Source organism: Azospirillum sp. A1-3, assembly GCF_023806445.1.
GTDB lineage: Bacteria > Pseudomonadota > Alphaproteobacteria > Azospirillales > Azospirillaceae > Azospirillum.
This window is the reverse complement of sequence record NZ_JAMSLU010000001.1, coordinates 1289870-1347009: the sequence shown is the minus strand read 5'-3', so window position 1 is coordinate 1347009 and position 57140 is coordinate 1289870. Positions and strand designations below refer to the sequence as shown.

Below are 57140 nucleotides of genomic sequence, written 5' to 3'. Positions count from 1 at the left end.
GTCGCCGACCATTCGATGACCCCGCGCCAGACCGGCCGCGTCGTTCAGCGGTTGCTGGAGATCGAGACCTACCGCGTGCTGGCCTTGCTGGCCTTGCCGATGGCGCGCGGCGTTCTGCCCCGCATCGGCCCGATCGAGGCCGGGCTGTCCGATGTCACCACCCGCATCGCCGGCCTGCGCGACCTGCAGGACGAGCGCGACCTGCTGGACCGCCTGACCCTGCTGGCGGCCCAGACCGAGCAGATCTCAGCAGAGACCGCCTATCGATTCGGTGCGGCCCGGGCCTATTACGAGCTGGTGGAGCGGCGAATCGAGGAGCTGCGCGAGATCCGGATCGAGGGCCTGCAGACCATCCAGGAATTCATGGACCGCCGCCTGAACCCGGCGATCAGCACCTGCGAGGCGGTCGAGCAACGTCTCGATTCGCTGTCGCAGCGCGTCGCGCGGGCCAGCAATCTGCTTCGCACCCGTGTCGAAATTGCGGTGGAGGGGCAGAACGCCGAACTGCTCCAGTCGATGGACCGCCGTGCGCAATTGCAGCTGCGCCTGCAGGAGACGGTCGAGGGGCTGTCGGTGGTGGCGATCAGCTACTACCTCGTCGGCATTGTCGGCTATGCGGCGAAGGGGCTGAAGGGCTTCGGGTTCAAGGTCGATCCCGACATGCTGGTGGGGGTGATGATCCCCATCGTCATCGCCTTCGTCTGGTCGGGCGTGCGCCGGATTCGCAAGGTCTTGGTCGGGGGGCATTGAGTTTCTGCTTTTGCCTTGAGCATTGCCTCCACCCTAACCCTCCCCCGCTTCGCGGGAGAGGGGACTGCCGCCGTCCTTTGCAGTACTCCCGCAAAGCTCCTACTCCCTCTCCCGCGAAGCGGGGGAGGGATGGGGAGGGGGCCGCGGCGCCTATCACCTTCGCTCACCTAGCCCGAAGCCGGAACCTCCCCCATCCTTACCCACTGAGTCGCCTCCAAGCGCCGCAACAATCCTGCGCGCTGCAGCCTCGGTGCCCGCACATCCTTTCCAGCCCCCATCTCCAGAAAAATCCGCTTGTCCAACGGACTGCGGCGTAATGTCGCATGGCATGACCCCAACCCGCGCTCAACCTTTATCCGCACGGCCCATCCGAATGTGAGGAAAAGTCTATGCATACAGTGGGAGAGAGGAAAGGCTTGTAACCCAGCGGGGCGCGGGGATAAGCTCCGGCTGCGGGTATATGTCGCGCTAAGATGGCGTGATCCCTGCATAAACTGGCGTTCGCTGATAAGCCCAACCATGGACCGCGCGAACAGAAACCGGTCCGGACCAACAGGGCGGAGGGAGCGTCGGCGGGAAGAGACGACCGCGTGCCATGACGAGCGTCGCGGCTAAGAAGGGGTTGGGGATGAGAAGGCAAAGCCTGTACGCCGCCGGCCTGGCGGCTGTGCTGTCGATGGTAGGGGGCTGGGGTGTGACGACCGCCCTGGCGAACGAGCCGCGGCCGTGGGAGATGGGCATGCAGCCCTCCGCCTCGCCGGTCAAGCACCTGATGACCTCGTTCAACGACCTGCTGACCGTCATCATCACGCTGATCGTGATCCTCGTCGCGGGCCTGCTGGCCTATTGCGTCGTCCGTTTCAACGCGAAGAGGAATCCGGTCCCGTCCAAGACCTCGCACCACACGCTGCTCGAAGTCGCCTGGACCGTGGTTCCGGTCATCATCCTGATCGTGATCGCCGTTCCGTCCTTCAAGCTGCTCTATGCGGCGGAACGCATTCCGCAGGCCGACATGACCATCAAGGTCACCGGCCACCAGTGGTATTGGGATTACGAATATCCCGACCACGGCAACATCACCTTCTCCAGCTACATGATCCCCGAGACGGATCTGAAACCCGGCCAGAAGCGGCTGCTGGAGGTCGACAACCGCGTGGTCGTTCCGGTGAACACCACCGTGCGCGTGCTGGTGACGGCCGGCGACGTGATCCATTCCTGGGCGGTTCCCTCCTTCGGCCTGAAGAAGGACGGGGTTCCCGGCCGCATCAACGAGACCTGGTTCAAGGCCGAGCGCGAAGGCGTCTATTACGGCCAATGCTCCGAGATCTGCGGCACCAACCACGGCTTCATGCCGATCGCGGTGGAAGCCGTGTCCCGGGAAGCGTTCGACGCCTGGGTCGCCAAGGCCAAGACCGCCTTCGCGCCGAAGGACGGCGACCGCGACGTGGCGCAGCGCCCGACCGGCACGCTGGTCGAGTAAACGCGGGTCGAACAAGCGGACGTCGCAACGCCCGCCAGAGGGACGACGCGATAAGAAGAACCCACCCAGCCGCCGGACGTCCGAACAAACCGGTTCGAACGGCGGCCAGGGACAGCGACAAAGGGTAGAGACATGGCAAACGCCACACCGGGACATGGGGAGCATGCTGGCGATCATGGGCACGGGCATGACGATCATCACGTCCCCGGCTTCGTGCAGCGCTGGTTCTATTCGACCAACCACAAGGACATCGGCACGCTCTATCTGATCTTCTCGGTCATCGCCGGGCTGATCGGCGGCCTGTTCTCCGTCATCATGCGGGCGGAGTTGCAGTCGCCGGGGCTGCAGATCGTCTCCGACGGCCAGATGTGGAACGTGCTGATCACGGCGCACGGCCTGATCATGGTGTTCTTCGTGGTGATGCCGGCGCTGATCGGCGGCTTCGGCAACTGGTTCGTGCCGCTGATGATCGGCGCGCCCGACATGGCTTTTCCGCGCATGAACAACATCAGCTTCTGGCTGATCGTGCCGGCCTTCCTGCTGCTGCTGGGCTCCGCCTTCGTCGGCACCGGCGCCGGAACCGGCTGGACGATCTACCCGCCGCTGTCATCGACGCTGGGTCACAGCGGACCATCGGTCGACATGGCGATCTTCGCCCTGCATCTCGCCGGCGCCAGCTCGATCCTAGGTGCGGTGAATTTCATCACCACAATCTTCAACATGCGCGCGCCCGGCATGACGCTGCACAAGATGCCGCTGTTCGTCTGGGCGATGCTGGTGACGGCCTTCCTGCTGCTGCTGGCGGTTCCGGTGCTGGGCGGCGCCATCACCATGCTGCTGACCGACCGCAACTTCGGCACCACCTTCTTCAATCCCGAAGGCGGCGGCGACCCGATCCTGTTCCAGCATCTGTTCTGGTTCTTCGGGCACCCCGAAGTTTACATCATGATCCTGCCGGCCTTCGGCATCATCAGCCACATCGTGTCGACCTTCTCCAAGAAGCCGGTGTTCGGCTATCTCGGCATGGCCTACGCCATGGTCGCCATCGGCGTGGTCGGCTTCGTCGTGTGGGCACACCACATGTACACGGTCGGCCTCGACGTCGACACCAAGGCCTACTTCACCGCCGCCACCATGATCATCGCGGTGCCGACCGGCGTGAAGATCTTCTCCTGGATCGCCACCATGTGGGGCGGGTCGATTGAATTCCGGGTGCCGATGCTGTGGGCGCTTGGCTTCATCTTCCTGTTCACCGTCGGCGGCGTCACCGGCGTGGTGCTGGCGAACGGCGGTCTCGACAACTATATGCACGACACCTACTACGTCGTGGCGCACTTCCACTATGTGCTGTCGCTGGGTGCCGTGTTCTCGATCTTCGCCGGCTGGTACTACTGGATCGGCAAGATGTCGGGGCGCCAGTATCCGGAGTTCTGGGGCAAGGTCCATTTCTACACCACCTTCCTCGGCGTCAATCTGGTGTTCTTCCCGCAGCACTTCCTGGGCCTGTCGGGCATGCCGCGCCGCATCCCGGACTACCCGGATGCCTTCTGGGGCTGGAACATGATCTCGTCGCTGGGCGCCTATATCTCCTTCGCTTCCACGCTCCTGTTCGTGTGGATCGCCTGGAAGACCCTGCGCAGCGGTGAGCGGGTGCCGGGCGCCTATTGGGGTCCGCAGGCCGGCACGCTGGAGTGGACGGTCAGCTCGCCGCCGCCGTTCCATGCTTTCGAAACGTTGCCGCAGGTGAAGTAAGCATGCTAACGGGCAGGCGTCGCCGCAAGGAGGCGCCCGACCGATACGGAGGACCAAGCCGAGCAGCCCGAAAATGGGCGCCGGTGTGGAGGGTGCCGGGGTGACGACTTTTTGTTGGAAGGCCCGGGGTTAGAAGACAAGGACATGATATGACGGACGTGACGAACGAACTGACGCTCAACCACACCGGAGGGGCGTCGGCCGGTGATTTCATCGAGTTGCTCAAGCCGCGGGTCATGTCGCTTGTGGTCTTCACCGGGCTGGCCGGCGTCGTGCTGGCGCCCGGCCACATCCACCCCTTCCTGGCGATGGTTGCCGTTCTGTGCATCGCCGTCGGCGCCGGCGCGTCGGGCGCCATCAACATGTGGTACGACCGCGACATCGACGCGGTGATGTCCCGCACGGTGAAGCGGCCGATCCCGTCGGGCCGGGTCGAGCCGGCGGAGGCGCTGGGCTTCGGCGTCACCCTGTCGGTTCTGTCGGTGGTGGTGATGGGGCTGGCGGTGAACTGGACGGCGGCGGCGCTGCTGGCGGTCACCATCGGCTTCTACATCTTCGTTTACACCATGTGGCTGAAGCGCCGGACCCCGCAGAACATCGTGATCGGCGGGGCTGCCGGCGCCTTCCCGCCGATGATCGGCTGGGCCGCGGTGACCGGCACGGTCGATCTGCCGTCCGTCCTGCTGTTCCTGCTGATCTTCCTGTGGACGCCGCCGCATTTCTGGGCGCTGGCCCTGTTCCGCAACGGCGACTACACCCGTGCCGGCGTGCCGATGATGCCGGTGGTGGCGGGAGAGGCGGCGACCAAGCGCCAAATGCTGCTCTACACGCTGATCCTGCTGCCGGTTGCCGCGGCGCCGTACTTCGTCGGTATCGCCGGTCCGGTCTATCTGGCGGTGTCCGCCATCCTCGGCCTGATGTTCGTCGGCTGCGCCGTCCGCGTCCTGCGGGCAAGCGACGACAAGCCGGCCAAGAAGATGTTCGGTTTCTCGATCCTGTACCTGTTCCTGCTGTTCGCCGTGATGATGGGCGAGCGGATGATCCTTGGAGGGTGGGCATGACGGTGATGGAACGCGACGACCTGACCGATACCCGCACTTCGGTCGAAGAGCAGAGGCGGCAAGAGGCCGACCTACGGGCCAAGAAGCTGCGTGGCCGCAATCTGGCGGTTCTGGCCGCGCTGCTGGCGCTGGTCGCCCTGTTCTACGCCATCACGGTCGTGCGGATGAGCGGGGCGCACTGATGGCCGGGCGCGACGACAAACTGCGCCGCCGCAACCGCCTCATCCTCGGCAGCCTGTTCGGGCTGGTGGTGGGGATGATCGGGCTGACCTATGCGTCGGTCCCGCTCTACTCCCTGTTCTGCTCCGTCACCGGCTTTGGCGGCACGACCCAGCGGGCGGAACAGGCCGCGGTGCGCGTCGTCGACCGCAAGGTGACCATCCGCTTCAACGCCGACACCAACTCCGCCCTTCCCTGGTCCTTCAAGCCGGAGCAGAAGGAGCTGGTGCTGAGGCTGGGCGAAACCGGATTGGCCGCCTATCGCGCCGAGAACCGGGCGGCAAAACCCACCGTCGGCACCGCCGTCTACAACGTCACGCCCGAAAAGGCGGGAGCCTATTTCAACAAAATCCAATGCTTCTGCTTCGACGAGCAGATCCTTGAGCCCGGCCAAGTCGTGGACATGCCGGTGACCTTCTTCGTCGACCCGTCGATGGCCGACGATCCGAACATGGACGACGTGACCACCATCACGCTGTCCTACACCTTCTTCCGCGCCAAGGACAGCGAGGCCAAGCTCGCGCAGCACACGGCCGCCGCATCCACGTCCGAGGCTCCGGGGGCAAGCAAACAAAAGGCGGAGCCGGGGGCGACCGCCACAAACTAAACAATATGGGGTAGTGAGACGATGGCCGACATCACCCACGGGCAAATGCCGCACGCCGAACCATCAGCCCATGAACCGGGCGCCGGCATCCCGCATCCCTACCATCTGCTGAAGCCCAGCCCCTGGCCGCTGATCGGCGCCTTTTCCGGTGGGCTTCTGGCGACCGGGCTGGTCATCTTCATGCATGGCGGCGGCAAGTTCCTGCTGGTGCTGGGCGTGCTGGCCATCCTGGTGACGATGTTCGGCTGGTGGCGCTCCGTCATCCGCGAATCGGTGGTCGAACATGCGCACACGCCGGTGGTGAAGATTGGCCTGCGCTATGGTATGGCGCTGTTCATCGCGTCGGAGGTGATGTTCTTCGCCGCCTTTTTCTGGGCTTTTTTCCATGCGGCGCTGGAGCCCAAGGTTTCGCCGATCAATCCCGACGGCATCTGGCCGCCGCCGAATGTGCATGTCATCAATCCCTTCGACATGCCGCTGATGATGACGCTGACGTTGCTGCTGTCGGGTGTGACCGTCACCTGGGCGCATCATGCCATCATCGAGGGGCAGAACCGGACGGCCGCCAAGGCGCTGGGGCTGACCGTCCTGCTGGGCGTGATGTTCAGCTTTTTCCAGATCTATGAGTACGTCCACGCCGCCTTCAAGTTCACCGACGGCATCTTCCCGTCGACCTTCTACATGGCGACCGGCTTCCACGGCTTCCACGTGCTGGTCGGCACCATCTTCCTGGCGGTCTGCTGGGTGCGCACGGTGAAAGGGCATTTCACGCCGGAAAGCCATTTCGGTTTCGAGGCGGCGGCTTGGTACTGGCACTTCGTCGACGTCGTCTGGCTGTTCCTGTTCGTGTCGGTCTATTGGTGGGGTGGTTATGGCGGTGTGATCGCCGAACATTGACGCCACCGGTGCCGAGCCGTTCCGGCGGCCCATATGTCTGCCGGAACGGTCCGAACGGGAGGTGAACGCGTGATCGATCTGTACCCCAGAGTATCCCCATTATCGGCGGGCTTGCGCAGCGTGTGCCCGCGCTGCGGCAAGGGGCGGCTGTTCGACGGCTATCTGACGGTGGCGGAGCGCTGCAATGTCTGTGACCTGGATTTCTCCCAGGTCGACAGCGGCGACGGACCGGCGGTCTTCCTGATCTTCATTCTGGGTTTCCTGGTGGTGCCGGTGGCGCTCTGGGTGTCGATGACGGTGGACTGGCCGCTGTGGCTGCATGCCATCGTCTGGAGCATCGTCGTGCTGGCGCTGACGCTGGGCATGCTGCGGCCGGCGAAGGCCTATGTCGTCGCCTTGCAGTACCGCTATCGCCGCAGCGAAGTGGAGAAGGGGTCGTGAGCGCCACTGCAGTCGAGACGGGGGAGCGGCGCCGCTTCCGTCCGTCGTTGGGGGCGACGCTGGTCACTCTCGCTGGGCTGGCGGTGACCATCGGGCTCGGCACATGGCAGCTGGAGCGGCTGCAGTGGAAGCAGGACCTGATCGCGCGGATCGATCGGCAGATGGCCGAACCGGCGGTGCCTCTCCCCACCCGCATCGACGATCCGACAGCGTGGGAGTTCCGCCCGGTGACGCTGGCCGGACGTTTCCTGAACGACAAGGAAATGCTGCTGATCGCCCGCCCGCACCAGGGACAAGTGGGCTACGAGGTTCTGACGCCATTCCAGCGGGCGGACGGGGCCGGCATCGTGCTGGTCAATCGCGGTTTCGTGCCGATGGACCGCCGCGATCCGGCGACCCGTACTGCTGCGCGGGTTGAGGGCGAGGTGAGCGTCAAGGGCATCGTCCGGGTGCCGCAGCCGGCCGGTTTCTTCCAGCCCGGCAACGGCACACCGGTGCCGGGTTCCGCGTGGATGCGCGCCGATCCGTCGGCGATGGCGGCGGCGCTGTCGCTGGGCGAGGTGGCTCCGGTGGTGGTGGAGATGCTGCCGGGGCAGGGGGCCGGGTTGCCCGGTGCGCCGGCCGGAACGCTGGCGGGGATTGCGCCGCGTGTGGAATTGCCGAACAACCACCTGCAGTATGCCTTGACCTGGTATGGGCTTGCGGTGACGCTCGCCGGGATCTACGTGCTGTCTCAGCGCAAGCGCGCCGACACCGGAACCGACGGACGACCCGATGACCGCATATCAGGAGCTTGAACGCCGACACGCCCGCATCGCCGCCATCGGTGATGCGCTGGGCATCCTCGGCTGGGACACCCAGACGATCATGCCGGAGGGCGCCAACGACGGCCGGGCGGAGCAGACCGCGACCCTGTCGGTGATCGCGCACGAGTTGGCGACCGACCCGCGCATGGCCGACCTGCTGGCGGAGGCCGAGAGCGATAACAGCCTCGACGCTTGGCAGCGCGCCAACCTGCGCGAGATGCGCCGGAATCACGTTCACGCCACCGCTATCCCCGCTGATCTGGTTGAGGCGACCAGCAAGGCGGTGTCGGTCTGCGAAATGACTTGGCGCGCGGCGCGGGCGGAGAGCGATTTCGCCAAGCTGCTGCCCTCCCTGACCGAGGTGCTGGCCCGCGTGCGCGAGGGGGCGGAGGCGCTGGGGTCCGTGATGGGGATCAGCGCCTATGATGCGCTGCTCGACAGCCACGACCCGGGTGCGCGGGCGGAGCGGATCGACGCGCTGTTCGCCGACCTGTCCGGTTTTCTGCCCGACCTGATCGGACGTGTTCTCGACCGCCAAGCCGCGGGGCCGGCCGTGATCGAGCCGCAGGGGCCGTTTCCGGTCGATAAGCAGCGCGAGCTTGGCGTCCGCATGATGGAGCGGCTGGGCTTCGATTTCAGCCGCGGCCGGCTGGATGTGTCGCTGCATCCCTTCTGCGGCGGGGCGACCGGCGATGTGCGCATCACCACCCGTTACGACGAGGCGAACTTCACCGACGCGCTGATGGGCATCCTGCACGAGACCGGCCATGCGCTGTACGAGCAGAACCGTCCGCGCGCATGGTTGAGCCAGCCGGTGGGCCAATCGCGCGGCATGGCGGTGCATGAAAGCCAGTCGCTGCTGATGGAGATGCAGGCCTGCCGCTCGGCGGAGTTCATCACGTGGCTGGCGCCGGTGGTGCGCGAGACCTTCGGCGGAGACGGGCCGGCCTGGGAGGCCGACAACCTGCGCCGGCTCTACAGCCGGGTGGAGCGCGGCTTCATTCGCGTCAATGCCGACGAAGTCACCTATCCCGCCCACATCATCCTGCGCTACCGCCTGGAAAAGGCGCTGATTGCCGGTGACCTGACCCTGCCGGACCTGCCGGGCGCCTGGAACGATGGTATGGCCGAGCTGGTCGGGGTGGTGCCGCCGGACGACCGGCTTGGCTGCCTGCAGGATATCCACTGGCCCGGCGGCGGCTGGGGCTATTTCCCCAGCTACACGCTGGGCGCCATGACCGCCGCCCAACTGTTCGACGCCGCCCGCACCGCCGATCCGGAGATCGTCCCGACGCTGTCGCGTGGCGAGTTCGCGCCGCTGGTGAACTGGCTGCGGGTGAACGTGCATGAGACGGGCTGCTTCCACGCCTCCGGTGACGAACTGCTGACCGCCGCGACCGGCCGGCCGCTGGATGCGACGGTGTTCAAGCGGCATCTGGAGCGGCGGTATCTCTGACCGCCAACTCGCGGGCAGCTTGCGGAAGCCTCTTGGCAAGCGCAGGAAATGGCTTATCTTTAGGGACAGGTGCGCCGGTGTGTGATCGACCCCGACGCACCCATCCGATCAGCGGTTCAGAAGATCAAGGCAAGCCTTGACGATCTGCAACAGCAGGATCAGGAGTGTGAGGATCTTATCCATCCTCTTCTCTCCCTTGTTTGTGTGCGGCGGTGGCGGCCTATCCGCCACCCCGTTCACACACTCCCACTATAGATGCATGGTTGCAGATGTGTGCGGCGCCGCTGTCTGGCGGCGTGCAAATTCCTGTGGATAAGCCGCTTCTCGAGAGCGCGATCTTATCGCGAGCAACTGCTTCGGCATGAAAAAGGCCGCCCATGAGGCGGCCGTTTTTCACTGAGCGTGACTGCGACGATTACCCGCGCGCGGTGGTACGCAGCGTCTCCTCGGCGGCGCGAATCAGGGCCATCGACTTGTTGACGGTCTCCTGATACTCGGCCTCCGGATCGCTGTCGGCGACGACGCCGCCGCCGGCCTGGACATACATCATGCCGTCCTTCAGCACGGCGGTGCGCAGCGCGATGCAGGTGTCCATGGCGCCCGACGCGCCGAAATAGCCGACGCAGCCGGCATAGACGCCGCGGCGGGCCTTTTCCAACTCGTCAATGATCTCCATGGCGCGGACCTTCGGCGCGCCGGACACCGTACCGGCCGGGAAGCCGGCGACCAGGGCGTCGAGCGCGTCGAACTTCGGATCGAGGTCGCCCTCGACGTTGGAGACGATGTGCATGACGTGGCTGTAAAGCTCCACAATCATCTTGGACGTCACCTTGACCGTGCCGACCTTCGCCACCCGGCCGACGTCGTTGCGGCCGAGGTCGAGCAGCATCAGGTGCTCGGCCAATTCCTTCGGATCGCTCAGCAGATCGGCGGCCAGCGCCTCGTCCTCCGCCGTGGTGGCGCCGCGCTTCCGGGTGCCGGCGATCGGGCGGACGGTGACCTTGCCGTCGCGCACCCGCACCAGGATCTCCGGGCTGGAGCCGACCACCGTCAACTCGCCGAAATCGCAGTGGAACAGGAAGGGCGACGGGTTCAGCCGGCGCAGCGTGCGGTACAGCGCCAGCGGCGACGGCTTGAAGGGGAAGCGGATGCGCTGGGACGGCACGACCTGGAAGATGTCGCCGGCGCGGATGTACTCCTTCGCCTTCTCCACGATCGCGTGATACTCCTCGCGCGTCGTGTTGGAGGTCCAGGCCAGCGGCAGGCCGTTCTCCGTCCGCGGCTCCCGCCGGTAGGGAAGGGGACGTTCCAGATCAGCCAGCGCGTCGGTCAGCCGTTCCCGCGCGTCGGCATAAGCTGTGGCGGCATCCTTGCCGGGCTTCGGCCAGACCGGCGTCACCAGCGTGATCGAATCGGTGTGGCTGTCGAAGATGGCGACGATGCTGGGCCGGGTCAGGATCGCGTCCGGGATGTTCAACTCGTCCGGATTGTTGTCCGGCAGCCGCTCCATCAGGCGGACCATGTCGTAGGTCATGTAGCCGAACAGACCGGCAGCCATCGGCGGCAGTTCTTCCGGCAGCGGGATCCGGCTCTCGTTGATCAGCGCGCGCAACGCTTCCAACGGCGCCTTGTCGAGGGGCTGGAAGGCGTCGCGGTCGTGCAGGGCGTCACGGTTGATCTCCGCCGTGTTGCCGCGCGAGCGCCACACCACGTCGGGCTTGAAGCCGATCACCGAATAGCGGTCGCGCCGCGATCCGGCCCCGCGCTCCGCCGACTCCAGCAGGAAACCGAACGGACGTCCATCCGCCAGCTTCATATAGGCGGAAACCGGCGTCTCCAGATCGCTGACCAGCGTGGTCCACACCACCTGCGGCCGACCGGCGGCGTAAGCGGCATCGAAGGTGGTGGTATCGGGCTGGACCTTCACGGCACGGAACCTCTCGGGGTTGCTGTCGGCTGAGCCGGAGACTCAGTTGCTGGCGAAGAACTGGTCGATGCGCTGGCGGTGGATGCGGACCGGATACTTGTCGCGCAGCGCGTTGGTGAATTCCGCCACCAGATCGTTCTCCATCCCCTGTTCGACCGATGCGCGGACCGGCGCGAGATCGGCGTCGGCAGCCTTCGGGTCGGCCGGGATGACCTCCTTCAACCGGGCGACGACCTGGGCGTCGGCGGTGTTGCCGGTGACGACCTCGTTCGGCTTGGCGGCGAACAGCTTGGCGACCATGTCGGCCGGCAGGCCCTGGACCGATTGGGCATCACGGGTGAAGGGGGCAGTCATGGCGAAGCTGGCGCCGGCCTGGGTGGCGACGTCCTGCGCGGCGGCTTCCGAGCCCTGCTTCAGGCGGGCGGCGATCTCCTCTGCCTTCTTGGCGGCGCGCTCGGCACGCTGCTCCTGCTGCCAGTCGGCGACGACCTGATCGCGCACGTCGGCGAGCGGACGGACGGCGGCGGGGATCACGCTGTCGACGCGGACGGCGGTGAAAACGCTGCCTTCACCCTCGGTCAGGTTGGAGGTGGCGCCGGTCTTCAGCTGGAAAGCATTCGACAGCTGAGCCTTCAAGCCGGGAAGGTCGGGGGCGGCGTCCTTGCCGTCCGGCGCCTTGCCGGTGCTATCGACGGCGGCGACCTTGGTCAGGGCCAGACCCTGGGCCTGCGCGACTTCCTCCAGCGGCGCACCGCTGGCGAGCTGGTCCTCGACCCGATTGGCGATGGAGAAGACGGAGTCGAGCGCCTGCTCCTTCTTCAGCTCCGCCTCCAACTGGCCGCGCACATCCTCGAAGCTCTTGGTCGAGCCGGGGGTGACGCCGGTGACGGCCATCACATGCCAGCCGAGCGCGCTCTTGATCGGGTCGGAGGGCTTGCCGGGCTCCAGCGCGAAGGCGGCGTCGCCGATTTCCGGCAGGTCGGCCTTGGCGATGTTGTCCAGGGTCACCGGCTCGATGCCGGCATCCTTGGCGGCTTCGGCGAGGCCCTTGGCCTTCGCGGCTTCGGCGATCTGCTTGGCCTTCGCCTCGTCGTCGACCACCACCATCTGCACGGTGCGCTTTTCCGGGGCGCCGAACTCGTTCGCGCGCTCCTCATACGCCTTGCGCAGCTGGGCATCGTCGATCTTGATGTCCTTGGCCAGCACGTCGGGCGACAGGCGGGCGACCGTCAGGGCACGGTATTCCGGGGCGGTGAAGCGGACCTGATGGTCCTCATACGACTGCTTGATCGTCGCGTCGTCTGGCACACCGACATCGCCGATGGCGGCGTTGGGCAGGGTCACCACCTCCGCCACGCGCTTTTCGCCGCGATAGCGGTAGAGGTCCTGCACAAGCGGCGGCGGCGGGGTGAGGCCGGCGGACACCGCACCGGCGACCAGCTGGCGCGCCGTCTCGCGCTGGATCATCGCGACATAGCCGTCTTCGGTCAGCTGGTTGTTGCGCAGCACCGACCGGAAGACGTTCGGGTCGAACTGGCCCTGCTGGTTGCGGAAGGCCGGCTCTTCGGCGATGCGCATGCGGACCACCTCCGGCCCGACGGCAATGCCCATATCGGCCGCCGCGAGGTCGAACAGCGTGCGCTGGATCAGCGATTGCAGCGACTGCTCCAGAAGGCCGAATCGCTTGGCCTGCTCGGCGGTCAGATTGCCGCCCAGCATCGGGCGAAGCCGTTCCATCTGCCGGCGGAATTCCTGGTCCAGCGCCTGCTGCCCGATCTCCACCTTGCCGACCTCGGCGACGGTGGTGGGAGTGGTGGAGCGGAACACGTCGCCGATCCCCCAGATGCCGAAGCTGAGGATCAACAGCACGAACAGGATCTTGACGACCCAGGAGCCGGCGAAATTGCGGATGAACTGGAGCATGGGACCCGAATCTAAGCGCGTCGTTCGGCCATCCGGCCGGGGCGGCGCATCATAGATAGGGGAGGGTGGGGCGGCAACAGCCCATTTCCACACCGCCGATCTCCGGCGTCGTTCCTCTCGTTAGGGTCAATTCGCAAACGAACGCCCCGGCTCCACGGAAAAGGTGGGGCCGGGGCGTCGGAAACTCACCGTTTACCGGAGCCCTTGGCGGGCGCCGGGATCACTTCAGCGCGTCACGAACGGCATCCTTGGCGCCGCCGATGCTGTTCTGAACCTTGCCGGCGGCCTTTTCGCCGCGGCCCTCGGCCTCGGTCTTGGTGTCGCCGGTCAGCTTGCCGGCGGCTTCCTTGATCGAGCCCTTGACGGAGCGGGCGGCGCCCTCGATCCGGTCCTTGTCCATGGTGGCAACCTCTTGCGTGTTGGTTATGCCGGAACAACAGGACGTAAGGGCAAAGGGTCCATTACAAATAGTACACGAAAGACAAGTCGGCCCCGCTGACGGATTCGCGGATCAGGCCCGGCGCGGTTCGTCGATGCCGCGGCCGGCCCCGCGCGGCGGGGTGCCGCCGCCGGTGCGCATCGGACCGGCGCTGTGCCGGCGCAGCGCCGCCAATTGCAGGGCGTGGTGGGCGATCTTGTCGCGGAAATCGCGGTCGACGCGGCTGAAGGCGCTGTAGGCCAGCCTCACCGCCGCCGGGGAGCGGGTGCGCAGGGCCTCATTCAGGGAATCGCGCAGGGTGCGCAGTTCGAGGATGCCGGGAACGAACGCCATCTCGACCGCCTCCGCCAGAATTTCGACGGAACACAGCGTCGCTTCGTCGTCGAGCGTAAGCCTCACTCTGCCGCGTCCAATCCGATCGTCAGGGCTGATGGTCAGGAACCAAGCAGGTCGAGAACCGCTGACAGACAGCGGTGACGGACCAGGCACTCCTCGCAGCATCGGACGGCCTGCGCCGGCTGCGGGCAGTGCTGACGGCGCAATGCCTCCAGTCCCTGAAACAGGACGTGCTTCTTCGCATCCGAGATCACGTCGGTGGCCTGGATCGTTTCGAAAGCGTCCCGCATAGGGTTGGTCGCATCTATGAACATCGCCGCATGCCTCCGTTACCAACGAATCTATGCCGCACCCTCGGTGAAGTCCATGAATGCACTGTAATATTGCGGCGGCAAATTGAAACGAGCTGTGCCGCAATTCACCGGCGCGCAACGCATTGACGCGGCAATCGGCGATGGGCAGCATCGGCCCGGTCGATGACGGGGAGGAAACGGAGGCAGAATGGCGCGGGCGCTGGGGATGACGCTGGCCGTCTATGGTGCGGCCGCACTGGCGGAGATCGCCGGCTGCTTCGCCTTCTGGACCTGGATACGGCTGGGGCGGAGCGCATGGTGGGTGCTGCCCGGACTGGCGAGCCTCTGCCTGTTCGCGTGGCTGCTGACACGGGCCGACGCCGACTTCGCCGGGCGGGCCTATGCCGCCTATGGCGGCGTCTACATCGCGGCGTCGCTGCTGTGGCTCTGGCTGGTCGAGGGCGCGCGGCCGGACCGCTGGGACGCGGCCGGCGCATTGGTCTGTCTGGCCGGGGCGGCGCTTATTCTTGCCGGCCCGCGCGGGGGCTGAAGGCCGGCGGCCGGTTGACAGAGCGCCGCAGGGCAGGACCGTTCACCAGAACGAGGCGGCCGGCGTCGTCCACCCGCAGGTAGGCGCCGACGCGCACGGTCCGGCGAAGGATATCGTCGTTGAGCATGATCTGCGCATCGGCCAGGGACAGCGGAGTGCCCTGGTAGTACGCACGGCCGTCGGCGTGGCTGATCTGGCTGAATGCGTTGGTCATGTCTGAATGCTCCCAATCGATTTCTTGAACTGCGGACCGTTGGCGGACCCGAAGCGACGGCAGCATCCGGCGTGACGCTGGTGGTTCACGCCTGTGGCTGCGGCCATTGTCGGACAAACGCCTGGGACGTCCGGTTTATTCCTCCATCGCGGGCTGTGAGGCGAATTGCTTCCCGTGCGGGGAATGTGTGGAGAGAATCCTGGGGCCGATACCGCCTCAGGTCCAGTCCGCTGCGGTCGATGCCACCGAATTGTCGCAGACCACACGCGCAAAAGCTGTGGTGGTGCTGCCGGGCGCGGCCGTTTATTCCCGGAACCGTGCCGCGCATTGAACCATGTCAATCATGTGTCGGACTCTAACCGTTAGAGTGCGAATGCATCACGGGCAACGGATTGCGCAAATCTTTGGCATTTGCGGGATTGCTTGGCGTTGGAAATAAAGCCGGACGGGGTCATAATACCTCCGTCGGGTGTCCGATTCAGCCGCCGGGCGACCGTCGGTGCATCATCAGGCCGCCCTTTCCGGCGGTATAGAGAAAAGCGGATCGTTTCGTGAACCTACAACCGGCGGATCAGATGAACGGTTCCGAAAGCAGCGGTTCCAGCGGGGCGCAAGCCGCCGCGATGCCGCGTGATCCCGCCTTTCTGGCCTCTCTGGCCGCCAGCCTGCTGGACGATGGGGGAATGGCGCTGGTCTATCTGGACCACAACGGCTTGTGCCGCCATGCCGATCCGCATTTCGCGGCGGTTCTTGACCGCTCGCCGGCGGACCTGATCGGCTGCGCGCTGGTCGGCATCGCCCATCCCGTGACCGCGGCGCTGGCCGCTGCCATTGCGACGCTGGACGGTTCGCCGGTGCCGACCTCCGCGCCGGTCGATTGCCCGACGGTCGGTTGCGACGGCCGCCGCTCGATCCTCAGCGGCAGCGTGATCGCCCATCGCGATGCCGCCGGTGCGACCGTCGGCTATCTCGGCACCTTTCACCTGACCGGCGATCCCGACCGCATCGCGGAGTTCGTGACCTGCCGGGATTCCTTCATCGCCACCCTGCTGGACGCGGCGGTGGACGGCATCATCGTCTCGGACCGCAGCGGCATCATCCGCTCCATCAACCGCGCCTGCTGCCGCCTGTTCGGCTACGAGGACGGTGAACTGGTCGGGCGGAACATGTCGATCCTGATGCCGCCACCCTTCTCGCGCGACCATGGCCGCTATGTCGACACCTATATGCGGACCGACCGGCCCAAGATCATCGGCATCGGCCGCGAAACGCTGGGTCAGCGCAAGGACGGCACGGTGTTCCCCATCCATCTCAGCGTCGGTCAGGCGCGGCTGGGCGAGGATGTGACCTTCGTCGGCATCATCCGCGACATCTCCGAACGCCTCGCGGCGGAGCAGCGCGCCTCCTACCTCGCGCGGCACGATCCGCTGACCGGCGTCCTGACCCGCACCGCCTTCCTCGAGGAATGCGAGGCTCTGTTCGCCGGCAGCCGTGCCGAGGGGAAAGACGTGGCTTCGGGCGGGAGCCTGTTCGCGCTGTTCTCGCTCGACGTCGACCAGTTCAGCGACGTGAACGAAGCCTTCGGCTTCCATGTCGGCGGCGCCGCGCTGAAGGCGATGGTCAGCCGCGTGACGGAGGTGCTGCCGCCCAACACCATCATCTGCCGCATCGCCGCCGATGAATTCGCAGCACTGTCACGGGTGACCGATGCCGACCACGCCCGCACGCTGGCCGGCGTGCTGCACGACCGGCTGACCGCGTCGATCTACGCCGACCGGCATTGGGTGCGGTTGCGCCTGTCGGTCGGTGCCGCGGTGCAGGACGACACGGTCAGCACGCTGGAGGACCTGAACGCCAAGGCCAAGTTGGCCCTGCAGGCGGTGCAGCACAATGGCGGCAACGCCGTGTGCTTCTACACGCCGGAAATGGCGGCGGCGGCGACCCGGCGGATGATGCTGACCATGCATCTGACCCACGCCATCGAGCGCAACGAGTTGCGCCTCGTCTACCAGCCCATCGTCGACAAGGCCGGCCGGGTCCGGTCGGCGGAAGCGCTGCTGCGCTGGGACCATCATGCGCTGGGGCCGGTCTCGCCCGGCGAGTTCATTCCGGTCGCGGAGGAAAGCGGCCTGATCGTGCCGATCACCGACTGGGTGCTGTCGACCGCGGTCGCCCAGATGGCGGTCTGGGAGGCGGATGGCGTGCTGCCCGACCGCGTCTTCCTCAACATCTCCGGCCAGCAGTTCCTGCGCGGCAACCTGACCCTCCGCCTGGAGGAGTTGCTGGCCGAGCATTCGTCGCTGCGCAGCCATCTGGGGCTGGAGATCACCGAACAGGCTGCGGTGCGCGACCTGAAGGTGGCGGTGCGGACGCTGGGCGAACTGGCCGATCTGGGCATCCAGGCGGCCATCGACGATTTCGGGTCCGGCTATTCCTCGCTCAGCTATGTGCAGCAGCTGCCGGTGGCGAAGCTGAAGATCGACCGCGCCTTCGTCATCGACGTGCCGGAGAACCCCAAGAGCAACGCGCTTGTCCGCGCCGCCGTCGGCATGGCGCACGGCCTGGGCCTGACCACGGTGGCGGAAGGGGTGGAGACGGCGGAGCAGCGCGATTTCCTGGTGTCGGTCGGCTGCGATCTGATGCAGGGCTATCTGTTCGGCCGCCCAATGCCGCCCGAGGCGCTGGCCGACATGGTGCGCTCCCAAGCCGCACCTGCGATCGCCTGATCCCTCTCCTTGCGGTGAATCCTGTCTCGACAGCGTCAGCTGCAAATGATATCCATTCTCACGGAATTGAGAGCCATTCGCAGTCCGGGAGTGATGGATGTTCATCGACAAGATCGCTGGTGTCGCGTTTGCCGTCGGCGCCTTGACCGCCTTTTCGGTCCAGGCTCAGGAAGTCAATGTCTACAACTCGCGGCACTACAACACCGACCGCGCGATCTATGAAACCTTCACGAAGTCGACCGGAATCAAGGTCAACATCATCGAAGGCAACCATGATGAACTGATCCAGCGCATGAAGTCGGAAGGGCCCAGCAGCCCGGCCGACCTGTTCATCACTGTCGATGCCGGCCGTCTGGCCGCGGCGGCCAAGGAAGGGCTGCTCGCCCCGGTGACCTCGCCGGCGCTGGAGGCGGTCAAGGTTCCGGCCAACCTGCGCGACCCGGCGGGGGCCTGGTGGGGCCTGTCCAGCCGCGCCCGCATCATCGTCTACGCCCGCGACCGGGTGAAGCCGGAGCAGATCAAGGATTACGAGGATCTCGCCAAGCCAGAGTGGAAGCACCGCGTCCTGACCCGCAGCGGCACCCATCCCTACAGCCTCGCCCTGACCGCCTCGATGATCGAAGCGCTGGGCGAGGAAAAGACGGAGGAGTGGGTGAAGGGCCTCGTCGCCAACCTCGCCCGTCCGCCGCAGGGCGGCGACACCGACCAGATCCGGGCGGTCGCAGTGGGTGAGGGCGACGTCGCCATCGCCAACACCTATTACGTCGGCAAGATGATCACCTCCGCCAAGCAGGAGGACCGCGAGGTCGCGTCCAAGGTCGGGGTCATCTTCCCCAACCAGGGCAACCGCGGCACCCACGTGAACCTCAGTGGCGCCGGCGTGGTGAAGACCTCCAAGAACCAGGAGAATGCCCGCAAGCTGCTGGAATATCTGCTGAGCCCGGAAGCCCAGCGCCAGTTCGCCGACGGCAACATGGAATATCCGGTCAACCCGGTGGTCCAGCCGCATCCGGAACTGGTGAAGCTCGGCAGCTTCAAGGCGGCCGAGGTGAATGCCGCCTCCTTCGCCGCCCATACGCCGCAGGCTCTGCGCATCATGGACCGTGCCGGCTGGAAGTAAGATGACCGACGCTCCTTCTCCTTCCGTGATCCTCGCCGGCATCACCCACCGCTATGGGCAACTGACCGCGGTCGACGACGTCTCGCTGTCGGTCGCCCCGCGCGAGGTGGTGTGCATCGTCGGTCCGTCCGGCTGCGGCAAGTCGACCCTGCTGCGTCTGATCAGCGGACTGGAGTCGGTTCAGAAGGGCGAGATCGCGGTGGAGGGGCTGACGCTCGCCACCGCAGGCCGGTCTCTGCCGCCGGAAAAGCGGCCGGTCGGCATGATGTTCCAGGACTTCGCGCTGTTCCCGCACCTGACGGTGGCGGGCAACATCGCCTTCGGCCAGACCGACCGTCCGCGCGCCGAACGCAAGCGCCGGGTGGAAGAGTTGCTGGAGACCATGGCGCTGACCCGCTATGCCGACGCCTATCCGCACACCCTGTCGGGTGGTCAGCAGCAGCGGGTGGCGCTGGCCCGCGCCATGGCGCGTGACCCCAAGGTCCTTCTGCTGGACGAGCCCTTCTCTGCCCTGGACGAGCAACTCCGCCGGTCGGTGCGGGAGGAGGTGGTGCGGATCATCCGCGCCAGCGGCATCGCCACCATCGTCGTCACCCACGACCCGGAAGAGGCGATGGAGATGGGCAACCGCGTGGTGGTGATGGAGGCCGGACGCATCGTCCAGGCCGACACGCCGGTCAACCTTTACCAGCGCCCGGCCAACAGCTTCGTCGCCTGCCTGTTCGGCGAGGTGAACCGCTTCGAAGCGACGGTGCGCGATGGGCAGATCGTCACCCCGCTCGGCCCGGTCATGGCGCCCGGCCTTCCCGGCGGGACGAAGGTCGAGGTCGCCTGCCGGGTGGAGGATCTGGAACTGGTGCCGCTGGGCGCCCGGCCCGACGCCGTTCCGGTGCGGGTGCGCCATTCCAGCTTTCTGGGGCCGGCGACGCGGGTGTGCCTGGATTTGGGTGGGTCGGAGGTCCATGCGCGCCTGCCGGGGCATGTGGATGTCCGCGCCGGTGAAGAACTGTCCGCCGCGATGGCGGCCGAACGGGTGATGGTGTTTCCGGCGGGGTGATGGGCGAGTTGTCGAGCACGATGTCCCCTCCCTAACCCTCCCCCGCCCTCTGTCGGCCGAAGGCCGATCCGATCGCGGGAGAGGGGACTACCGCTGTCCTTCACATTATTTCTACAAGCGTCCTGCCCCCTCTCCCGCGTCAGCGGGGGAGGGATGGGGAGGGGGCATTCAGTGCAGAAACCTCAAGCCCCCGCCCGAACCTCATCCTCGCCGAACTGCAGCCGGCACAGCCGCGCATAGGCGCCGTCGGCGGCCAGCAGCGCCTCGTGGGTGCCCTGCTCGATGATGCGGCCACCCTCCATCACCACGATGCAGTCGGCGTTGCGCACGGTCGCCAGACGGTGGGCGATCACCAGCGTGGTGCGACCCGCCGTCAGCCGTTCCAGCGCCGCCTGCACCAGACGCTCCGATTCACTGTCCAGGGCGCTGGTCGCCTCGTCCAGCAGCAGGATCGGCGCATCCTTCAGGAAGGCGCGGGCCAGCGCCAGACGCTGGCGTTCGCCGCCCGACAGCTTGACGCCGCGGTCGCCGATCACCGTGTCATAGCCTTCCGGCAGCTTCGATATGAAGTCGTGCGCGGCGGCGGCCTTGGCGGCGGCGATCACGTCATCCATCCCGGCGTCGAGGCGGCCGAAGCAGATGTTCGCCCGCACCGTGTCGTTGAACAGAACCGTGTCCTGACTGACGATGGAGACTGCGCCGCGCAGGCTGCGCAGGGTGGCGCCGCGCACGTCCTGGCCGTCGATCAGCACCTCGCCGCCCGTCACGTCGTAGAGGCGCGGGATCAGGTTGAACACTGTCGATTTGCCGGCGCCGCTGCGTCCGACCAGCGCCACCGTGCTGCCGGCCGGCACGTCGAGGTCGATGCCCTTCAGCGTCTCGGCACCGGCCTCGTAGAAGAAACGGACGCCGCGTAGCGCGACAGCCCCCTTGGAAACCGACAGCGGCTTGGCGCCCGGCTGCTCCAGGATCGTCGGCTGTTGGTCCAGCAGTTCGAAGATGCGTTGGGCGGCGGCCATGCCCTCCTGCAGGGCGGCGTTCAGCGTGCCGATGGCGCGCACCGGCTGGGCCGCCATCAGCAGCGCGCCGACGAAGCCGGAGAAGGCGCCGACCGAGCCCTCGCCCAAAGTCATGCGGTAGCCGGCGAAGGCGATCACCCCCGCCACCGCGACGCCGCCCAGCACCTCCATCATCGGATCGATGCGCGACCGGGCGCGCACCGCCTTCATGGTGAGCTGGTAATTCTCCTGAAAGGCGCGGCCGGCGCGGGCGCGCTCATAATCTTCCAGATTGTAGGTCTTGACCATCCGCGCGCCCGAAAGGCTTTCGGTCAGCAGCGAGGTCATGTCGCCCATCTGCGCCTGGGTATCGCGCGAGACGCGGCGAAGGCGCTTGCCGATGCGCACGATGGGAACGGCGGCGATGGGATAGATGATGAAGACGATCAGCGACAGCAGCCAGTCGAGATAGAACATCGACCCGACCAGCGCGATCACCGTCAGGATGTCGCGCACCAGCCCGGTCAGCGTGCGGGTCAGCGCGTTGCGGATCAGGTCGACGTCGTTGATGAAGCGGGAGGTCAGCGCCCCGGTCGGGGTGGCGTGAAGCTGCGCCATGTCGGCGGTCTGCAGATGCGTGAACATCGCCAGCCGGACGTCGGCGATGACGCGCTGGACGATGTCGCTGGTCACCACGGTCTGGGAATAGAGCGACACGCCCTTGATGACGGTCACCGCGATGATCGCCAGCGGGATCGCCAGCAGCATGCCGCGGTCCTGGGCGGAGAACATGGCATAGGAGCGGTCGATCAGCAGCGGATAGGCGCCGGTGGTCGCCGCCACGATCGCCATCAGCAGGAAGGACAGCAACAGCTTGCCGCGATAGGGGCGCACCCACTCTTGCCACATCCGGGCCGCCAGCCGTTCGGTCGCCGCATCCAGGCGCAGGGGCTTGCCGCTCTTGTTCGTCACGGTCGCATCCGATCTTTTGTCCGACGGGCTCATGTCCGTTGGGGATGGCTTAGCCCATGGGCTTCGGCTTTGTCCACCGGTCGACGCGGTGCCGCCGGTGCTGGTTACAGGCTTCCTTTACCGGTTTCATGCGAAGCTGCGGATGATCGGAGCGGCGAACATCGTGCCGCCGGGGGAGAAGGGGAGTGCCCATGCCGAACGGAATTGGCCTCAATGGCGGACTTAATGGCGGCGGTGCGCGGCGTCCGCGCATCGGTCTCGCGCTGGGCGGCGGGGTGGCGCGCGGCTGGGCGCATATCGGCGTGCTGCGGGCGCTGAAGCGCTATGGGATCGAGGCCGACATCGTCTGCGGCTCGTCGGTCGGGGCGCTGGTCGGCGGCGTTCATCTGGCGGGAAAGCTCGACACGCTGGAAGAGTGGGTGCGCACGCTGACCCGGATGAAGATCGTCGGCTATCTGGATTTGCGGCTGCGCCAGGGCGGTGGGCTGATCGGCGGCGACCGGCTGCTGGCGGAACTGCGCCTGCATCTGGGCGACGTGCGGATCGAGGAACTGCCATGCCCCTATGCCGCCGTCACCACCGATCTGGTGACCGGTCACGAGGTGTGGCTGCAGCGCGGCGAACTGGTCGACGCCATGCGGGCGTCCTTCTCGCTGCCCGGCGTGTTTCCGCCGGTGTCGATCGACGGGCGCTGGATGATCGACGGCGCCCTGGTCAACCCGGTGCCGGTGTCGGCTTGCCGGGCGCTGGGCGCGCAGATGGTGATCGCCGTCAACCTGTCCGGCGACATCCTGGGCAAGGCGCGCAAGCCGGGCGCCAGCGTGCCGACCGCCGCCGGTTTCGACCTGCTGCGGCTGGTGGAGGACGAGGTGCCGGGCCAGCGTCCGCCGAGCGGGATCGGCGCCCTGGCGCGCCGCATCTTCCGCCGCGACTATGAGGGGCCGAGCCTGTTCGGCGTGATGGTCTCGTCGCTGGGCATCGTCACCGACCGCATCACCCGGTCGCGGCTGGCCGGCGACCCGCCGGACGTCCACATCGTGCCGCGGCTGGGCCATATCGGCCTGACCGAGTTCGACCGTGCCGACGACTGCATCCGCGAGGGGGAGGCGGCGGTGGAGCGCGTCCTGCCGGATCTGCACGACGCGCTCGCCGTCTTCGCCACCGGCCCGCGCGAATCGACGCGCGGGCCGGTGCGGGATTGAGCGCCTTTTTAGTGATCGATCGCCGTGCCCAGCGCCGCACCGCCCAGGCCGCCGATCACGGCGCCGCGGGTGCCGTCCACCGCGTAACCGCCGGCCGCACCGGCCGCACCGCCGACCACGCCGCCAGTCGAGCAGGCGGTGACGGAAAGAAGCGCGAACACCGCACCGATCAGACGCAAACGGGACATCATGCTACCCTCCACATGTTGACTGTTCGGTGTCTAAACACGCGGGAGCGCATTTTGCTTCCATCCTCCGCTGATCTTTCGGTCCTGATACTTTCGGGCGGAACCTCTTCGCCCTTCAAGCGTTGACCTGACTTTAACCGTGCAACGTTCAATCGGGGGAACGACCATGCGGACGATCATCAATCATTTGCGCACCACCGCCATAGCCGCCACCGCCGCCCTGTCGCTGGCCGCCTGCCAGAATCCCGATGGCAGCATGGGGGGCATCGGCGGGATGAACACGTCGGAGACCGTCGGCACGCTGGGCGGCGCCGTGGCCGGCGGTCTGCTCGGCTCCCGCTTCGGCGGCGGGTCCGGCAAGCTGGCGACCACCGCCATCGGCACTCTGCTCGGCGCCTATGCCGGCCAGCAGTTGGCCCGTCACTTCACCTCGGCGGATCAGAACCGCGCGTCGGACGCGGAGGAGCGGGCGGTCGCCAACAACCAGACCATCACCTGGAACAACCCGGAGTCCGGCAACCGCGGCACCATCCAGCCGGTGAAGACCTATCAGGGCAGCAACGGACAGACCTGCCGCGACTACAACCATACGGTCGTGATCGACGGCAAAACGGAGGTCGCGCGCGGTACCGCCTGCCGCCAGCCCGACGGTAGCTGGAAGCTGATGTCGTAAGCGTACACCCTGTCCGAATGACCGCCTCCGGGTCCTACGCCTTGCGGATGTGCAAGGTTGCCGTCAAAATCAACGAGTTCCGCCGGATGGCGGCCTGATGCGAACGGCGTGCGGGGCTTATGGAGGCGGTCAGCTACATCATCCTCATCGGATCCACCCTGCTGATCGTCAGCGTGCTGACCAGCTACCTCGCTCTTCGTGTCGGTGCGCCGTTGCTGCTGATCTTCCTCGGCATCGGCCTGCTGGCCGGCGAGGATGGGATCGGCCAGATCTCCTTCAACGATGCCGGCTCCGCCTTTCTGATCGGGTCGATGGCGCTGGCGGTGATCCTGTTCGAGAGCGGGTTCGACACCAAACTCGCCAGCTACAAGGCGGCGGCCTGGCCGGCGATGACACTGGCGACGGTGGGCGTCGCCGTCACCACCGGCGTGGTGGGCGTCGCCGCCCATTATCTGATGGGGCTGGGCTGGGGCGAGGCGCTGCTGGTGGGGGCGGCCTGCAGTTCCACCGACGCGGCGGCGGTGTTCTTCCTGCTGCGGGTCGGCGGCATCACCCTGCGCGACCGTGTCCGCTCCACGCTGGAGATCGAATCGGGCAGCAACGATCCGGTCGCCATCATGCTGACCATCCTGCTGGTCGAGGCGGCGACCCACGGTCTGGCCTCGCCCGTCGCCATCGTCGGCGAGCTGGTGCTTGCTTTCGCATTGGGCGGGGTGATGGGGCTGGCCGGCGGCTGGCTGCTGGTGGCCTTCATCAACAAGGCGAATTTCGAATCCGGGCTGAACCCGGTGGTGACGCTGACCTTCGCCCTGTTCATCTTCGCCGTCACCAACGTGCTGGGCGGCAGCGGCTATCTGGCCGTCTACGCCGCCGGCCTCTATGCCGGGAATGTCAGGCTGCGCGGGGCGCTGGACCTGCGGCGCTTCCATTCCGGGCTGACCTGGCTCAGCCAGATCGTCATGTTCGTGATGCTGGGGCTGCTCGCTACGCCGCGGGAGTTCGCCGGCATGATCCTGCCGGCACTGGGTGTGGCGTTCGTCCTGATCGTGGTCGCCCGCCCGGCTGCGGTGTGGATGTGCCTGCTGCCCTTCCGCTTTTCGGTGCGGGAAACCAGCTTCATCGCCTGGGTCGGTCTGCGCGGTGCGGTGTCGCTTCTGCTGGCGCTGGTGCCCGTGCTGGGCGGGCTGGAGAACGGCCAGCTGATCTTCAATACCGCCTTCGTCGTTGTGGTCGTCTCGCTGCTGGTGCAGGGCTGGACCATCGGCAGCATGGCGCGGGCGCTGGAACTGATCGTTCCGCCGCGCCGCGGTCCGGTGGAGCGCGTGGAGCTTGAGCTTCCCGGCAATGCCGACCAGGAGCTGGTGGCCTACACCGTCCATGGCAAGAGCCCGGCGGCGCGCGGCCAGCGCATGCCGCGCTGGGCCAAGCCGTCGCTGGTCATCCGGTCGGGCGCGGTGGTGCCGTTGCACAAGGCCAAGCCCCTGCAGCCCGGCGACCATGTCTATCTGTTCACGCCGCAACACCGGTTGCCGCTGATCGACAAGCTCTATGGCGGCAGTCGGGCGCTCGACCAGAACGACCGGGAATTCTACGGCGATCTGGTGCTGAGCCCCGACGCCACGGTGGAGCAGATCGCCGAGATGTACGGCCTGCCGCTGTCGCTGCCCAACGCCCGCCTGACCTTGAGGGACCTGCTGCGCAACGAGTTCGGCGGTTCCTGCGAACTGGGCGACCGGGTGCGCATGGGCGGGGTCGAGCTGATCGTGCGCGATATGGAGGACGACACCATCACCTCCGTCGGCATGGCGCTGGAGCCGGCCCGCGTGACCAGCCGGCGCCGGCCGCTCTACCAGCGGATCGCCGATGTCGGCGGACGGCTGCGCGGCTGGTGGATCAAGCACTCCTTCCGGCGCTGGAAGGAGCGCGAGAAGCTTCGGGCACGCCGGCTGGAGGCGCTGCCACCGCCTGAGCCGAACCATGAGGAACGGGTGGAAAGCCGGAACGACGCCGCCTGAGCTTGCCCCCCGGAGCTTACCCCTGGTGGCCTGGACGCGACGCGGCGATGGTGCGGCTCAGATAGATGACCGGCGCCAGCCCGACCAGAACGATCACCAGGGCGGGAAGGGCGGCGTCGTCGAGCCGTTCGGTGGAGGCCATGCGGAAGGCCTCGATCGCCAGCGTGTCGAAGTTGAAGGGCCGCAGGATCATCGTCGCCGGCAACTCCTTGGTGATGTCGACGAAGACCAGCATGGCGGCGCTGAGCAGGCTGGGGCGCAGCAGCGGCAAATGGACCCGGCGCAGCACCTGCAGCGGCGTATGGCCGAGCGAGCGGGCGGCGCCCTCCAGATTAGGGCCAATCTTGGCGAATCCGGACTCCAGCGGCCCATAGGCAACGACGAAGAAGCGGATCAGATAGCCATAGAGAATCCCGGCGATGGTGGTGCCGAGGATGGCGCCCATCGGCCAGCCGGTCCAGTCGCGCGTCAGCCCCACGGTGATGAGGATGCCGACGGCGATCACCGTACCCGGGGTGGCGTAGCCGAGCGAGGCGAGGCGCGCCGCGCCGGTGGCGAAGCCGCTGCGGTCGTGGCGGACGCCATGGATCACCATCAGCGCCACCGTGACGACCAGCAGCGCGCCGCTGGCGCCGAGGATGAAGGTGTTCACCGTCAGGTCGGTGAAGCGGGCGAGCGTCAGCTCCGTGCCGCCGCGCAGGATCATGCGGATCAGCACCGCCCCCGGCAGCAGGAAGCCGAACAGCACCGGCGTCAGACAGACGATCCAGGCCAGCACCGTGCCGCGGGCCGACAGGCGCGGGGCGGGCAGGGCGCGGTAGCGGCCGGTGGTCTGGTGGAAGCGCATCTTGCCGCGCGACAGCCGCTCCAGCCCGACCAGCGCCAGCACCACCAGCAGCAGGACGGCGGCCAACTGCGCCGCGGCGGCCGGATCGCCCAGCGCGAACCAGGTGCGGTAGATGCCGACGGTGAAGGTGTCGATGCCGAAATAGCGCACGGCGCCGAAGTCGGCCAGCGTCTCCATCAGGGCATAACCGACGCCGGCAACCAGCGCCGGGCGGGCTAGAGGAAGAGCGACGCGGCGGAAGGCGCCGAATGCGGTGCAACCCAGCGTCCGGCTGGCCTCCAGCACGCAGACCGACTGTTCGAGGAAGGCCGCGCGAGTCAGCACATAGACGTAGGGGTACAGCACCGACGACAGCACCAGCCCGGCGCCCCAGGCGGTGTGGATCTCCGGAAACCAATAGTCGCCGCGCCGCCAGCCGAAGGTGGCGCGCAGGAAGGACTGCAGCGGTCCGGCATATTGCAGGAAATCGGTGTAGGTGTAGGCCAGCACATAGGCCGGCATGGCCAGCGGCAGCAGCAGCAGCCATTGCAGGACTCCGCGTCCGCGGAAATCGTGCATGGTGACGGTCCAGGCGCAGGCGACGCCGGTCACCAACGTGACGACGCCGACGATGCCCAGCAGGATCAGGGTATTGAGGATGTAGCCGGGAAGCACCGTCCGCGCCATGTGCCCCCACAGATCGGTGGAGACGCCGGCCGACTGGACGAAGACGGCGAGGATCGGCAGGGCGATCAGCAGTGCGAGGATCAGGGCAAACAGGCCGGTGAGGCCGATGCGCGACCACAGCTGGCGGGGAGAGAAGGACGGGGAGCCGGGAGACTTCGCGTCGGTCGCCATCGCCATGCGGAAACATCCTCGCATCGGTTCAAAAAAGGGCGGTTCAAAAAGAAGGCGGCGCTTGCTCCCTGGTAGGGGGGCAAACGCCGCCGGTACTCTAGCCTATATGCGAACCGTTATCAGCTGGCTTCGGCTGCGCGCTGGTGACGCTTGCGCTCGTTCGGGTCGAGGTAGCGCTTGCGCAGGCGGATCGACTTCGGAGTCACTTCCACCAGCTCGTCGTCGGAGATGTAGGACAGCGCCTTTTCCAGGGTCATCTGGATCGGCGGAGTGAGGCGAACCGCCTCGTCCTTGCTGGTGGTGCGGATGTTCGTCAGCTGCTTGCCCTTGATGACATTGACCTCGAGGTCATTGCCGCGGGTGTGCTCGCCGATGATCATGCCCTGGTACACCGGAACGCCCGGATCGATCAGCATTGGGCCGCGATCTTCCAGGTTCCACAGGGCGTAGGCCACCGCGGTGCCGTCGCTGTTGGAGATTAGCACGCCGGTGCGGCGGGCCGCGATGGCGCCCTTGAAGGGAGCGTAGCCGTGGAACAGGCGGTTCATGATGCCGGTGCCGCGGGTGTCGGTCAGGAACTCGCCCTGATAGCCGATCAGGCCGCGCGACGGCGCATGGAAGACGATGCGGGTCTTGTTGCCGCCCGAGGGGCGCATCTCGATCAGATCGGCCTTACGCTCCGACATCTTCTGGACGACGGTGCCCGAGAACTCCTCGTCGACGTCGACGACGACTTCTTCGATCGGCTCCAGGCGCTGGCCGTTCAGCGGGTCGGTCTTGAACAGCACGCGCGGACGGCTGATCGCCAGCTCATACCCCTCGCGGCGCATGGTCTCGATCAGGATGCCCAGCTGCAGTTCGCCGCGGCCGGCCACCTCGAAGGCGTCGCCGCCCTCGGTGTCGGCAATGCGCAGAGCCACGTTGCCTTCCGCTTCGCGGAACAGGCGGTCGCGGATCATGCGGCTGGTGACCTTGTCGCCCTCGCGGCCGGCCAGCGGGCTGTCGTTGACCGAGAAGGTCATCGCCAGGGTCGGCGGGTCGATCGGCTGGGCGGCCAGCGGCTCGGAAACTTCCGGCGCGCAGATGGTGTCGGCCACGGTGGTGTTGGTCAGGCCGGCCAGCGCGACGATGTCGCCGGCATGCGCCTCTTCGACCGGCACGCGCTCCAGGCCGCGGAAGGCCAGCACCTTGCTGATGCGGGCGTTCTCGACCAGCTTGCCGTCGCGGCTCATCGACTTGACGGCCATGTTGACCTTGACCGAACCCGTCTGGATGCGGCCGGTCAGGATGCGGCCCAGATAGGGGTTCGCTTCCAGCGTGGTCGCCAGCATGGTGAAGGGCAGGTCTTCCTCGACCTTCGGGGCCGGGACATGGTCGCGGATCAGCTCGAACAGCGGGGTCAGCGTCTCGCGGGCGCCGTTCTCCAGGTCCGTGGTCGCCCAGCCGTTGCGGCCCGAGGCGAACAGGGTCGGGAAGTCCAGCTGCTCGTTCGAGGCGTCGAGCGAGGCGAACAGGTCGAACACCTCGTCATGCACCTCGTGCGGACGGCCGTCGGGACGGTCCACCTTGTTGATGACGACGATCGGGCGCAGGCCGAGCTTCAGGGCCTTGCCCAGCACGAACTTGGTCTGCGGCAGCGGGCCTTCGGCCGCGTCGCAGAGCAGGACGACGCCGTCGACCATGGAGAGGATGCGCTCCACCTCGCCGCCGAAATCGGCGTGGCCGGGGGTGTCGACGATGTTGATGCGCAGGTCGTTCCACAGAACGGACGTGCACTTGGCCAGGATGGTGATGCCGCGCTCGCGCTCCAGATCGTTGGAGTCCATGGCGCGCTCAGCCACCTGCTGGTTCTCGCGGAACGAGCCGGCCTGCTTGAGGAGTTGGTCAACCAGCGTGGTCTTGCCGTGGTCGACGTGGGCGATGATGGCGACGTTACGGAGATTCATGGAGCCTTCGGTCTCGCAATGGCACCCCCGACACGCAGCAGCGTCATGCCACAAACAACAAAAAGGCCCGACGAAGATTAATCCGTGGGCGCTGTCGGGGAAACTGTTGCGGCGCAATATATGGATCCTCGGCCAAAACGCAAGCGCCGTGCCCTTTGGTCTAACGCGAATTTCCGGGATGGAGCCATGCGTGATTGGACCCTACATTGGGGATGATGATCCGTTTCGCTTCCGCTTCCCGCCGCCGCGCGGCCGCCGCAACGAGGATTGCAGCCGTGCCGCTCAAGGCCCCCATCGCCGCTCCGCTGGTCGCCGCCCTGCTGATGCTGGGGCCGGCGGGCGCTGGCCATGCCCAGGATTCGCCTCCGGACAGCATCCCCGGCGCCGTGCCAGCGGAGTCGCCGGAGGCCATGCCGCCGGACGAGGAGGTGCGGCCGGCCGGCATCACCTATGAGGTGGACATCTCCGGCGTCGAGGATGAGGGCTTGCGCGGCACGCTGCGCGACGCCTCCACCCTGGTAGAGTTGAAGGACGATCATCCGCCCTCGCTGATCGGGCTGGAGCGGCGGGCTGACAGTGACCGCGACCGTTTGCAGACGGCGCTGCGCTCCGCCGGCTATTACGACGCGAAGCTGGACATCCGCATCGAGGATCCTGCAGCCGCCGGCACCCTGCCGGCCGGGGGAGAGGCGCCGCCGGTCAAGGTGACGGTGGCGGTGACACCGGGGCCGCTCTACCACATCAAGACGGTGACGGTGCGCGGCGCCTCCAACTCCACTGGCGGCTCGACCCTGCCGAAGGAGGTCGCGACCGACGATCTCGGCCTCGCCGCCGGTGCCCCGGCCGTGGCGCAGAAGGTGCTGGACGCCGAATCGGAGTTGGTCGGGCGGTTGAGCAAGCGCGGTTACGCCTTCGCCAAGGCGTCCGACCGCGAGGTGGTGGTCGATCATTCCGACCGGACGATGGATGTCGCCTACACCGTCGACCCCGGCCCGCTGACCCGCTATGGCGCCACCCGAATCGAAGGGCTGCAGAAGGTCGACGAGGATCTGGTGCGCGGGCGCCTCGCCTGGAAGGAGGGGCAGGTCTACGACCCTGGTGCCACCGACCGGGCACGGCAGGACATCGCCGCCCTTCAGGTCTTCGACACCGTGCGCGTGCGGATGGCGGACGAGCCGGGGCCGGACGGCGTGACGCCGGTGATCGTCACGGTCAGCGAGCGCAAGCGCCGCTTCATCGGCGGCGGCGTCACCTATTCGACGCAGGACGGGCTGGGCGCCAACGCCTATTGGGGTCACCGCAACCTGTTCGGAGGGGCGGAGCAACTGCGCGTCGGCGTCGATGTCGGGCGTGTGGCCGGATCGTCCGGCGGCACGTCGAGCAAGGGCAACGACCTGCCCGACCTGCGCTTCAGCGTCAATTTCCGCAAGCCCGACTTCCTGGCGGTGAAGCAGTCGCTGGTGGTCAATTTCGCCGTGGTGAACGACCAGCCGCCGGCCTACAGCCGGGTCGCGTCGGAACTGACGGTCAAGCTGGAACGGCCGCTGACCGACCAACTGACCATCAGCTATGGCGTGACCGGCGAGCGCGGGCGGGTACGGACGGAGGACAAGACCTATCAGACCTCCTTCATCGGCGTGCCTTTGGGGGCGGCCTGGAACGGCACCGACAATCTGCTGAACCCAACCTCCGGCCAGCGGGCCTCGCTGCAGGTGACGCCGTGGTTCCCGGTGGGCGGCGACACCAAGTCGCCCTTCACCTCCGTGCTGCTGAACGGCTCCACCTATTACGATCTCGGCAATGACGGACGCTATGTCGCGGCGGCGCGAATCGGGCTGGGCAGCATTCTCGGCACCACTCTGTCGGACATCCCGCCCGACCATCGCTTCTATGCCGGCGGCGGCGGGTCGGTGCGCGGATACGGCTTCCAGAAGGCGGGGCCGCGCGACCGCTATGACGATCCGGTCGGCGGCCGGTCGCTGTTCGAGATCGGGGCGGAGCTGCGCATCAAGGTGACGGAGAGCATCGGCATCGTGCCCTTCGTCGATGCCGGCACCGTCTATGATTCGGCCTATCCCGATTTCAGCGAGCCTCTTCGCGTCGGCGCCGGCCTGGGTCTGCGCTACTACACCGACTTCGGCCCGCTGCGCGTCGATGTCGGTGTTCCCCTCAACCCCGCCGACGGCGATGCGCGCTGGCAGCTGTATCTCAGCCTGGGGCAGGCGTTCTGATGGCGCAATTTCGTCCCAATCCTCCGGGACGATGACCGTTTATTGCGGTTGAGACAACGGTGGCGCTGGTGAAAGGGCATGGTGTGACGGCGGTTCGCTTATTTCTGGTCGGTCTGACGATCCTCACCGGCCTGTTGGCCGATCCGCAGCCCGTCCGGGCGTTCTCGCTGTTCTCCGGCGATTCCGCCCGCGAATGGCTGAGGGAGAAGGTGGAGGGGGCGGTCGAATCGCCGGACATGCACCTGAAGCTCGGCGCCATCGACGGCAGCATTCCCACCGACTTCACCATCGCCACCGTCACGCTGGCCGACAGCCAGGGTGTTTGGCTGACCATCGACCGGCTGCATGTGGTGATGTCGCCGTCAGCCCTTTTCATGCGCAGTGCCAGGATCGATGCGCTGGAGGCGGCTTCGGTGGTGGTGACCCGCGCACCGGTCAGCACCCAGCCCGCCACGCCGTCCGATCCCAACGCCTCGCTGCTGCCCAGCCTTCCGGTGGACATCGACCTGAAAAAGCTGGTGGTCGAACGATTGGACCTGGCGCCGGCGCTGCTGGGCGAACAGGCCGTGCTGCGCATTGCCGGCTCGGTGCTGCTGGAGCATGGCGGCGGGGCGCTGAACGCGAACCTGTCGGTGGCGCGCATCGACGACAAGCCCGGACAGGCCGATCTGGTCGCCGCCTTCGATCCCGGCAAGAACACGCTCAACCTGTCGGTCAATGCCTCGGAACCGGCTGGCGGCGTCATGGCCCGCGCGCTGTCGATGCCGGGCCTGCCGCCGGTAGACCTGGCGCTGAAGGGCGACGGCACGCTGGACGACTGGACCGGCAAGCTGACCGCCACCGCCGGCGAGGCCGCGGCCCCCACCGGCGCGCTCAACGCCGACGCCACCATCAAGAAGGCGCCGGAAGGGCATCTCCTGACGCTCGCAGCCGGCGGCAACTTCGCGCCGCTGATCGCCGGATTGGCGGGCGACACGGTGACTCCGCTGATCGGTCCCAACCCGACGCTGAACGCGACCGTGCTGCGGGCGCCGTCGGGGGCCATCACTCTGCGTCCGCTGGCGCTTACCGTCGCCGCCGCGAATGCGACGGTGAATGGCGACATCGGCGCCGACTACAACAGCCTCAACCTGCGCTGGACCGTCCAGGCCGGGCCGGATTCCACCCTGCATCCGCTGGTGCCGCTGTCCTGGCGCGAGGGTGTGGTGGAAGGTTCCGCCGAGGGAGCGCTGAGCGCGCTGAACGTCGCGGTGAACGCCACCCTGCGCGATCTTGCCGCCGACGATCCGGCGCTGTCCCGCCTGACCGGCCCGGAGACGACGCTCGCGGCCAAGGCGCGGATCGACACCGGCAGCGGCGGAATCGGGCTGGAGACGCTGGTGCTGAACGCCGCCGCCGCCCGGGCCGAGGCGAAGGGAACCATCGGCGGCTGGGGCCAGACGGCCGACCTGACGCTCAGCGCCAGCGCCGACGACCTCGCCCCGCTGTCCGGCCTTGCCGGCCGGCCGCTGGGGGGCGCCGTGGCGCTGTCCGGGCCGGTCAAGCGCGTCGCCGACGGCACGCTGACCGCCGACCTGACCGGCAGCCTCGACCGCCTCTCCACCGGCACCCCGGCCGACGCCGTGCTGGGCGACAAGGCGACGCTGGCGCTGGCGGCACGGATGGACCCCGACGGCGCCATGCGCCTGACCGACCTGACGGTGGACGGCCGCAACGGAAAGCTGACCGGCATTGCGGCCCTGGCGGACAACAAGGTCGATGCGCGAACCACCCTGACGGTGGCGAAACTGGAACCGCTGGGCACGGCGCTCGGCACGCCGATGGAGGGAGCGGCGACGCTGGAGGCGACCGCCCGCGGCCCGCTCGACGCCATCCAGGCGCAGGCGACGCTGAACGCCCGCGACCTCGTGGTGCAGGGCCGCCGGCTGGGCGCCACGGAGGTGAAGGCGACCGCCGCCGGCCTGCCGGCCACGCCGAACGGCACAGTGTCGGCCCGCACCAATCTGGACAAGACTCCGCTGTCGCTCGACGGGCGTTATGCCCTGCGTGAGCAGACGCTGCGGCTGGACGGGCTGACCATCGCCAACGGCACCAACCGCATCACCGGCGAGGCGCAGGTGGCGCTCGACACGCTGCTCGCCACCGGCCGGCTGGAGGGCAAGCTGCCCAACCTGAACGGCCTGTCGGAACTGGCGGGTATGCCGCTCGGCGGTGGGGCGAGTTTCACCCTGGCGCTGGACGGCAAGGGCGGCAAGCAGGCGGCCAGCCTGACCGCCGACGCCAGCGACCTGCGGGTGGAGGGGCAGGGCGGACCGCTGCTGACCGCCCGGAAATTGACTGCCAAAGCCGAGGTCGCTGACGCGCTCGGCACTCCCAGCGGCAAGGCGCGGATGGAGATGACCGACGGCAACGCCGCCGGCAACGACCTGCGCAGCGTCACCGCTTCCGTCGACGGGTCGCTGGCGAAGGCCAGCTTCCAGGCCAACGCCAATGGCGCCGGCGCGCAGCCGGTCGCGCTCGACCTTGCCGGCGGGTTGGCGATGGATGGCGGCGTGACCCGCATCCGCCTCGACCGCCTGCAGGCGCGCTATGCCGGCGAGGATCTGCGGATGACCGCCCCCGCCACCATCCTGCTGGCCGACCGCCGCTATGAGGTGAAGGAGTTGCGGCTGTCGTCCGGCAATGCCCGGCTGGCCGCCGACCTCGGCCTGAACGGCGAACGGCTGAGCGGCGAGCTGACCATCGACCGCCTGCCGCTGGCGCTGGCGAAGCTGGCCAGCCCAACGCTGGCGTTGGACGGCGTCGCCAATGCGCGGGCCTCGCTGGGCGGCACGCTGCGCAACCCGCGTGCCGACGCCACGCTGCGGATCAGCGGGTTGAAGGCGCAGCAGACCACCCAGGCCGGGCTGCCCGGCATCGACGCGACGGCGGACATCCAATGGCGCGACCGCCGGCTGACCCTGGCCAGCCGGGTCGCCATGCCGAAGAATGCCGGCACGCTGACCGCCAACGCCGTCGTGCCGCTGGTGATGGATCCGGACAGCTACGCCGTCAGCGTGCCGCCCAATGGTGCGCTGGAGGCGGCGGTCAACGGCACGGTGGATATGTCGCTGGCGAACGACCTGCTCGCCGCAACGGGCGACCGGGCGCGCGGATCGCTGCGGCTGGACGTGCGGGCCGGCGGAACGGTGGACAAGCCGTCGCTCGGCGGATCGGTGGTGCTGGCGAACGGGCGCTACGAGAACCGTGCTTCGGGTGCCGTCATCACCAACATCGAGGCGCGGCTGGTTGGCGACGGCGACGTCTTCACCATCCAGAGCTTCCGCGGCCGGACCCGCAACGGCGGGACCATCACCGCCAATGGCGTCATCCGTCCGGGTGCCGCCGCCGACCAGCAGTTGGACATCAGGCTGCAGGCCGACAATGCCCGGCTGCTGGAGATCGATCTGGTGACGGCGGAGATCGGGGCGAACCTGACCCTGACCGGCGGCTTCACCAACGCCCGGCTGGCCGGGCCGGTGGACATCCGCCGCGCCGAGATTCAGGTTCCCGACCGCATGCCCGCCAATGTCGTCGATCTGAAGGTGACGGAGGTCGGCAAGGGCCGTCGCGCCCGCGGGACGACCCAGGTATCCACCGCCGGCGGCACGCGCCGGGTGCCGGCTCCGCAGGATGCGCCTCCGGCAGCGTCGCCCTTCGTGCTGGCGCTGGACATGACGGTGAATGCGCCGAATCAGATCTTCGTGCGCGGTCGCGGGCTGAATGCTGAGTTGGGCGGCAACCTACGTGTCGGCGGCACCGCCGCCGCGCCGGAGGTGACCGGCCGCTTCACCATCCTGAAAGGCAGCCTGGACCTGCTGGCCAAGAACTTCGAGTTCAAGCGCGGCATCTTCGATTTCGACGGCACACAGCCGATCGACCCGCGGCTGGACCTGTTGGCAGAGGCGACGGCCAACGGCATCACCGCCGACGTCGTGGTCAGCGGCACCGCCCGCCAGCCGAAGATCGAACTGACCTCCCCGCAGGGACTTCCGCAGGACGAGGTGCTGGCCGGCGTGCTGTTCGGCAAGTCGGTCGGCGACCTGAGCGCCGCGGAAGCGGTTCAGCTGGCCCAGTCGGCGGCCTCGCTGGCGGGGATCGGCGGCGGTGGCGGCGGCATCCTGGACAAGGTGCGCCGCGGCCTGGGCGTCGACCGGCTGGACTTCACCCAGGGCGAGAACGGCAAGGGCGGCGCCGTTCAGGCCGGCCGCTATGTCAGCGACCGCGTCTATGTCGGCGTCGAACAGGGCATCGGCGCCAACCAGAGCCGGGCGAAGGTCGAGGTCGACATTACCAAGAACCTGAAGGGCACCGCGTCCGTCGGGGCCAATTCGGAGACGAAGTTCGGGGTGATCTACGAGAAGGATTATTGAGGGGGGCGGCTGACGACGCCCCCACCCAACCTCACCACCCCACGACGATCCGCGCGTGCGACGGCACCGGCACGATGCCGTCCACCGCCTGGGCATCGAACCGCTTCGCGATGTCCTGCTCCAGCGCCTTGCGCCGTTCTGCGCTCAATCCGCCCAGCCGGTGGCCGAAGCTCATGTCCAGTGCGGCGCGCCAGAAGGGCTGGCCGGCGGGGGCCTTGCGCACCGGGGTCAGGTCAGTTTCCGACGTTTCCGTGAATCCGGCGGCCCGCATCACGTCGGACAGCAATCCCGGCTTGGCGAAGCGGAAGAGCGGGTCGAGGCTGCCGTCCTCGCCGAGATGGTCGGCGACCACGTCGCCGATCTCCGCGAACAGCCCGTTGCCGGCGCGCGGCCCCCACACCATGAAGGCCGCCTTGCCGCCGGGGCGCAGGACGCGCCGCACCTCGCGCAGGGCGGACTCCACGCCCGGCACGAACATGATGCCGAAACGGCAGGTCACGCCGTCGAAGACGGCGTCGGCGAAGGGCAGGGCGGTCATGTCGGCGGCGGTGAAGGCGGGTGCCGGCCCCTCCACGCTGCGGGCACGGCGGACGGCGCCGGCCATCATGCCGGGGACGAGGTCGCTGCCCACCACCAACCCGGCCGGTCCGGCGCGGCGCGCGGCGCTCAGCGCCGGCTCGCCCGCGCCCGACGCGAGGTCGAGCAGCCGGTGACCCTCCGTCAGACCGGCGGCATCCAGCAGCGGGCGGTTCAGCTTGTCGGCCAGATCGGCCATCGGATCGGCCCAGCGGTCCCAGGCGTCGGCGCTGGCGGCCCAGCGGTCACGCTCTCTGACGGCATCGGGATGGCCAGCATCGGAAGCGGGGGTGTCGGGTAAGGTGGTCGCGGTCAATGGAGAAGCCTCGCCGTGCCGGCCACGCGCTGGACCGTGTCGGCGTCGTTCAGCCGTTCGCCCAGCGCCGACAACTCGTCGGACAGCTTGCGGTTGGCGTCGGTCAGTTGCTGGATGCGGGTCTGCGCCGCCTGCTGCTGCTGGGACAGGGTCGCCACCGTCTCCGTCAGCTTGCGGATTTGCTGGGACTGGCGGGCCGCGGCCTCGTTCAGGCTGCGGCGGATCGATCCGACGGCCACCAGCACGACGGTGCTGACGGTCACGCCGGCCATGATGGCGACGATGCTGATCCCGGTGAACCAGTCCATGGGCGGGAAGCTTCGGCCCATTTCACCGTTCGGTCAAGCAGCCTGACAGTCGGCCAACACAACGGACCCGGCGCCATGGTCGGCGCCGGGTCCGCACAACTCAAAGATCGGCGGGTATCGTCAGCCGACGGAGCCGCTGACCGGGCGCTCCGCCTTCATGCGCAGTTCCTTCAGGTGATCGCCGAAGGCGCGCAGGACCGGCATGATGCGCTGGGTCTGGTCGGTGGTGACGTGGGCGTCCGTCTTCAGCACGATGGTCGGCGCCTCGCTCATCAGGCGCTTGGCGCGCATCGGGCCGACCTTGTCGTCGAGGAACATGGCCATGCCCATAAGGATGCCCAGCGTAACGTCGTCCGGAGCCTTGGGCAGGGCCAGGACTTCATGAAGCTCGTTCAGCAGCGTGTAGGCGACGATGGAGGTGCGTTCGATGGTGTCGACGTCGGCGGCCATGGGCATCGGGCAGGTCCTCGGGAAACGTTCGGATGAAACGTTGCAGGTGAGACGCTGGCGGGTGACGCGGGATGGCGTCCCCATGGGCGCCAGCGCTTGCGAAATCCGTCGTGCCCCGAGGGTAATCGTCACTTTATAACCAAAGTGTTAACCAAGCGGCTCCCGAGTCGCCCGAGTCGCATTTTTCCGAGTCGCAATCTCCCGTTCTCAGCGTTTTCCGCTGCTGCGCGTCCTGGTCGAAAGCGACAGCTCGGCAACTTCCTCTCGCGCGCTGCTGACGAGGCCGGCCGACTGGACGACACCGCGGTTGAAGGGGTGATAGGTCTGCGCGTAGATGCTGCGGATTTTCGTCACATAATCCTTCGTCTCCCGGTAGGGCGGGATGCCCTTGTACTGCAGGACCGCCCCCTCGCCGGCATTGTAGCCCGCCAGCGCATAGGCGACGTTGCCGTCGAAATAGGCCAGCAGCCAGCGCAGATACTTCATGCCGCCGCGCAGATTCTGTTCGGCGTTGAAGGGGTCGGAGACGCCGAAGCGTTCGGCGGTTTCCGGGATCAACTGCATCAGACCCTGGGCGTTCTTGTTCGACACGACGTCGATGCGGTAGCCGGACTCGACCGCGATGACCGCCAGCACCAGATCGGGATCGAGGCCGTAGGTCGGCGCCATCTTCTGCACCATGGCGCGGATTTCGGCCGGCGGCTTGCGGATGATGCCCCAGCGCAGGTTGGGCGGCTCGCAACGGTCGGGCGTCTTCACTTTGGTGCTGACAGTGCCGACCAGCCGTTCAGCCTGCTCGTTGCCGAGGGACGCGGCCTTGCGCAGCCAGGCACGGCCGAGATCGGCGTCCTTGGATACGCCGCCCACTCCGGCCATATGCATCCGGCCGGCCATCAACGCCGCGTCGGCAAAGTCCTGACGGGCCGCACGGCAATAGAGGGATAAGGCGAGCCGGGAGTCGGCCTTCACCCCGTCGGCGCGGTCGTAATGCTGCGCCAGTTCGTATTGGGCACGGGCGCTGCCCTTGCTGGCCAGGGCCTCCAGCGCGGCGACGGTCTTCTCGGCGATGCCGGCATTCGCGGGCGCTGCCGCCAGCAGGGCGGGCAGGAGCACTGCCGCAGACAGCGCGGCCATTCGTGCCGGGCGGGTTCCACGTCTGCCGTTGCGCCGTGAGGTTGCGGGAATGCGCGACGCGGACGGTGTACCGCAAAGGTTCATGTGGCCTTCCACAGGACCCCCCTGTATGATTTTCTTCAAGCTTTCGGAGACCATCGAATGGTCGGAAGCAGAACTCTCGGGGAGGACGCCGCTGTATCCGTCTGGCTGGGTTCCAGGCGTGGTGGCATAAGCCGAAACGGATGGCTGGCTGCCGGAAAATACATCGCCGTAAGTGCTTGATGTGGCGCTGCCAATAAAAAATGCATAGGCCGATCGACGAAAGTCGGTCGGTCTTTTTCTTTTCACGTTGGTCATGCGTCCTCCAATCGAGTTGGAGAAATAACGAAAGACCAGATGTTGCGCCAATGCCCGAACGGTGATTGGTGTGGGATACACGGGGTACTCTAGGGGTTAACCGGACCTATTGTATGACCCATTAGCCTTTTTCCCAACTGGCAGCTCGTTTGTGCGCTCATTACGTACGGATCGGGCCAGATAATCGGCTGCAAATTCGATGGCCCCGGACGATGGAGATTTTCCCTTGGAGATTTCCGCGTCCGGGGCCTTCGCGCCGGAGGCCCCGGCATTGTCGCCCGCATTCCAGAAAGCGGTCGGCGTCGCCGCGGCGAACGGCATTGAAGGAGGCATCGTTTCACCGATGGCGAACCACGTCGCGACAACCTTGAGCCAGCGACTGCGCGGCCCGGCCCTGGCCGATCCGATGCCGTTCGGCGCCGAGGCCGTTGGCCGGACCCGATCGGACGGCCTGCCGACGTACACAGACCAGGAAAACGCCGATGCCGGGATGGAGACCCATTTGACTGCCCATGCGGAGGCCCATACGGAGGCCAAGCGGGCCGATGCCGGCACCGAGGCCGGCGAAGCCGATACGGTCGTGGCCGATGCCGGCGTCGTGGCCGTTCAGGGGGATGCCGAGGACGAGTTCCGCCCCGACCCCAATGCTCCGCCCGATCCGGCGGTGATCCGCCAGATCGAGGAGGAAATCCCACGGCTGCGCCGGTTCGCCCGGGCCATGGTTCGGGATGCGACGCTGGCCGACGATCTGGTTCAGGAATGCCTTGAACGGGCGCTGTCGCGCCTGCATCTGTGGCGGCCCGGCACCAATCTCCGCGCCTGGCTGTTCACCATCCTGCGCAACCTTCACATCAACGGCGTACGTCGCCGCCAGCCGGTGGTCGACATCGACGCCGAGGCGCAGGCCGCGATCGGAGCCGCCCCCGGCTCGCAGTTCGTGCGGATGGAACTGCGTGACCTGCGCCGGGCGCTGGCCCTGCTCCCCAATGAACAGCGCGAGGTCGTTCTGCTGATCGGTCTGGAGGGGATATCCTACAACGAGGCGGCCGACATCCTCGGCATCTCCATCGGAACCGTGAAATCGCGCCTGTCGCGCGGTCGTCGCGCCCTGCGACTGCTGATGGAGGGCGAGAGCCCATCGGACGACGCGGACGCCTGAACACGGACGCCTGAGCGGGCGGCCTTCGAAGGCATGACGGATTTCGCGGGGTACCCGGTCGCCGGGTGCCCCGTTTTCATATGTAAGTACGAGATGAAAAAAAGAACGGCGGCGCCCGCTTGGGACGCCGCCGGAGGCGGGGACAATCGAAGCGCCGCCTGGGCTCGCCGGCCCCGACGTCACCTCTGGAGGAGAGAGTGTTGCAGCGTCAGGAGATACCGTAGTCAACGGGGCGATCCGCCGATGGTTCCGTCTTACCGGAAAAGCGGATCGCCCGGCCGGACGGCCTCCTGTCTACCGTCGCCGCACCAGACCCATGATCAGGCTGATGGCGAACAGGATCAGGAACAGGAAGAACAGGATCTGTGCGACGCCGGAACTGGCCGACGCGATCCCACCGAACCCGAGCGCGCCGGCGATCAGCGCGATGACGAAGAAAACGAGAGCCCAATAGAGCATCATACCCTCCCTCGTTCGGCCGAATAGTCGCCAAGGACTGCCGGCGTCACGCATGAGACAAGTCGTGGCCGCACCCGCCGTCCCGTCGGCTTTGTCACATCGCCTCTGCTTGTAAGGCAAGTCGGGCCAAGGTGACGGTAAGCACAGCCGGTGCGGCGGCATTCGAAGACCAGAACACTGTCGTGGGTCCAATGTTCCCGCTTCCTGATTGGCGGGGGTATCGAGGCGCCGCAAGGCTGGTGCGGACTGGCATTTATGCAACAATGGGGCTTCCGGCGCGTTTCCGGATCATCAGGCCCGGCAGTCGCCGGCCAGAGGGGGACGACAACACGGGAGGATCCTATGAAGACCGGATTGATCCTGGCGGCAATGGCCGCTTCATTCGCGGTGGTTCCGGCGGCGATGGCGCAGCAGACCTACCTGCAAAAAAGCTATTCCGGCGCCTATTCGGGGAGCACCGGTGGCGATGTCTCCGGACTGACGGGTTCCGCTGGCGGATCCTCGTCCGATCTGGCCGGGCGCCGTGGTCGGGGGCAGAAGCCCATCGAACTGCAACAGACGACGCTGCTGAACCAGCTCAGCGCCGCCGGCTATGTATCGGTGCGCGATTTCCGCAAGGAGGGTGACCGTTACGTCGCCGATGCCATGACCCCGCAAGGGGAGTGGACGACCGTGGTCCTCGACCCGCGCAATCCTTCGACGACGCGCGCACCGACCCCGGCCACCAAGCCGGCCCGCTGACCTCAGTCCAGCAGATGCGACCATGTGCCGGTGAGGCGGCCGACGCCTCCCGGCACGCGGAGATCGTAGAGCGGCAGCGGTTGCTGCAGGCGCTGCCCGGCGTCGCGCCCCAGCGTGCGGACCGCCGTTTCCACCGTGCCGCCGACCGGCAGCCATCCCGATGCGGCGATCGGCACCACCAGCGCCAGTCCCCAGTCCATCCGCCCGCCGAAGCGGCTCTGGGCGCCGTCCGGGCCCTCGGTCCAGGTGGCATGGGCGGTCAGTCCGATGCCGCCGTCGAAGCGGCGCATCACCTCCACCGTTCCGCCCCAATCGCCGCCGAGATAGCGGCCGAGCCGTAATGCCGTGGTGGTGTCTGCGCCGGGGTTCTCCCAATAGAGACTGAGATGGCCGGTCCCCCGGGCGTCGTCGCGGTCGAAGCCGAACAGGCTTTCCGGCCGCCGCTTCCAGACCTGATTGAGGTCGAGGTCGAGCGCCCATCGGGAGGCGAATGGCTGGAACAGCGCCTCGGCGCCGACGCCGGAATACATTTCTTCCAGATGACCCGCGGACAGCCGCGTCGTCAGCCCCTCCGCCGGCTTGGCAAGCCACGCCGCATAGGCATGGTCGAGGGCGAGCGGGCGGTCGGCATAGCGTGGCAGGTCGCTGCGCACCGGCTGCGCCGCCGGCACGGCGTTGGTGTCCAGCAGTTGCAGATCGCTTGCCGCATTGACGCGCAGTCCGCCGCCCAGAACCAGCCCGCGCAGCGGTTCCGCCCGCAGCATCACGTCGGTGTGGGTGCGCTGGGCCAGCGCCGTCCCCAACTCGGCCAGATCGAAGCTGGCGACCAGCCGGGTGGACAGATCGAGCCGAGGACGCCAACCCGGCGCCGGGTCCGCCGTTGCGGCAAGTTGCGTCGTTCGCCAGATCTCCTCGGCACTGCCGCGGTGATCGGCGGCCCGTTCCAAGTCGCGGCGCAGGAGGGTAATGTTCGCGGTGTCCAGGCCGCCGGCGCCGGTGACAATGCGCAACCGCTCGACCTGTGGCGGGGCGAGATCGGCCAGCAGGCGGGCGGCGTTGCCGACCTCGCGCGCCAGCGGCATCCGTCCGCTCCCGGCCGGATCGAGCCACAGGGTCGCGACCTCTCCTTCGATTTGGGCGGCGCGGACCGGCAGACCGCGGCTGCGCGCCACCAGGGCGATGGCATCGGCGGACAGGGCGGACCCGGCCGACGGGCGCGGTCCGACGCCGGGGGGAGGGCGGTCGGGGCGGTCGGCATCCACCGCCGGGTCGAAGCGGACCGACAGTCGCAGCATCAGGCGTCTGCCCTGCTCGTAGGCCGCGCCCAAATCGGCCCAGGACGCCGGGCGCCAGGACAGGCCCAGGCTGTAGCGGCTGCCGGGATCGAAGCCCGGTTCGTCCTGCCGTTGGGCGCGGAAGCGGTCGCCGGAGGATTCGAGCTTCAAGCTCAGCCCATCGACCGGCGTGTGCCACTCCACGCCGCCGAACAGGGCCACCCGCTCGCCGCTGAACCACGCCTTGGGACCCCGGGTTGTCGGCGATGCCGACGGGTCGCGGTCGCGGCGGAACCGGCCGCCCAGGAAGCGCAGCGGGTTGCGCAGGTGCCCGGCCTCTCCCAGCGTTCCCCATCCCATGCCGAGCGTCAGGTCCAGGTCCCACCAGCGCCGCGACAGGGCAATATATTCGCCGGCGAAACGCCCCTTGCCGGGAAGATCCAGCCCGGACCCGGTGACGTCGCGCCCGCCGATCACCAGGGCCGGCCCGCGCTCATCCTCCCGCAGCAACCGCAGCTTCAGATCGAGGCCGGGTTCGGTGAGGCCGTAATAGCCGGGATAGGCGCTGTTGCGCGCGGTGACTTCCAGCCAGGGCAGCGGCTGGGCGGATATGGTGTAGTGGCGGTGCAGGTCGCCGAGCGCGGTCAGCCCGCCGCTCATCGAGCCGTCCGGCGCCATGCGGGCATTCGGCATCTGCAACAGCCCGATCCCGCCCCAGTCGGACAGGCTGTATTGCGCCTCATCAGCCAGGGCCGGAGATGCCGCAAGAAGAACAAGAAAGGCAGTGAGGCGCACGCGTTGATCGCGAAAGTTCGGAGATGTGATCCGATCCTTCGCGAGTCATGCGTATGAATGCAACTGAAAAGACGCGGGGGCCGTCGCCGTTACGGCGCCTCGACCACCTCGAAGTCATGGGTGATGGTGGCGGTCTGGCCCAGCATGATCGAGGCGGAGCAGTATTTCTCCGCCGACAGGGCGATCGCGCGCTCTACCTTGGCGGGGTCCAGCTTGCGGCCGGTCACGGTGAAATGGACGTGGATCTTGGTGAAAACCTTCGGATCGGTGTCCGCGCGTTCGGCCTCGATGGCGGCGACGCAGTCGGTGATCTGCTGGCGGCCCTTTTCCAGGATCATCACCACGTCGAAGCAGGTGCAGCCGCCCATGCCGATCAGCAGCATTTCCATCGGGCGGATGCCGGCATTGCGGCCGCCGGATTCCGGGGCGCCGTCCATCACCACGGCATGGCCGCTGCCGGATTCGCCGACGAACATCTTGCCGTCCACCCAAGTGACGCGCGCCTTCATGACCATTTCCTTCGTTCACTGTTGATCGTGAGTGTCCGCGCGAAGCTAGGCGCGGCGGCGGGGCGGCGCAAGGGGGCGTAGCGCTTCCATCACCGGGCTTGTCCGGCGGCGCCCGCTCGCCCAAAGTCGACGGTGCAGTGACGTATATTGCGATGACGAGGCCCTTCACCATGCCGCACGGCCATTCCCATGGCGGTTCTTCAGACGCCGGGCACGACCATGCCGGGCAAGACCACGGCGACCATCACCATCACGGGCCGGCGCGCTACGACCGGTCCTTCGCGCTGGGGGCATTGCTGAACATCGGCTTCGTGGTCGTGGAGGCGGTCTATGGGTTGCTCGCCAACTCCACGGCGCTGCTTGCCGATGCCGGGCATAATCTCAGCGACGTGATGGGGTTGCTGCTGGCTTGGGGAGCGGTGTGGCTCGGGCGGCGGATTCCGCAGGGGCGCTACACCTATGGATTTGGCAACGCGTCGATCCTGGCGTCGCTGCTGAACGCGATGATCCTGCTGATCGCCGTCGGCGCCATCCTGCTGGAGGCGGCCAACCGTATCGCCGATCCGGAGCCGGTGGGGGAAACCACGGTCATGGTGGTGGCGGTAATCGGTATCGTCGTCAACGCCTGGACCGCCTGGCTGTTCATGGGCGGGCAGAAGCAGGACATCAACCTGCGCGGCGCCTATCTGCACATGGCGGCCGACGCTGCGGTGTCCCTGGGCGTCGTACTGGCGGCGCTGGCGATCCGCTTCACCGGCTGGTTGTGGCTGGATCCGGTGACCAGCATCGTCATCGCCGTGGTCATCATCGCCGGCACCTGGGGCCTGCTGCGTGATTCGGTGCGACTGGCGATGGACGCGGTGCCCGACGGCATCGACCGGACGGGGGTCGAGCACTATCTGGCCGGGCTGCCCGGTGTCGTCACCGTGCACGACCTGCACATCTGGCCGATCAGCACGACGGAAACCGCCCTCACTGCCCATCTTGTCCGCCCCGGCATGGGGCAGGACGACGCCCTTCTGCTGGAGATCTCGACGGTGCTGAAGGAGCGCTTCGGCATCGGCCATGCCACCATCCAGGTGGAGCATGACGGCAGTTGCTGCCGCCTTGCCCCAGCGAAGGTGGTCTGAGCCCTTAGACCTGCTCGCGGGCGAGGCGGCGGGCGTTGGCGCGCACCTTGCGGTAGGCGGGGTTCATGCTGGCAGCCGCCAGTGCCGCCGTCGCCTCGATCATGCGCAGGTTGGCGTGGATGCCGGCATCGACCGCGTCGGCCAGCAGGCGCTGCTGCACGTCGACGATCTCCACCGGGTTCTTGCAGGTGGCAAGCCCGCCGATGGTGGCCGCCGCCGCCTGGGTCTGCTTGGTGATCATGGTGATCCAGGCCTGCCCGAACTCGCCGATGCCGGTGGCCACCGCGTGAAAGGCTTCGACGGCCGCCTCCACCTTCTCCGATCCCATGCGGATGAATTCCGGATTGGCGAAGTCGATGGGGTTCGCCAGCGCCGCCGTCATCATCGCGGTGCGATAACCGATGGTCTGCGCCGCTGCGACGCCCATTTCGCTGCTGCGAAGGCCGGTCTTGGTCAGCTGGCCCGCCACCGCCAGAAGCCTGTCGGTGGGATGGCCGTTGCCGGCGTTCTGTGATGACATGGGCGTCGCCCCTCTCAAAAAATCGTTGCCGGAACTTGGCTGCAGCATCAACGCTGCACTGCAGCATAGGTTCCGGGACGATCTTTACGCCTCGGCGAGCGCGCGGTCGAGATCTTCGATGATGTCCTGAGGATCCTCAAGACCAACGGACAGGCGCAGCAGGCCGGGTTCGATCCGGGCGGCGACCTTCTCCTCGTCCGTCAGCTTGGAATGGGTGGTGGTGGCGGGGTGGGTGATGAGGCTCTTCGAATCGCCGAGATTGTTGGAGATCATCACCATGCGCAGGCCGTTCAGCGTGTTGAACGCCTCGGTCTTGCCGCCCTTCAGGAAGACCGACAGCATGTTGCCGCCGCCGGTCATCTGCTTGCGCACCAGATCATATTGCGGGTGGCTGGGCAGCAGCGGGTACAGCACCTGGGCGACCTTCGGGTGGCTTTCCAGGAACTCCGCGACCTGCAGCCCGGCCGCCGACTGGGCCTGCACACGCAGTTCCAGCGTCTCCATGCCCTTCAGCAGCAGCCAGGAATTGAAGGGGGAGATGGTCGGGCCGGTGTTGCGCAGGAAGGGATGGATGACCTCGGAGGCGTATTTCTTGTCCTTGGCCAGAATGACGCCGCCCAGGCAGCGGCCCTGACCGTCGATGTGCTTGGTCGCCGAATAGATGATGACGTCGGCGCCGAAATCGAACGGGCGCTGCAGGACGGGCGTCGCGAAGGCGTTGTCGACGACGACCACCGCACCCGCCTTGTGGGCGAGATCGCAGACAGCCCGGAGATCGACGACCTCAAGCCCGGGGTTCGACGGTGTTTCCAAGAAGACCGCCTTGGTCGGCTTGGACAGCGCCTCTTCCCACTCCGTCAGGTTGGTGCCGTCGACGAACACCGTCTCGATGCCGTAGCGGCCACACAGCTCCTTCAGGATCCAATAGCAGGAGATGAAGAGCGCGCGCGGCGCCACCACCCGGTCGCCGGCGCGCAGGCCGCTCATCAGCGCGCCATGCACCGCCGCCATGCCGCTGGCGGTGGCATAGGCCCATTCGGCGCCTTCATACTCGGCCAGCCGGTCCTCGAACATCGCCGAGGTCGGGTTGCGGAAGCGCGAGTAGACATGGCGCGTGCCGTCGTTGGCAAAGGCGTTCTCCGCCTCCTCGGCCGAGCCGTAGACGAAGCCGGAGGTCTGGTACAGCGCCTCGCAGGTCTCGTCGAATTGCGAGCGGCGAATGCCGCCATGGACCAGCTTGGACCGCGGGCGCAGCCCCGCGACGTTCGGATTGCGATGATCGGTGCGCGACATTCCGCAACTCTCCCCTGAATGACGCCGGTGGGGCGAGGCCGGCCGCAAACAGAAAACGCCCCGACCGATCGGGTCGAGGCGCGGACGCGGCTCGGACCTTTTTAGCGGATTGTTTTACGTGGCCCGCAAGCCGGTCGACCAAATCACCACGTGGGTTCGCTTGTACGACTGCGTATGACCGCCGTCAAGTGGGGTAGCGCCGCCTTCCCTTTTTCCGCAACCCATCCGGTCTGCCGATCCGAAATCGCGGTCGATATTCAGCAAGATGTGCCAGGACGGCTGCCGGACCCCCGGCTTATGGTTCCTTCCATCAACCGTGCAGGCCGGACCGACGATGAGCAGGCAAGAGTATGACGAGAGATTTTCCCGGCTGTTCGACTACATCGATCAGAATCTGGAAGGCGACCTGTCGCTCGACAGGCTGAGCGATGTCGCTTGTCTCTCGAAATTCCACTTTCATCGTCTCTTTTCTGCTCATTTCGATGTCAGCGTCGGGAAATACATCCAGCTGGCACGGTTGAAGCGGGCGTCGTTCCGGCTGGCCTTTTATCCGGCCGACAAGGTCATCGACATCGCCTTGGACGCCGGTTTCGAAACGCCGGAATCCTTCTCCCGCGCCTTCAGGAATGCGTTCGGCCAGACCCCGTCGGAGTTCAGGAAAACTCCGGAATGGCGGCAGTGGCACGACCGCTATCGTCACATCAAAAGAAGAAGGATCAGGACCATGGATGTCTCCATCGTCGAAGTCGCGCCCATCCAGGTGGCGGCCTACTGTCATCGAGGACCGATCGAAGGCGTGAATGACTCGGTTCGCATCTTCATCGACTGGCGCAAGGCCAGCGGGCTGTCGCCGCGGGAACGGTGCCGGACCTTCGGCGTCGCCTTCGACAACCCGGAAACCACCGAGCCGGCCGATTTCCGGTTCGACATCTGCGGGGAAATCGACGGCGAGGTGCCGGACAATCCCCAAGGGGTGGTGAAGAAGCTCATTCCCGGCGGACGTTGCGCCATGGTCAGGCACCGGGGAGCGCACGAGCAGATCGGGGAGGTCGTGCGGTTTCTCTATGGCCGATGGCTTCCGGAAAGCGGTGAAGAGCTTCGCGATTTCCCGGTGTACTTCCACTATCTGAACTTCATCGGCGAGACGCCGGAGCATGATCTGCTGACCGACGTCTATTTGCCAATCAAGTAAGGCACGGCACGGAAGTGGCGCCGCTTCCGTTGTCCGCCGGTTCAGCCGACCTGCTCTCCGCTCGGTTGCGGCTTTTTCGACAGCATCCCCTTCACGTCCCCCAGCTTAGCCCCGCCCAGCAGCGTCGCCAGCGCTCCGAAGGCCGTCGCTCCGCCGGACACCAGCAAGGCGAGCGCCAGGAACCTCACCGTGGTGGAGGGTGCGGTGAGCCAGGGTGCAAGTGCACGTTCCGCCACCAGAAGGGCCACCCCCATGCCGGCCGCCGCCACCGCGATGCGCGGCGCGCGGCGTTTCAACCGGTGATCCAGGTCGAACAGGCCGCGCCGGCGCATCGCCGCGACCAGCAGCCCGACATCAAGCCATGCCGTCAAACCGGTGGCGAGCGCGATGCCGACATGGCCCAGCCAGGGCATCAGCAGCAGCGCGAGCAGGGCGGTCGCCGCCGTCACGACGACCGCCACGCGCACCGGCGTCACCGTGTCGTGGCGGGCGAAAAAGGCGGCGTTCAGCGACTTCACGATCACGTAGGCCGGGATACCGATGGCATAGGCGGCGAGCGCCATCGCCGTGGCCTGCGCCTCCTCCGGACCGAAGGCGCCGCGCTGGAACAGGACGGAGACGATGGGTGATCCCGCCACGCCCAGGGCGACCGCCGCCGGCAGACCGAGCAGCAGGCTGAACTCCAGCGCGCGGCTCAGGTAATGGCGCACCATCCGCTCGTCCCCGGCGGCGACATGACGGGCCAGAACCGGCAGAAGCGCGGTGCCGATGGCGATGCCGATGATACCCAGCGGCATCTGGTTCAGCCGGTCGGCATAATAAAGGAAGGACACCGCGCCCGACGGCAGCAGCGAGGCCAGCACGATGTTCAGGAACAGGTTGATCTGCATGACGCCGGCCCCGATCGCGCCGGGCCCGATCAGCCGGAATAGCCGCCGCATTCCCTCCGTCATCCGTGGCGGATGCAGCTGCAGGGCGACGCCCGCCTTGCCGCAGGCCCAGGCCATCCACGCGACCTGAACCGCACCCGACAGGGTGACCGCCGCCGCCATGGCGGTGCCGGGTTCCAGCCCCAGGCGCGGGGCGATCAGCAGGGCGGCGACCAACGTCAGGTTGAAGGCGATGGGCGCGGCGGCGAAGGGGCCGAAACGGTCGAGCGCGTTCAGCACCCCGCCCAGCAGCGCCACCAGCGAGATCAGCGCCAGATAGGGAAAGGTCAGCCGCGCCATGTCCACCGCCAGGGCGAACTTGGCCGGCTCGTCCGAAAAGCCGGGAGCGAGACCGTGCATCAGCCAGGGCATGGCGACGACGGCGGCCAGCGTGAAGGGCAGCAGCATCGCCAGCAGCATCGCCAGCGCCTCCTCCGCGAAGCGGATGGCGGCGGCACGCCCGCGGGTCTGCAATTCGGCGGCGAAGAGCGGAACGAAGGCGACACCGAAGGCGCCTTCCGCGAACAGCCGGCGAAACAGGTTGGGCAGCTTCAGCGCGACGAAGAAGGCGTCGGCCACCGGGCCGGCGCCCAGCACGGCTGCGGTCAGGATGTCGCGTGCGAAGCCGGCCAGCCGGCTCAGCAGGGTCAGGCCGCCGACTGTGGCGATGGCGCGTGCGAAATTCATCGCGGCGGTATAGCCGGCCATGGGTGCGTGGCAAAGCCGGCTTTTCGGCGCAGTGGATGCGGTGCCGTTGGTGGTGGTGATGGCGCTGGTCTGCATGGGTGGAGCAACTGCCCGTTGATGCCACCTTGCCGGTAATGGCGTTGCGTCGGCACCGGCATTGCGGCATGCTTGCGTCCGCCTGCCTGCGTCCGCTTTCACGCCGAAGGACGCGGCCGGCGGACGATCCACTGCGTTCGGGGTATACGTGAAGCGGGCGCTCTGGCTTTTTTCCGGTTTCGGCGGGCGGCTGGTCCTGCCCGCTCTGGCGGTCGCGCTGGCCATCGCCGCCCTTTGGTGGATTCTGCTCGACCGTCTGCATCGGGAAGAGCGGCTGCTCGACCAGACGGCTCATGAAAAGACTGCCGTCGTCGCCCGTCTGGTTGGGGAGCATGCGGTTTCCACCTTCCGCCGGGTCGACGACCTGCTGCTGGACCTGATCGCCAACACCGAACGCAACCGCGCCATGCGCCTGGATTCCCGCCGCGCCTTCGAAGAGGGGCTGGTGGTGGGCGTCCGCGTCTATGACGCCTCGGGCCTGCTGACCATGGGCGGGGGACGGGCCACCTTCCAGGGGTCCATCACCGACCGCGACGAGTTCCGCATTGCCCGTGACAGCGCGCCGCGCGGGCTGGTGATCGGCATCCCCTATGCCTCGTCGGAGACGCATGACCTGATCATCCCGGTGTCACGCCGGCTGGAGAACGCCGACGGTACCTTCGCCGGCATCGCCGTCGCCGACATTCCGGTCGAATCCTTCATCCGCTATTACCGTGTGCTTGGCCTGCCGCCGGACGGCGCTGCTGCGCTGCTGCGCTCCGACGGTGTCATCATCGCCCGCAGCGGCGGAATGAACGCGGCATCGAGCCGCGATTCAGCCAACAGTGAGCTTTGGCAGGCGATCAGGCAGCATCCCGTCGGCCATATGCGCATGACCAGCCCGATCGACGGGGTGGAGCGGATCACCGCCTTCCGGTCGACTCCCGACTATCCGGTGATCGCGGTCGTCGGCGAATCGGTGGAGACGGTGTTCGGTCCCTGGCGCGACAATGCCCGCCTCTACATCGGCTGGGCGGTCGCCACCACCGTGGTGATCCTGCTGTTCGTCATCGCTTTCATCGTCGAACTGCAATGGCGCCGCCACACCGACCGGGCGTTGCGGGTGCGCAACCGGGCGCTGGCCTGGAGCAACGACGGCATAATGATCGCCGACGCCACCCAGCCGGGCATGCCCATCGTCTATGTCAATCCGGCGCTGGAAGAGCTGCTGGGCGCGCCGATCTCCGCCCTGATGGGCAGCGGCGCCCTGACCGCGCTGGAGCGGGCGACGAACGACCGGGCGGCCCTGCAGCCGTTGCGTGACGCCATCGTCGTCGGCCGGGACGCGCGGGTGGAACTGACCCGTCCCGGCCTTGTCCCGGACGGTGCGGACCCGCAAGGGCCGCGGTGCCTGGAGTTGAGCGCATCGCCGGTGCGCGATCACGACAACCGTCTGGTCAGCCTGATCGCCACCGTCCGCGACATTTCCGAGCACAAGCGGGCGCAGGCCGCGCTGACGGAAGCTCGGCGGGAGGCCGACGTTGCGAACGTCGCGAAGTCGAAATTCCTGGCGGCGGCCAGCCACGATCTGCGCCAGCCGGTGCAGTCGCTGATGCTGCTGATGGAGGTGCTGTCCACCCGCGTCAGCGACGGCATGACCCGCAATGTCCTGGGCACCATGGATCGGGCGCTGGGCGCCCTGAAGATGCTGCTGGACGGGCTGCTCGACGTCTCCCGGCTGGAGGCCGGGGCGGTGGTGCCGGAGGTGGAGGTGTTTCCGCTGCAGGAGGTGATGGACCGCGTGGCCGCCAACAGCCGCTCCGTCGCCGTCCAGAAGGGGCTGATCCTGCACATCGTGCCGTGCAGTGCCCATGTCCGCAGCGATCCGATGCTGTTGGGCCGCATCCTGCAGAATCTGGTGGAGAACGCGCTGCGCTACACCGACAAGGGGCGCATCCTGATCGGCTGCCGCCGTCGGGGCGGCATGCTGCGGATCGAGGTGTGGGACACCGGCATCGGCATTCCCGCCGACCAGCAGGAGGACATCTTCCAGGAGTTCGTGCAGGTCGGCAATCCCAGCCGCAACCGCGACCGGGGCCTTGGACTCGGTCTGGCGGTGGTGCGGCGGCTGTCGGCGATGCTCGACCATCAGGTCACGGTGCGGTCCACCCCCGGCGAGGGATCCGTCTTCACCGTGGATCTGCCGATCGCCGACGCTCCGGCGGCCAAGGCCGTGCCCGCTCCGCTGGCGCCCCTGCCGGCCTTCGCCACCACGGTGCTGGTGATCGAGGACGACGGAATCGTGCGCGAAGGGCTGCGCGCCATGCTGGAGGAGTGGGGCTATATCGTCCTGGCGGCCGAATCCTGCAGCGAGGCGCTCGACCTTGCCCATCGCGGGCCGGCTCCCGACCTGATCGTCGCCGATTACCGTCTGCGCGACGGTCGTACCGGAACCGAGGCGATCCGCGAGGTCCGGCTGGCGCTTGGCCGTATCCTGCCCGGCATCCTGGTCACCGGCGACACCGCTCCCGCCCGCGCGCAGGAAGCGGAGGCCGGCAATTTCCGCGTCATGCACAAGCCGGTGATCGCCTCCGACCTGCGGCGCGCGGTGGCCGAGGCGCTGGAGCCGCTTCTGCGCGAACGCCAGACGGTGGCCTGATCCGGCTCCCCGTGGGCCGTCAGGGGATCAGGCTGTTCAGGTCGAAATCCTGCGCGAAGGCGATCATGGCGCCGCAGGCGCTGGCCGACCCGACCCGCATCACGCCTTCGCCGACCACCGTCGGGAACTTGCTCTTCTGCAAAGCCTGCTGGGTCTTGACCGGATCGGCGACGCGCAGCACGAAGCCGGCGAAGAAGGGCAGGGCGACGGTGGCGAAGGCCGGGTCGGCGGTCCAGGCCCAATTCAGCCGGTCCGGCGTGGCGACCAGCACCGGGACCTGACCGTCGCCGCTCCCTGCCGGTTCCACCACGCGCGCGGAACCGCGGTCGGTGACGGTGCCGCCCAGCAGCTTGGCATAGGTCGCGGCGACCTCATCGGGATCGGCGGCGGCGATCACCAGCGCTTCCAGACCGGTGGCGCCGTTGGCGTGCGTCAGCTGGTCGGGGCGCCAGACCAGATCGGGCGTGTGGTGCTGGCACAGGAAGACGCGGCCGGCCGGGGTGGCGGCCGGGTCGATCTGGGTAATGGTGAAGTTGGCGTCGCGGCTGCCGCCGGGCAGGTCCACCGGGCGGCCGAAATCGACGGGTTCCGACACCGGAAAGCCGGCGGCGGTCAGCGGCCCAACGGCGGCGCGGGCGTCCGGCGTCTTCAGCGCGACGGCGGCGATGCCCTCGCGCTGGCGCAGGAAGGCGGCGTAATGGGCATTGGCCGGCCGCTGTTCCTCGATGCCCAGCAGTTCCAAATAGGTGCCGTTCGGGAACAGGATGGTGTGGTTGGCCGACTTCAGCTGGGTGTGGTGGCCGCGTGGCGTCACGGTGAAGCCGAGCCGGGTATAGGCGTCGCGCGCCGCGTCCAGGTCGCGGGTGGCGATGACCAGATGGTCCAGTCCGGTGATGCCGTCGATGCTCATGGCGTCCTGCCGCTGTCGGGTTGCTGTGCCGCCAGCGATAGAACAGCCGGCCCGCCGCGGCAAGCGTGAAGCGGCCGGGCCTGGTCTCGCGGGAGGCCCGGCCCAGCGGTCACAACGCCTGCCGCAGCTCCGGCACAGCCTTGAACAGGTCGGCGACGAGGCCGTAATCGGCGACCTGGAAGATCGGCGCCTCCTCGTCCTTGTTGATGGCGACGATCACCTTGCTGTCCTTCATGCCGGCGAGGTGCTGGATCGCACCAGAGATGCCGACGGCGATGTACAGCTCCGGCGCCACGATCTTGCCGGTCTGCCCGACCTGATAGTCGTTCGGCACGAAACCCGCGTCCACGGCGGCGCGCGAGGCACCCACTGCGGCACCCAGCTTGTCGGCCAGAGCCTCCAGCATCGGGAAGTTGTCGCCCGATTGCATGCCGCGCCCACCGGAGATGACGATGCGGGCGGCGGTCAGCTCCGGACGCTCCGACTTGGTCAGCTCGGCTGAGACGAAGCTCGACAGGGCGGGATCGGCCACGGCGGCGACGCTCTCGACCGGCGCGCTGTTGGTGGCTGCCGCCGCTTCGAAGGCGGTGGTGCGGACGGTGACGATTTTCACCACATCGGCCGACTGAACCGTGGCGATGGCGTTGCCGGCGTAGATCGGCCGCTCGAACGTATCCGAAGAGACCACGGCGGTGATGTCGGAGATCATCGCCACGTCGAGCAAGGCGGCAACGCGCGGCAGCACGTTCTTGCCCACCGAGGTGGCGGCGGCGAGCACATGGCTGTAGCCGGAGGCGAGCGAGACCAGCAGCGCCGCGACCGGTTCGGCCAGCGCGTACTCATAGGCGGCATCGTCGGCCAGCAGCACCTTGGCGACGCCAGCCAGCTTGGCGGCCTGCTCGGCGGCCGGGGCGGCGTTGCGGCCGGCGACGAGGACATGTACGTCGCTGCCCAGCTTGGCGGCGGCGGTCACCGCGTGGGCGGTGGCGGGCTTGAGGCTGGCGTTGTCGTGGTCGGCGAGGATCAGGATGGGCATGGGACGGGTCCTTGGTTGGCGGGTGGTGAGGGGTTGGCTTCGAATGCCCCCTCCCTAACCCTCCCCCGCTTCGCGGGAGAGGGGACTGCCGCCGCTTCGCGAATAACTCACGTCGGCAAGCGTCCTACCCCCTCTCCCGCCAAGGGCGGGGGAGGGATGGGGAGGGGGCACCCGGTACAACCAGTCCTCAGATCACCCGTGCCTCGTTCTTCAGCTTGTCGACCAGCGTGGCGACGTCCGGCACCTTGATGCCGGCCTGGCGCTTGGCCGGCTCGGTGACCTTCAGCGTGGTCAGGCGCGGAACGACATCAACACCCAGGGCGTCCGGGGCGACGGTCTCCAGCGGCTTCTTCTTCGCCTTCATGATGTTCGGCAGCGAAGCGTAACGCGGCTCGTTCAGGCGCAGGTCGGCGGTGACCACCGCCGGCAGCTTCAGCTCCACCGTCTCCAGGCCGCCGTCGATCTCGCGCGTCACCGCGACCTTGCCGTCACCGGCGACGATCTTCGACGCGAAGGTACCCTGGCCCCAGCCGAGCAGGGCGGCCAGCATCTGGCCGGTCTGGTTGCAGTCGTCGTCGATCGCCTGCTTGCCGAGGATCACCATCCCCGGCGCTTCCTTCTCGACCAGCGCCTTCAGCACCTTGGCGACGGCGAGCGGCTCGGTCGTCACGTCGGTCTGCACCAGGATGGCGCGGTCTGCCCCCATGGCGAGAGCGGTGCGCAGGGTTTCCTGGGCCTGTGCCGGGCCGACGGAGACCACGACGATCTCGGTCGCCGTGCCGGCCTCCTTCAGGCGCACGGCTTCTTCGACGGCGATCTCGTCGAAGGGGTTCATGCTCATCTTCACGTTGGCGGTCTCGACGCCGCTGCCATCCGCCTTGACGCGGATCTTCACGTTATAGTCGACGACCCGCTTCACGGGCACCAGCACCTTCATGACGGCGTGTCTCCTCTCGAATGGTGTTCTTGTAACTGTTCAGGCGGCGGCGGACAGGATCTGCCCGCGCAAGGCTGCGACCGCATCGGGGATCGGCGGGGAGGCGGCGGTGGTCCCGAGCGCCGCCAGGACCTCGGCCGGCGCGACCACTCCCCCGGAGCCGACGAAGGCGCCCTGAACGACGGCCAGTGCCGCCAGTCCGCCGCGTGTTTCCATGCGGTGTTCGATGAAGATGTATTTGTCGTCCCAGCACAGCACACGGCTGACCAGGGTGAATTTCTGCAAGGGCCGCAGCGAACGGCGGTAGCGGATCGTCGCCCCGCCCAGCACCGGCTGCCAGCGGTTGCGCAGGATCGCCGGCCCCAGACCGACGCGGATCATCAGGTCGGTGCGACCCAGATCCATCACGCTGAAATAGCGTGCGTTGGTCATGTGCAGGTTGATGTCCAGGTCGGTCGGCCAGACCCGGAAACGCAGTGCCGACGGCTCCAGCAATCCGGCGCGTCGACCGCGCCACGCGGCAAAGATGGCGGCGGCGGCGACCGCCAGCAGGCGGAAGATCAGGTTCATCGCCCATCTCCCGCCTTGAAGGCATCGCAGGCCGCCCGCGGATGTCGCTGTCCCATCATGCTCCGATCTCCCCCCTCAGCAGGCTGACCGGTGCACGACGGGCGCCCGACCGGTCAGCTGTCCTTCGCGGCGGTCTTCAGCTCCGCCAGGGTGTTGTTGACCTGCTCTTCGATGTCGCGCAGCTCCTGCACGGTGGCTTCCAGATCCTCGCGCTGCTGGGCGAGGTCCTTCAGCCGCTTCTGCACCCGCTTCAACAGGTTCTTCTGCTGCTCGACCCCGCCATTGACGTTGTAGAGGTCGAGATACTCGCGGATTTCCGCCAGCGAGAAGCCCAGGCGCTTGCCCCGTAGGATCAGCTTCAGCCGGGCGCGGTCGCGCTTGGTGTAGACCCGGTTGTTGCCGACGCGGTTCGGCGCCAGCAGTCCCTTGACCTCGTAGAAGCGCAGAGCCCGCGGAGTGATGCCCAGCTCCTCCGCAAGCTGGTTGACCGTGTAGAGCTGTTCCATCCCTGGGAAGACCTTTTGTTTGCGTTTGGCACAATGCGTCTTCCGTTTGGTAGCACAGCTGCCGTGGCGTGATAAGGCTTCCCTTTACGTCCGGGTCAACGCAGTGACTTCGGGTCATCCTCCGTTCGATAGGGCCTGCTGCGCTTCGGCGATCAGTTCCTTCTTCGAAAGCTTGCCGACGGCGGTCTTCGGCAGTTCCTCGCGGAACTCGATGGCCGTCGGCATCTCGATGCGGGAGATCTTGTCGCGCAGGAAGTCGCG

The 57140-nt window shown here is 67.4% G+C and carries 50 protein-coding genes and 1 riboswitch (2 of these 51 running past the window's edge); of the genes, 24 read left to right on the top strand and 26 right to left on the bottom strand.

Annotated elements, in window-relative coordinates; genetic code table 11:
- The 10 genes from M5E06_RS06405 to M5E06_RS06360 all read left to right on the top strand — a co-directional run.
- Window positions 1-750 carry the 3' portion of a DUF3422 family protein gene (locus tag M5E06_RS06405; RefSeq protein ID WP_252137563.1) on the top strand. 630 nt of this gene lie to the left of the window's left edge, so 750 of the gene's 1380 nt are visible here — the last part of the coding sequence; its start codon lies beyond the left edge, outside the window; its stop codon occupies window positions 748-750.
- Window positions 751-1378: 628 nt separating this feature from the next.
- Entirely contained in the window at window positions 1379-2230 is an 852-nt protein-coding gene (gene coxB, locus M5E06_RS06400) for a cytochrome c oxidase subunit II (protein ID WP_109073164.1), read from the top strand.
- Window positions 2231-2362: 132 nt separating this feature from the next.
- Window positions 2363-3982, top strand: a complete 1620-nt coding sequence (gene ctaD / locus M5E06_RS06395) for a cytochrome c oxidase subunit I (protein WP_252137562.1) — start codon at window positions 2363-2365, stop codon at window positions 3980-3982.
- A gap of 149 nt (window positions 3983-4131) precedes the next feature.
- Window positions 4132-5043, top strand: a complete 912-nt coding sequence (gene cyoE / locus M5E06_RS06390) for a heme o synthase (protein WP_252137561.1) — start codon at window positions 4132-4134, stop codon at window positions 5041-5043.
- Complete coding sequence (locus tag M5E06_RS06385) at window positions 5040-5225, top strand: cytochrome c oxidase system small membrane protein (protein ID WP_109149803.1); 186 nt, start codon at window positions 5040-5042, stop codon at window positions 5223-5225. The genes cyoE and M5E06_RS06385 overlap by 4 nt, the downstream gene beginning before the upstream one ends.
- Entirely contained in the window at window positions 5225-5869 is a 645-nt protein-coding gene (locus M5E06_RS06380) for a cytochrome c oxidase assembly protein (RefSeq protein ID WP_252137560.1), read from the top strand. The genes M5E06_RS06385 and M5E06_RS06380 overlap by 1 nt, the downstream gene beginning before the upstream one ends.
- 21 nt (window positions 5870-5890) lie before the next feature.
- Window positions 5891-6766 carry a cytochrome c oxidase subunit 3 gene (locus tag M5E06_RS06375; protein WP_199230781.1) on the top strand — a complete coding sequence of 292 codons (876 nt, stop codon included), beginning with the start codon at window positions 5891-5893 and terminating at the stop codon, window positions 6764-6766.
- Between the two features lie 33 nt (window positions 6767-6799).
- A complete protein-coding gene (locus M5E06_RS06370) occupies window positions 6800-7207 on the top strand; it encodes a DUF983 domain-containing protein (RefSeq protein ID WP_252137559.1) in 408 nt (135 codons plus the stop codon).
- Window positions 7204-8004, top strand: coding sequence for an SURF1 family protein (locus M5E06_RS06365; RefSeq protein WP_252137558.1), 801 nt, complete (start codon window positions 7204-7206; stop codon window positions 8002-8004). Before M5E06_RS06370 ends, M5E06_RS06365 begins: the two co-directional genes overlap by 4 nt.
- A complete protein-coding gene (locus M5E06_RS06360; protein ID WP_252137557.1) occupies window positions 7982-9469 on the top strand; it encodes a carboxypeptidase M32 in 1488 nt (495 codons plus the stop codon). Before M5E06_RS06365 ends, M5E06_RS06360 begins: the two co-directional genes overlap by 23 nt.
- 415 nt (window positions 9470-9884) lie before the next feature.
- Here the strand turns inward: M5E06_RS06360 and trpE are convergent, their stop codons facing one another.
- The 5 genes from trpE to M5E06_RS06335 all read right to left on the bottom strand — a co-directional run bounded on the left by trpE (window position 9885) and on the right by M5E06_RS06335 (window position 14408).
- On the bottom strand, window positions 9885-11396 hold the full coding sequence (trpE, locus tag M5E06_RS06355) for an anthranilate synthase component I (protein WP_252137556.1): 1512 nt from the start codon (window positions 11394-11396) through the stop codon (window positions 9885-9887).
- 42 nt (window positions 11397-11438) lie between these two features.
- Complete coding sequence (locus tag M5E06_RS06350) at window positions 11439-13319, bottom strand: peptidylprolyl isomerase (protein ID WP_252137555.1); 1881 nt, start codon at window positions 13317-13319, stop codon at window positions 11439-11441.
- 220 nt (window positions 13320-13539) lie between these two features.
- Window positions 13540-13719, bottom strand: a complete 180-nt coding sequence (locus M5E06_RS06345; protein WP_109149810.1) for a CsbD family protein — start codon at window positions 13717-13719, stop codon at window positions 13540-13542.
- Between the two features lie 111 nt (window positions 13720-13830).
- On the bottom strand, window positions 13831-14157 hold the full coding sequence (locus M5E06_RS06340; protein ID WP_252137554.1) for a hypothetical protein: 327 nt from the start codon (window positions 14155-14157) through the stop codon (window positions 13831-13833).
- A 35-nt stretch (window positions 14158-14192) separates the two neighbouring features.
- Entirely contained in the window at window positions 14193-14408 is a 216-nt protein-coding gene (locus M5E06_RS06335) for a hypothetical protein (protein WP_252137553.1), read from the bottom strand.
- Between the two features lie 187 nt (window positions 14409-14595).
- Between M5E06_RS06335 and M5E06_RS06330 the strand changes: the two genes are divergently transcribed.
- Window positions 14596-14937, top strand: coding sequence for a YnfA family protein (locus M5E06_RS06330; RefSeq protein WP_252137552.1), 342 nt, complete (start codon window positions 14596-14598; stop codon window positions 14935-14937).
- On the opposite strand, the gene M5E06_RS06325 is transcribed toward M5E06_RS06330, so the two are convergent.
- Complete coding sequence (locus M5E06_RS06325) at window positions 14909-15151, bottom strand: hypothetical protein (RefSeq protein ID WP_252137551.1); 243 nt, start codon at window positions 15149-15151, stop codon at window positions 14909-14911. The genes M5E06_RS06330 and M5E06_RS06325 overlap by 29 nt on opposite strands.
- A gap of 575 nt (window positions 15152-15726) precedes the next feature.
- On the opposite strand from M5E06_RS06325, the gene M5E06_RS06320 reads away from it, so the two are divergent.
- From M5E06_RS06320 to M5E06_RS06310, 3 genes are all read left to right on the top strand, one after another.
- Entirely contained in the window at window positions 15727-17877 is a 2151-nt protein-coding gene (locus M5E06_RS06320) for a putative bifunctional diguanylate cyclase/phosphodiesterase (RefSeq protein WP_252137550.1), read from the top strand.
- A gap of 97 nt (window positions 17878-17974) precedes the next feature.
- On the top strand, window positions 17975-18997 hold the full coding sequence (locus M5E06_RS06315; protein ID WP_252137549.1) for a Fe(3+) ABC transporter substrate-binding protein: 1023 nt from the start codon (window positions 17975-17977) through the stop codon (window positions 18995-18997).
- Window position 18998: 1 nt separating this feature from the next.
- Window positions 18999-20054: an ABC transporter ATP-binding protein gene (locus M5E06_RS06310; RefSeq protein ID WP_252137548.1), complete on the top strand. Its 1056-nt coding sequence runs from the start codon at window positions 18999-19001 to the stop codon at window positions 20052-20054.
- A gap of 182 nt (window positions 20055-20236) precedes the next feature.
- Here M5E06_RS06310 and M5E06_RS06305 read toward each other — a convergent pair whose 3' ends face one another.
- Entirely contained in the window at window positions 20237-22024 is a 1788-nt protein-coding gene (locus M5E06_RS06305) for an ABC transporter ATP-binding protein (protein WP_252137547.1), read from the bottom strand.
- A 191-nt stretch (window positions 22025-22215) separates the two neighbouring features.
- On the opposite strand from M5E06_RS06305, the gene M5E06_RS06300 reads away from it, so the two are divergent.
- Window positions 22216-23226, top strand: coding sequence for a patatin-like phospholipase family protein (locus M5E06_RS06300; RefSeq protein ID WP_252137546.1), 1011 nt, complete (start codon window positions 22216-22218; stop codon window positions 23224-23226).
- 8 nt (window positions 23227-23234) lie between these two features.
- Here M5E06_RS06300 and M5E06_RS06295 read toward each other — a convergent pair whose 3' ends face one another.
- Window positions 23235-23417: a hypothetical protein gene (locus tag M5E06_RS06295; RefSeq protein WP_085089555.1), complete on the bottom strand. Its 183-nt coding sequence runs from the start codon at window positions 23415-23417 to the stop codon at window positions 23235-23237.
- A gap of 163 nt (window positions 23418-23580) precedes the next feature.
- Between M5E06_RS06295 and M5E06_RS06290 the strand changes: the two genes are divergently transcribed.
- Together M5E06_RS06290 and M5E06_RS06285 are read left to right on the top strand one after the other, a co-directional pair.
- Window positions 23581-24087, top strand: a complete 507-nt coding sequence (locus tag M5E06_RS06290) for an RT0821/Lpp0805 family surface protein (protein WP_252137545.1) — start codon at window positions 23581-23583, stop codon at window positions 24085-24087.
- 119 nt (window positions 24088-24206) lie between these two features.
- Window positions 24207-26102: a potassium/proton antiporter gene (locus M5E06_RS06285; protein ID WP_252137544.1), complete on the top strand. Its 1896-nt coding sequence runs from the start codon at window positions 24207-24209 to the stop codon at window positions 26100-26102.
- 16 nt (window positions 26103-26118) lie between these two features.
- Here the strand turns inward: M5E06_RS06285 and M5E06_RS06280 are convergent, their stop codons facing one another.
- On the bottom strand, window positions 26119-27792 hold the full coding sequence (locus M5E06_RS06280; RefSeq protein WP_252137543.1) for an ABC transporter permease: 1674 nt from the start codon (window positions 27790-27792) through the stop codon (window positions 26119-26121).
- Between the two features lie 113 nt (window positions 27793-27905).
- Window positions 27906-29732, bottom strand: a complete 1827-nt coding sequence (typA, locus tag M5E06_RS06275) for a translational GTPase TypA (protein WP_109076391.1) — start codon at window positions 29730-29732, stop codon at window positions 27906-27908.
- A 275-nt stretch (window positions 29733-30007) separates the two neighbouring features.
- On the opposite strand from typA, the gene M5E06_RS06270 reads away from it, so the two are divergent.
- Both M5E06_RS06270 and M5E06_RS06265 read left to right on the top strand, forming a co-directional pair.
- Window positions 30008-31963, top strand: a complete 1956-nt coding sequence (locus M5E06_RS06270; RefSeq protein ID WP_252137542.1) for an autotransporter assembly complex protein TamA — start codon at window positions 30008-30010, stop codon at window positions 31961-31963.
- A 59-nt stretch (window positions 31964-32022) separates the two neighbouring features.
- The gene (locus M5E06_RS06265; protein WP_252137541.1) at window positions 32023-36375 is read left to right on the top strand and encodes a translocation/assembly module TamB domain-containing protein; all 4353 of its coding nucleotides are present in this window, start codon (window positions 32023-32025) and stop codon (window positions 36373-36375) included.
- A gap of 31 nt (window positions 36376-36406) precedes the next feature.
- On the opposite strand, the gene M5E06_RS06260 is transcribed toward M5E06_RS06265, so the two are convergent.
- The 4 genes from M5E06_RS06260 to M5E06_RS06245 all read right to left on the bottom strand — a co-directional run bounded on the left by M5E06_RS06260 (window position 36407) and on the right by M5E06_RS06245 (window position 39159).
- Window positions 36407-37267 (bottom strand): class I SAM-dependent methyltransferase, encoded by an 861-nt coding sequence (locus M5E06_RS06260; RefSeq protein WP_252137540.1) that lies wholly within the window; start codon window positions 37265-37267, stop codon window positions 36407-36409.
- On the bottom strand, window positions 37264-37575 hold the full coding sequence (locus tag M5E06_RS06255; protein ID WP_109157472.1) for a hypothetical protein: 312 nt from the start codon (window positions 37573-37575) through the stop codon (window positions 37264-37266). The genes M5E06_RS06260 and M5E06_RS06255 overlap by 4 nt, the downstream gene beginning before the upstream one ends.
- Before the next feature lie 120 nt (window positions 37576-37695).
- On the bottom strand, window positions 37696-38031 hold the full coding sequence (locus M5E06_RS06250; protein WP_109152017.1) for a hypothetical protein: 336 nt from the start codon (window positions 38029-38031) through the stop codon (window positions 37696-37698).
- Window positions 38032-38232: 201 nt separating this feature from the next.
- Window positions 38233-39159, bottom strand: coding sequence for a lytic transglycosylase domain-containing protein (locus M5E06_RS06245; protein ID WP_252137539.1), 927 nt, complete (start codon window positions 39157-39159; stop codon window positions 38233-38235).
- A gap of 565 nt (window positions 39160-39724) precedes the next feature.
- On the opposite strand from M5E06_RS06245, the gene M5E06_RS06240 reads away from it, so the two are divergent.
- The gene (locus M5E06_RS06240; RefSeq protein WP_252137538.1) at window positions 39725-40657 is read left to right on the top strand and encodes an RNA polymerase sigma factor; all 933 of its coding nucleotides are present in this window, start codon (window positions 39725-39727) and stop codon (window positions 40655-40657) included.
- Window positions 40658-40951: 294 nt separating this feature from the next.
- Here M5E06_RS06240 and M5E06_RS06235 read toward each other — a convergent pair whose 3' ends face one another.
- Window positions 40952-41116, bottom strand: a complete 165-nt coding sequence (locus tag M5E06_RS06235; protein WP_109157471.1) for a DUF1328 domain-containing protein — start codon at window positions 41114-41116, stop codon at window positions 40952-40954.
- 342 nt (window positions 41117-41458) lie between these two features.
- Here M5E06_RS06235 and M5E06_RS06230 point away from each other — a divergent pair, with 342 nt between their 5' ends.
- Entirely contained in the window at window positions 41459-41857 is a 399-nt protein-coding gene (locus M5E06_RS06230; protein ID WP_252137537.1) for a hypothetical protein, read from the top strand.
- A gap of 2 nt (window positions 41858-41859) precedes the next feature.
- Here M5E06_RS06230 and M5E06_RS06225 read toward each other — a convergent pair whose 3' ends face one another.
- Together M5E06_RS06225 and M5E06_RS06220 are read right to left on the bottom strand one after the other, a co-directional pair.
- On the bottom strand, window positions 41860-43926 hold the full coding sequence (locus M5E06_RS06225) for a YjbH domain-containing protein (protein WP_252137536.1): 2067 nt from the start codon (window positions 43924-43926) through the stop codon (window positions 41860-41862).
- A gap of 89 nt (window positions 43927-44015) precedes the next feature.
- The gene (locus tag M5E06_RS06220) at window positions 44016-44435 is read right to left on the bottom strand and encodes an OsmC family protein (protein WP_109109402.1); all 420 of its coding nucleotides are present in this window, start codon (window positions 44433-44435) and stop codon (window positions 44016-44018) included.
- A gap of 152 nt (window positions 44436-44587) precedes the next feature.
- Between M5E06_RS06220 and M5E06_RS06215 the strand changes: the two genes are divergently transcribed.
- Window positions 44588-45565, top strand: a complete 978-nt coding sequence (locus M5E06_RS06215; protein WP_252137535.1) for a cation diffusion facilitator family transporter — start codon at window positions 44588-44590, stop codon at window positions 45563-45565.
- Between the two features lie 4 nt (window positions 45566-45569).
- Here M5E06_RS06215 and M5E06_RS06210 read toward each other — a convergent pair whose 3' ends face one another.
- Together M5E06_RS06210 and metZ are read right to left on the bottom strand one after the other, a co-directional pair.
- Window positions 45570-46085 (bottom strand): phasin family protein, encoded by a 516-nt coding sequence (locus tag M5E06_RS06210; RefSeq protein ID WP_252137534.1) that lies wholly within the window; start codon window positions 46083-46085, stop codon window positions 45570-45572.
- 84 nt (window positions 46086-46169) lie between these two features.
- The gene (gene metZ, locus M5E06_RS06205; protein ID WP_109152023.1) at window positions 46170-47378 is read right to left on the bottom strand and encodes an O-succinylhomoserine sulfhydrylase; all 1209 of its coding nucleotides are present in this window, start codon (window positions 47376-47378) and stop codon (window positions 46170-46172) included.
- Window positions 47379-47458: 80 nt separating this feature from the next.
- Window positions 47459-47538, bottom strand: a riboswitch (SAM riboswitch).
- 174 nt (window positions 47539-47712) lie between these two features.
- Here metZ and M5E06_RS06200 point away from each other — a divergent pair.
- The gene (locus M5E06_RS06200) at window positions 47713-48570 is read left to right on the top strand and encodes an AraC family transcriptional regulator (protein ID WP_252137533.1); all 858 of its coding nucleotides are present in this window, start codon (window positions 47713-47715) and stop codon (window positions 48568-48570) included.
- Window positions 48571-48611: 41 nt separating this feature from the next.
- Here M5E06_RS06200 and murJ read toward each other — a convergent pair whose 3' ends face one another.
- The gene (murJ, locus tag M5E06_RS06195) at window positions 48612-50186 is read right to left on the bottom strand and encodes a murein biosynthesis integral membrane protein MurJ (protein ID WP_252138519.1); all 1575 of its coding nucleotides are present in this window, start codon (window positions 50184-50186) and stop codon (window positions 48612-48614) included.
- A gap of 244 nt (window positions 50187-50430) precedes the next feature.
- Here murJ and M5E06_RS06190 point away from each other — a divergent pair, with 244 nt between their 5' ends.
- Window positions 50431-52920, top strand: a complete 2490-nt coding sequence (locus tag M5E06_RS06190; protein WP_252137532.1) for a hybrid sensor histidine kinase/response regulator — start codon at window positions 50431-50433, stop codon at window positions 52918-52920.
- A gap of 19 nt (window positions 52921-52939) precedes the next feature.
- On the opposite strand, the gene M5E06_RS06185 is transcribed toward M5E06_RS06190, so the two are convergent.
- The 6 genes from M5E06_RS06185 to M5E06_RS06160 all read right to left on the bottom strand — a co-directional run.
- On the bottom strand, window positions 52940-53830 hold the full coding sequence (locus M5E06_RS06185) for a VOC family protein (protein WP_252137531.1): 891 nt from the start codon (window positions 53828-53830) through the stop codon (window positions 52940-52942).
- Between the two features lie 109 nt (window positions 53831-53939).
- Complete coding sequence (locus tag M5E06_RS06180; RefSeq protein WP_252137530.1) at window positions 53940-54866, bottom strand: electron transfer flavoprotein subunit alpha/FixB family protein; 927 nt, start codon at window positions 54864-54866, stop codon at window positions 53940-53942.
- A 187-nt stretch (window positions 54867-55053) separates the two neighbouring features.
- Complete coding sequence (locus M5E06_RS06175) at window positions 55054-55803, bottom strand: electron transfer flavoprotein subunit beta/FixA family protein (protein ID WP_252137529.1); 750 nt, start codon at window positions 55801-55803, stop codon at window positions 55054-55056.
- Window positions 55804-55842: 39 nt separating this feature from the next.
- A complete protein-coding gene (locus M5E06_RS06170; protein WP_252137528.1) occupies window positions 55843-56373 on the bottom strand; it encodes a thioesterase family protein in 531 nt (176 codons plus the stop codon).
- Window positions 56374-56486: 113 nt separating this feature from the next.
- A complete protein-coding gene (locus tag M5E06_RS06165; protein ID WP_085089534.1) occupies window positions 56487-56879 on the bottom strand; it encodes a MerR family transcriptional regulator in 393 nt (130 codons plus the stop codon).
- 114 nt (window positions 56880-56993) lie between these two features.
- Window positions 56994-57140: the 3' end of a long-chain-fatty-acid--CoA ligase gene (locus tag M5E06_RS06160; RefSeq protein WP_252137527.1), read on the bottom strand. The gene runs 1602 nt beyond the window's last position; 147 of the gene's 1749 nt are visible here — the last part of the coding sequence; the start codon falls outside the window, past its right edge — the gene reads right to left on this strand; the stop codon is at window positions 56994-56996.

Excerpts from the sequence above, each read along its gene's own strand:
- coxB (WP_109073164.1), top strand. The coding sequence starts at position 1,379 with ATGAGAAGGCAAAGCCTGTACGCCGCCGGCCTGGCGGCTGTGCTGTCG.
- ctaD (WP_252137562.1), top strand. The coding sequence starts at position 2,363 with ATGGCAAACGCCACACCGGGACATGGGGAGCATGCTGGCGATCATGGG.
- cyoE (WP_252137561.1), top strand. The coding sequence starts at position 4,132 with ATGACGGACGTGACGAACGAACTGACGCTCAACCACACCGGAGGGGCG.
- M5E06_RS06385 (WP_109149803.1), top strand. The coding sequence starts at position 5,040 with ATGACGGTGATGGAACGCGACGACCTGACCGATACCCGCACTTCGGTC.
- M5E06_RS06380 (WP_252137560.1), top strand. The coding sequence starts at position 5,225 with ATGGCCGGGCGCGACGACAAACTGCGCCGCCGCAACCGCCTCATCCTC.
- M5E06_RS06375 (WP_199230781.1), top strand. The coding sequence starts at position 5,891 with ATGGCCGACATCACCCACGGGCAAATGCCGCACGCCGAACCATCAGCC.
- M5E06_RS06370 (WP_252137559.1), top strand. The coding sequence starts at position 6,800 with ATGTCTGCCGGAACGGTCCGAACGGGAGGTGAACGCGTGATCGATCTG.
- M5E06_RS06360 (WP_252137557.1), top strand. The coding sequence starts at position 7,982 with ATGACCGCATATCAGGAGCTTGAACGCCGACACGCCCGCATCGCCGCC.
- M5E06_RS06350 (WP_252137555.1), bottom strand. The coding sequence starts at position 13,319 with ATGCTCCAGTTCATCCGCAATTTCGCCGGCTCCTGGGTCGTCAAGATC.
- M5E06_RS06345 (WP_109149810.1), bottom strand. The coding sequence starts at position 13,719 with ATGGACAAGGACCGGATCGAGGGCGCCGCCCGCTCCGTCAAGGGCTCG.
- M5E06_RS06335 (WP_252137553.1), bottom strand. The coding sequence starts at position 14,408 with ATGTTCATAGATGCGACCAACCCTATGCGGGACGCTTTCGAAACGATC.
- M5E06_RS06330 (WP_252137552.1), top strand. The coding sequence starts at position 14,596 with ATGGCGCGGGCGCTGGGGATGACGCTGGCCGTCTATGGTGCGGCCGCA.
- M5E06_RS06325 (WP_252137551.1), bottom strand. The coding sequence starts at position 15,151 with ATGACCAACGCATTCAGCCAGATCAGCCACGCCGACGGCCGTGCGTAC.
- M5E06_RS06320 (WP_252137550.1), top strand. The coding sequence starts at position 15,727 with ATGAACGGTTCCGAAAGCAGCGGTTCCAGCGGGGCGCAAGCCGCCGCG.
- M5E06_RS06315 (WP_252137549.1), top strand. The coding sequence starts at position 17,975 with ATGTTCATCGACAAGATCGCTGGTGTCGCGTTTGCCGTCGGCGCCTTG.
- M5E06_RS06310 (WP_252137548.1), top strand. The coding sequence starts at position 18,999 with ATGACCGACGCTCCTTCTCCTTCCGTGATCCTCGCCGGCATCACCCAC.
- M5E06_RS06300 (WP_252137546.1), top strand. The coding sequence starts at position 22,216 with ATGCCGAACGGAATTGGCCTCAATGGCGGACTTAATGGCGGCGGTGCG.
- M5E06_RS06295 (WP_085089555.1), bottom strand. The coding sequence starts at position 23,417 with ATGATGTCCCGTTTGCGTCTGATCGGTGCGGTGTTCGCGCTTCTTTCC.
- M5E06_RS06290 (WP_252137545.1), top strand. The coding sequence starts at position 23,581 with ATGCGGACGATCATCAATCATTTGCGCACCACCGCCATAGCCGCCACC.
- M5E06_RS06285 (WP_252137544.1), top strand. The coding sequence starts at position 24,207 with ATGGAGGCGGTCAGCTACATCATCCTCATCGGATCCACCCTGCTGATC.
- M5E06_RS06280 (WP_252137543.1), bottom strand. The coding sequence starts at position 27,792 with ATGGCGATGGCGACCGACGCGAAGTCTCCCGGCTCCCCGTCCTTCTCT.
- typA (WP_109076391.1), bottom strand. The coding sequence starts at position 29,732 with ATGAATCTCCGTAACGTCGCCATCATCGCCCACGTCGACCACGGCAAG.
- M5E06_RS06255 (WP_109157472.1), bottom strand. The coding sequence starts at position 37,575 with ATGGACTGGTTCACCGGGATCAGCATCGTCGCCATCATGGCCGGCGTG.
- M5E06_RS06250 (WP_109152017.1), bottom strand. The coding sequence starts at position 38,031 with ATGCCCATGGCCGCCGACGTCGACACCATCGAACGCACCTCCATCGTC.
- M5E06_RS06245 (WP_252137539.1), bottom strand. The coding sequence starts at position 39,159 with ATGGCCGCGCTGTCTGCGGCAGTGCTCCTGCCCGCCCTGCTGGCGGCA.
- M5E06_RS06235 (WP_109157471.1), bottom strand. The coding sequence starts at position 41,116 with ATGCTCTATTGGGCTCTCGTTTTCTTCGTCATCGCGCTGATCGCCGGC.
- M5E06_RS06230 (WP_252137537.1), top strand. The coding sequence starts at position 41,459 with ATGAAGACCGGATTGATCCTGGCGGCAATGGCCGCTTCATTCGCGGTG.
- M5E06_RS06220 (WP_109109402.1), bottom strand. The coding sequence starts at position 44,435 with ATGAAGGCGCGCGTCACTTGGGTGGACGGCAAGATGTTCGTCGGCGAA.
- M5E06_RS06215 (WP_252137535.1), top strand. The coding sequence starts at position 44,588 with ATGACGAGGCCCTTCACCATGCCGCACGGCCATTCCCATGGCGGTTCT.
- M5E06_RS06210 (WP_252137534.1), bottom strand. The coding sequence starts at position 46,085 with ATGTCATCACAGAACGCCGGCAACGGCCATCCCACCGACAGGCTTCTG.
- metZ (WP_109152023.1), bottom strand. The coding sequence starts at position 47,378 with ATGTCGCGCACCGATCATCGCAATCCGAACGTCGCGGGGCTGCGCCCG.
- M5E06_RS06200 (WP_252137533.1), top strand. The coding sequence starts at position 47,713 with ATGAGCAGGCAAGAGTATGACGAGAGATTTTCCCGGCTGTTCGACTAC.
- murJ (WP_252138519.1), bottom strand. The coding sequence starts at position 50,186 with ATGAATTTCGCACGCGCCATCGCCACAGTCGGCGGCCTGACCCTGCTG.
- M5E06_RS06185 (WP_252137531.1), bottom strand. The coding sequence starts at position 53,830 with ATGAGCATCGACGGCATCACCGGACTGGACCATCTGGTCATCGCCACC.
- M5E06_RS06180 (WP_252137530.1), bottom strand. The coding sequence starts at position 54,866 with ATGCCCATCCTGATCCTCGCCGACCACGACAACGCCAGCCTCAAGCCC.
- M5E06_RS06175 (WP_252137529.1), bottom strand. The coding sequence starts at position 55,803 with ATGAAGGTGCTGGTGCCCGTGAAGCGGGTCGTCGACTATAACGTGAAG.
- M5E06_RS06170 (WP_252137528.1), bottom strand. The coding sequence starts at position 56,373 with ATGAACCTGATCTTCCGCCTGCTGGCGGTCGCCGCCGCCGCCATCTTT.
- M5E06_RS06165 (WP_085089534.1), bottom strand. The coding sequence starts at position 56,879 with ATGGAACAGCTCTACACGGTCAACCAGCTTGCGGAGGAGCTGGGCATC.